At 69.1% G+C, this 57671-nt stretch carries 40 protein-coding genes (1 of these 40 running past the window's edge); 26 read left to right on the top strand and 14 right to left on the bottom strand.

Features of this window, described 5'->3' with window-relative positions; translation table 11 throughout:
* The 4 genes from AD72_RS27570 to AD72_RS27555 form a co-directional block, all read right to left on the bottom strand.
* Positions 1 to 921, bottom strand: the 5' portion of a protein-coding gene (locus AD72_RS27570; RefSeq protein ID WP_231644989.1) for a C45 family autoproteolytic acyltransferase/hydrolase. It extends 228 nt beyond the left edge of the window; 921 of the gene's 1149 nt are visible here — the first part of the coding sequence; its start codon is at positions 919 to 921; its stop codon lies beyond the left edge, outside the window.
* An 8-nt stretch (positions 922 to 929) separates the two neighbouring features.
* Entirely contained in the window at positions 930 to 2234 is a 1305-nt protein-coding gene (locus AD72_RS27565) for an MFS transporter (RefSeq protein ID WP_031469527.1), read from the bottom strand.
* Positions 2235 to 2265: 31 nt separating this feature from the next.
* Positions 2266 to 3000: an SDR family NAD(P)-dependent oxidoreductase gene (locus tag AD72_RS27560; RefSeq protein ID WP_031469526.1), complete on the bottom strand. Its 735-nt coding sequence runs from the start codon at positions 2998 to 3000 to the stop codon at positions 2266 to 2268.
* Positions 3001 to 3076: 76 nt separating this feature from the next.
* Positions 3077 to 4396 (bottom strand): MFS transporter, encoded by a 1320-nt coding sequence (locus AD72_RS27555; RefSeq protein WP_231644987.1) that lies wholly within the window; start codon positions 4394 to 4396, stop codon positions 3077 to 3079.
* 326 nt (positions 4397 to 4722) lie between these two features.
* Here AD72_RS27555 and sauS point away from each other — a divergent pair, with 326 nt between their 5' ends.
* From sauS to AD72_RS27535, 4 genes are read left to right on the top strand one after another with little or no spacing between them, the layout of a single operon-like run.
* On the top strand, positions 4723 to 6147 hold the full coding sequence (gene sauS, locus AD72_RS27550; RefSeq protein ID WP_031469524.1) for an acylating sulfoacetaldehyde dehydrogenase: 1425 nt from the start codon (positions 4723 to 4725) through the stop codon (positions 6145 to 6147).
* A 3-nt stretch (positions 6148 to 6150) separates the two neighbouring features.
* Positions 6151 to 7299: a succinate--CoA ligase subunit beta gene (locus tag AD72_RS27545; RefSeq protein WP_031469523.1), complete on the top strand. Its 1149-nt coding sequence runs from the start codon at positions 6151 to 6153 to the stop codon at positions 7297 to 7299.
* A gap of 6 nt (positions 7300 to 7305) precedes the next feature.
* A complete protein-coding gene (locus AD72_RS27540) occupies positions 7306 to 8202 on the top strand; it encodes a succinate--CoA ligase subunit alpha (protein ID WP_031469522.1) in 897 nt (298 codons plus the stop codon).
* Positions 8203 to 8243: 41 nt separating this feature from the next.
* Complete coding sequence (locus AD72_RS27535; protein ID WP_197285094.1) at positions 8244 to 9062, top strand: IclR family transcriptional regulator; 819 nt, start codon at positions 8244 to 8246, stop codon at positions 9060 to 9062.
* A 381-nt stretch (positions 9063 to 9443) separates the two neighbouring features.
* Here AD72_RS27535 and AD72_RS36820 read toward each other — a convergent pair whose 3' ends face one another.
* The 3 genes from AD72_RS36820 to exaC form a co-directional block, all read right to left on the bottom strand.
* Positions 9444 to 10775 (bottom strand): hypothetical protein, encoded by a 1332-nt coding sequence (locus AD72_RS36820; protein ID WP_156365396.1) that lies wholly within the window; start codon positions 10773 to 10775, stop codon positions 9444 to 9446.
* A 178-nt stretch (positions 10776 to 10953) separates the two neighbouring features.
* Positions 10954 to 11322 carry a DUF779 domain-containing protein gene (locus AD72_RS27525; protein ID WP_031469519.1) on the bottom strand — a complete coding sequence of 123 codons (369 nt, stop codon included), beginning with the start codon at positions 11320 to 11322 and terminating at the stop codon, positions 10954 to 10956.
* On the bottom strand, positions 11323 to 12846 hold the full coding sequence (gene exaC, locus AD72_RS27520; protein WP_031469518.1) for an acetaldehyde dehydrogenase ExaC: 1524 nt from the start codon (positions 12844 to 12846) through the stop codon (positions 11323 to 11325).
* 144 nt (positions 12847 to 12990) lie between these two features.
* Here exaC and AD72_RS27515 point away from each other — a divergent pair, with 144 nt between their 5' ends.
* From AD72_RS27515 to AD72_RS27485, 7 genes are all read left to right on the top strand, one after another.
* On the top strand, positions 12991 to 14487 hold the full coding sequence (locus AD72_RS27515; RefSeq protein ID WP_031469517.1) for a GAF domain-containing protein: 1497 nt from the start codon (positions 12991 to 12993) through the stop codon (positions 14485 to 14487).
* A 105-nt stretch (positions 14488 to 14592) separates the two neighbouring features.
* Complete coding sequence (locus AD72_RS27510) at positions 14593 to 15009, top strand: diol dehydratase small subunit (protein ID WP_020494561.1); 417 nt, start codon at positions 14593 to 14595, stop codon at positions 15007 to 15009.
* A 12-nt stretch (positions 15010 to 15021) separates the two neighbouring features.
* On the top strand, positions 15022 to 16701 hold the full coding sequence (locus tag AD72_RS27505) for a propanediol/glycerol family dehydratase large subunit (RefSeq protein WP_031469516.1): 1680 nt from the start codon (positions 15022 to 15024) through the stop codon (positions 16699 to 16701).
* Positions 16702 to 17271, top strand: a complete 570-nt coding sequence (locus tag AD72_RS27500) for a propanediol/glycerol family dehydratase medium subunit (RefSeq protein WP_031469515.1) — start codon at positions 16702 to 16704, stop codon at positions 17269 to 17271. It abuts the gene before it with no gap.
* A 4-nt stretch (positions 17272 to 17275) separates the two neighbouring features.
* The gene (locus AD72_RS27495; protein ID WP_031469514.1) at positions 17276 to 19099 is read left to right on the top strand and encodes a diol dehydratase reactivase subunit alpha; all 1824 of its coding nucleotides are present in this window, start codon (positions 17276 to 17278) and stop codon (positions 19097 to 19099) included.
* Positions 19096 to 19428, top strand: a complete 333-nt coding sequence (locus AD72_RS27490) for a glycerol dehydratase reactivase beta/small subunit family protein (RefSeq protein ID WP_031469513.1) — start codon at positions 19096 to 19098, stop codon at positions 19426 to 19428. Before AD72_RS27495 ends, AD72_RS27490 begins: the two co-directional genes overlap by 4 nt.
* Positions 19425 to 19838: a GlcG/HbpS family heme-binding protein gene (locus AD72_RS27485; RefSeq protein ID WP_031469512.1), complete on the top strand. Its 414-nt coding sequence runs from the start codon at positions 19425 to 19427 to the stop codon at positions 19836 to 19838. The genes AD72_RS27490 and AD72_RS27485 overlap by 4 nt, the downstream gene beginning before the upstream one ends.
* A gap of 6 nt (positions 19839 to 19844) precedes the next feature.
* Here AD72_RS27485 and AD72_RS27480 read toward each other — a convergent pair whose 3' ends face one another.
* The gene (locus tag AD72_RS27480) at positions 19845 to 20750 is read right to left on the bottom strand and encodes a LysR family transcriptional regulator (protein WP_031469511.1); all 906 of its coding nucleotides are present in this window, start codon (positions 20748 to 20750) and stop codon (positions 19845 to 19847) included.
* A 74-nt stretch (positions 20751 to 20824) separates the two neighbouring features.
* On the opposite strand from AD72_RS27480, the gene AD72_RS27475 reads away from it, so the two are divergent.
* The 5 genes from AD72_RS27475 to AD72_RS27455 all read left to right on the top strand — a co-directional run bounded on the left by AD72_RS27475 (position 20825) and on the right by AD72_RS27455 (position 25430).
* On the top strand, positions 20825 to 21622 hold the full coding sequence (locus AD72_RS27475; RefSeq protein WP_051899080.1) for a maleate cis-trans isomerase family protein: 798 nt from the start codon (positions 20825 to 20827) through the stop codon (positions 21620 to 21622).
* Positions 21623 to 21662: 40 nt separating this feature from the next.
* Positions 21663 to 23015 carry an MFS transporter gene (locus AD72_RS27470; RefSeq protein WP_051899079.1) on the top strand — a complete coding sequence of 451 codons (1353 nt, stop codon included), beginning with the start codon at positions 21663 to 21665 and terminating at the stop codon, positions 23013 to 23015.
* 26 nt (positions 23016 to 23041) lie between these two features.
* Positions 23042 to 23650: a TetR/AcrR family transcriptional regulator gene (locus AD72_RS27465; protein WP_031469508.1), complete on the top strand. Its 609-nt coding sequence runs from the start codon at positions 23042 to 23044 to the stop codon at positions 23648 to 23650.
* Positions 23651 to 23763: 113 nt separating this feature from the next.
* Positions 23764 to 24741 carry an amidohydrolase family protein gene (locus AD72_RS27460; protein ID WP_051899078.1) on the top strand — a complete coding sequence of 326 codons (978 nt, stop codon included), beginning with the start codon at positions 23764 to 23766 and terminating at the stop codon, positions 24739 to 24741.
* Between the two features lie 17 nt (positions 24742 to 24758).
* Positions 24759 to 25430 carry a VOC family protein gene (locus AD72_RS27455; RefSeq protein WP_231644985.1) on the top strand — a complete coding sequence of 224 codons (672 nt, stop codon included), beginning with the start codon at positions 24759 to 24761 and terminating at the stop codon, positions 25428 to 25430.
* Between the two features lie 225 nt (positions 25431 to 25655).
* Here AD72_RS27455 and AD72_RS27450 read toward each other — a convergent pair whose 3' ends face one another.
* Positions 25656 to 28988: a DEAD/DEAH box helicase gene (locus AD72_RS27450; protein WP_051899077.1), complete on the bottom strand. Its 3333-nt coding sequence runs from the start codon at positions 28986 to 28988 to the stop codon at positions 25656 to 25658.
* Between the two features lie 524 nt (positions 28989 to 29512).
* Here AD72_RS27450 and AD72_RS27445 point away from each other — a divergent pair.
* From AD72_RS27445 to AD72_RS27410, 8 genes are all read left to right on the top strand, one after another.
* Positions 29513 to 32449, top strand: coding sequence for a type I polyketide synthase (locus AD72_RS27445; protein ID WP_031469504.1), 2937 nt, complete (start codon positions 29513 to 29515; stop codon positions 32447 to 32449).
* Positions 32450 to 32473: 24 nt separating this feature from the next.
* A complete protein-coding gene (gene sbnB, locus AD72_RS27440; RefSeq protein ID WP_031469503.1) occupies positions 32474 to 33523 on the top strand; it encodes a 2,3-diaminopropionate biosynthesis protein SbnB in 1050 nt (349 codons plus the stop codon).
* 34 nt (positions 33524 to 33557) lie between these two features.
* A complete protein-coding gene (gene sbnA, locus AD72_RS27435; RefSeq protein WP_031469502.1) occupies positions 33558 to 34532 on the top strand; it encodes a 2,3-diaminopropionate biosynthesis protein SbnA in 975 nt (324 codons plus the stop codon).
* Positions 34533 to 34693: 161 nt separating this feature from the next.
* Positions 34694 to 35581, top strand: a complete 888-nt coding sequence (locus AD72_RS27430) for a nitrilase-related carbon-nitrogen hydrolase (RefSeq protein ID WP_197285093.1) — start codon at positions 34694 to 34696, stop codon at positions 35579 to 35581.
* Positions 35582 to 35940: 359 nt separating this feature from the next.
* Complete coding sequence (locus AD72_RS27425) at positions 35941 to 36624, top strand: helix-turn-helix transcriptional regulator (RefSeq protein WP_082469191.1); 684 nt, start codon at positions 35941 to 35943, stop codon at positions 36622 to 36624.
* A 293-nt stretch (positions 36625 to 36917) separates the two neighbouring features.
* On the top strand, positions 36918 to 39587 hold the full coding sequence (locus AD72_RS27420) for a helix-turn-helix transcriptional regulator (protein ID WP_037347523.1): 2670 nt from the start codon (positions 36918 to 36920) through the stop codon (positions 39585 to 39587).
* A complete protein-coding gene (locus tag AD72_RS27415; RefSeq protein ID WP_231644983.1) occupies positions 39584 to 42349 on the top strand; it encodes an AAA family ATPase in 2766 nt (921 codons plus the stop codon). The genes AD72_RS27420 and AD72_RS27415 overlap by 4 nt, the downstream gene beginning before the upstream one ends.
* A gap of 12 nt (positions 42350 to 42361) precedes the next feature.
* Positions 42362 to 45091, top strand: a complete 2730-nt coding sequence (locus AD72_RS27410; protein ID WP_031469497.1) for an ATP-binding protein — start codon at positions 42362 to 42364, stop codon at positions 45089 to 45091.
* Positions 45092 to 45110: 19 nt separating this feature from the next.
* Here the strand turns inward: AD72_RS27410 and AD72_RS27405 are convergent, their stop codons facing one another.
* Positions 45111 to 47816: a helix-turn-helix transcriptional regulator gene (locus tag AD72_RS27405; protein ID WP_031469496.1), complete on the bottom strand. Its 2706-nt coding sequence runs from the start codon at positions 47814 to 47816 to the stop codon at positions 45111 to 45113.
* A 179-nt stretch (positions 47817 to 47995) separates the two neighbouring features.
* Between AD72_RS27405 and AD72_RS27400 the strand changes: the two genes are divergently transcribed.
* Entirely contained in the window at positions 47996 to 50689 is a 2694-nt protein-coding gene (locus tag AD72_RS27400; protein WP_231644982.1) for an AAA family ATPase, read from the top strand.
* A 16-nt stretch (positions 50690 to 50705) separates the two neighbouring features.
* Here the strand turns inward: AD72_RS27400 and AD72_RS27395 are convergent, their stop codons facing one another.
* Genes AD72_RS27395 through AD72_RS27380 form a run of 4 tightly spaced genes read right to left on the bottom strand, consistent with a single transcriptional unit; the run spans position 50706 to position 56329 of the window.
* Positions 50706 to 52250, bottom strand: coding sequence for an MFS transporter (locus AD72_RS27395; RefSeq protein ID WP_031469494.1), 1545 nt, complete (start codon positions 52248 to 52250; stop codon positions 50706 to 50708).
* Positions 52247 to 53185, bottom strand: coding sequence for a hypothetical protein (locus AD72_RS27390; protein ID WP_031469493.1), 939 nt, complete (start codon positions 53183 to 53185; stop codon positions 52247 to 52249). Before AD72_RS27390 ends, AD72_RS27395 begins: the two co-directional genes overlap by 4 nt.
* Before the next feature lie 31 nt (positions 53186 to 53216).
* Positions 53217 to 54623 (bottom strand): class I adenylate-forming enzyme family protein, encoded by a 1407-nt coding sequence (locus AD72_RS27385; RefSeq protein ID WP_031469492.1) that lies wholly within the window; start codon positions 54621 to 54623, stop codon positions 53217 to 53219.
* A gap of 17 nt (positions 54624 to 54640) precedes the next feature.
* Positions 54641 to 56329: a flavin monoamine oxidase family protein gene (locus AD72_RS27380; RefSeq protein WP_031469491.1), complete on the bottom strand. Its 1689-nt coding sequence runs from the start codon at positions 56327 to 56329 to the stop codon at positions 54641 to 54643.
* Between the two features lie 251 nt (positions 56330 to 56580).
* On the opposite strand from AD72_RS27380, the gene AD72_RS27375 reads away from it, so the two are divergent.
* Positions 56581 to 57671 (top strand): type I polyketide synthase (locus AD72_RS27375; RefSeq protein WP_037347516.1); only part of this gene is annotated, 1091 nt, incomplete at its 3' end.

The raw sequence follows: 57671 nt of genomic DNA, 5'->3' as shown, positions 1-57671 counted from the left end.
GGACCACTCGTCGCGCAAGGCGGAGACCAGATCGCCGACTCCCACCCGGTGTCCGGTCAGCGCGTCCTGCAGCAGATGCCGCGCCCGCAGCGGTCGCAGGAGAGTGAGCGCGCTCGTGGCCGCTTTCCGGTCGCCGACCACGATATCGGTCTGGAAATGATTGGCGTGGGTGATCAGCCCCTCCTCGGGATACTGGACGCCGAACGTATCCGGGGCGAGCTCGAAGTCGATCGACTCGCCACCGCTGCCGTCCGCGAGCAGGACGTTGCCCGAGGAGATCCGGTCCACGGCAAGCAGTTTCCGGTGTGCCGCGGACATCGTGGCGGATTGCAGCGCGCCGCGGAGCAGGAAGTGATAGGGGACGCCGCGGCCACCGCGGTCCCGGTCCGAGACGAGCAGATTGGCGCACACCCCGAGGCCAGCCGAGTTGAGTCCGCTCTTGGCGAGCATCCCCGCCTCGGTCAACGAGAGCACGCTGAAACCGGACTGGTCCCTGGTGGCCAGCAGGAAGGTGACCTCAGCCTGCTCGGGAAGCCAGTCCCAGTTCTGCGCGAGCAGCGTGTGCCCGTTCGCGGTGTACCGCGGAAGCACCGAAAGGGAGGTACAGCCCTCGTCCCGGTAGCCGGTGCCGTAGAGCATTTCGGTGCGTGCGTTGAGTGCGGCCAGCCGCGCGGCCGGGTGGCCCGATCCCTGCGCCATCCCGTCGAGCATCGCGGCGATCTCCGGCGCGTAGTCGGCGGCGATGTCCAGGTACACCGCGCCCCAGCGGTCGATGTCGGCCTGGGACAGCCCGGCATCGTCGCGGAAACGGTTGGTGTAGGTCTCCAGGCTGCGCGCGATGAGTTCGGCGGTGCGGGTACCGAGCTGTTCGCCCATCTGCCGGTAGCTGCCCTCGACCACGATCATCCGGGGTTGGTGCACGGTGAACCTCATTTCAGCTCGGACTTGTAGGTTTCCGGCATCGCGCACACCGTGGCGAAGGTGATCAGCGCGGCCGCGGTCGGGAGCACGGCCACCAGCAGCGCGTTCCCGGAGACATCGATCAGTGCGGTGGCGATGAACCCCGCGGTGCCACCGAAGGCCATCACGGAGAAGTTGTAGCCGATGCCAAGCGCAGAGTAACGGACGTTGGTCGGAAAGATCTCGGAAAGGGCCGCCGGTCCCGGTCCGGAGAACGCGGCGATGACCAGGGCGATGAGAATCTGGCCCAGATAGGCCCCTGCCGTGCTGCCGGTCTCGAACAGCAGCATCGCCGGGAAGCTGAGCAGTACGAGACCGCCGGAACCGAGGAGCAGCAGGGGTTTGCGCCCGATCCGGTCGGAGAGCCCGCCGAACAGATAGATCGCGACCGTGAGCACGGCGAGCCCGACCAGGTTCGAGGCTTGCACGGTGCCCGGGGCAAGGCCGACCTGTTCGCGCAGGTGCGTCGGCAGATAGGTGAGGAAGAAGAAGTAGGCGACCGTCCAGCTGACGGTGAACAGGAAACCGCGCGCCATCGCGGCTTTCTGGGTGCGGAAGGCGAGTTTGAGCGGGCTGGTGCTGGTCGTCCCGGCGCGCTGCTCGGCCTGATAGGCGGGAGTGTCCTCGAGCCCGAACCGCAGCACCAGGGCGACAAGGGTGGTGAGCACACCGAGCAGGAACGGTATCCGCCAGCCGAATTCGAGCATGCCCTGCTCGCTCCAGAACAGCGAGTTCAGCGCGACGACCGCGGCGGCGACGAGGAATCCGGCCGCCGTGCTGACCTGGTTGAAACTGCCGTAGCGACCGCGTGCCCCCGGTGGCGCGTATTCCACGAGCATGGCAGCGGATCCGGCCCACTCACCGGCGACCGCGAACCCCTGGAACAGCCGCAGCAACACCAGCAGTACCGGGGCGGCGAGGCCGATGGTGGCCGCGCCCGGCAGCAAGCCGACCAGCACGGTGGCCGAGCCCATCAGGACCACGCTGGCGATCAGGGCGGGGCGGCGCCCGAGCTTGTCCCCGATATGGCCGAACACGATGGTGCCGAGTGGCCGGGCGAAGAACCCGACGGCGAACACGGCGAAGGTGGACAGGATGCCGGACAACGAGTCGCCGGAGGTGAAGAACTTGGCACTGAGATAGACCGTGGAGTAGGCGTAGACGAGATTGTCGTACTGCTCCATCAGGTTGCCGATGCTGCCGGACACGACCGCCCTGACCTGCAGGGTGGACCGAGCGTCTCGGCTCGCCAGGGGCGTGCGCTGGGTACTCATGGCGGATCCTTCGTGATGCGGGGAAGTGGGCTTAGGCCGCGAGATAGCCACCGTCGACCGGCAGCAGAGCACCGGTCACGAACGAGGCTTGGTCCGAGGCAAGGAAACCCACCGCGGCGGCGAGTTCGCCGACCTCCCCGGCCCTGCCCAGCGGCGCGCCTTCGATGCGGGCCCGCAGCGCCTCGGCGGGCAGATCGTCGAGCAGCGCGGTCCGGAACACCCCGGGCAGCACCGCGTTCACCCGGATCCCGCGCGGCGCCAGTTCGACCGCCGCGACCTTGGTGAGCTGGTGCACCGCCGCCTTGCTCAGCTGATACGCGATCGAGGAGGGCACGGTGCCCGGGCCGCTCGGTGGCGTGGTCGTCCCGTAGATCGAACCGATGTTCACCACCGAACCCCGGGTGCGCTCGAGATCCCCGGCGAAGGTCTTGATCCCGCGCCAGGCGCCGAAAGCGTTGACCGCGAACACATCCCGGAAGTCCGCGTCCCGGGTACCGAGCAGATCGGTGCGGGCACTGATCCCGGCGTTGTTCAGCAGCACGTGTATCGGGCCGAACCGGTCGTGCACCGATTCGCATAGCCGGTCCCAGGAAGCGCCGTCCCGCACATCGAGCGGCAGGTGGTTCCGGTCCTCGTCCGTTCCGGCGGGGTAACCGATGTCGGCGCACACCACGGTGGCGCCGAGCCGGGCGAGGTGCTCGGCCAGCGCCGCGCCGATCCCGCGCCCGGCACCGGTCACCACGGCGATTCTGTTCCGCAACTCCATGCACACCCCTGGCTGTCCGCACCGGGCCGGTCCCGGTGCGAGCGACGATAGGCAGTGCGGCGGCCGCGGGCATCGGTCAACTGACCGATGCGGTGATCCGTTTCGTGGGGTCGATCCGCAGCGCCGCGAGACCGCCGATGAGTAACAGCACCGCGGACAGCGCGAACGAGGCCACCCAGTCCCCGGTGAGGTCGACCAGCAGGCCGAACAGGATGGGGGAGAGGATGCCCGCGATCCCGTAACCGGTGTTCATCAGCCCGCCCGCGGTCCCGGCATGACTGGGCGCGATATCCATGGGAATGGTCCACAGCACCGGATTCGTGAGCTCCAGCAGGAAAAAGGCCACGGCCAGGCAGATCGTGGTGAGCAGTAGTTGGTGCACGATCAGGGTGGGGATGATGAACGCGAACGAACCGAGCAGCCCGATGACGAGCACGCTGCGCCGCGCGATCCGGAGGCTACCGGTCCGGCGCAGCAGCGCATCGGAGACGAGTCCGCCCACCATGTCCCCGAGTACACCGGCGACCAGTACCAGGGTCGAGAAGAGCGCGAAACTGCCCAGATTCAGCCCGTAACTGTCCTGGAAGAAGGAGGGGATCCAGGTCAGATAGACCCACAGCATCCAGCCGTAGCAGAAGTCCACGAAGGTCACCGGCAGGATCCGGCGCAGCAGAGCACGCCACGGCAGCCGGGGACGGGTGGCCGCGCGTTGTTCGGTGCTGAGCTCCTCGAGTTCGGCCGCGGTGATCTTCGGATGATCCGCGGGACGGTTGCGGTACATGAGCGCCCAGGCGAGTGTCCACAGCAGACTGATCGCCCCGAACACGTAGAACGCCAGGCGCCAGTCGTAGAGGGCGATCAGCCCGGCGACGGCGATCGGCGCGATCGCGTTGCCGATCCGGGAACTGGCATGGGTGATGCCTTGGCCGAACGCGCGCCGATCGCTCGGCAGCCAGGTGGCCATGGCGTTGGTCGCGGTCGGGAAGGAAGCGCCCTCACCGAAGCCGAGCCCCAGCCGCGCGGCGAACAGGGTGACCAGTCCGACCGAGAAACCGGTGCACACCGTGGCGATCGCCCAGAGCGCGCCGACCACCGCGAGGACCCGCCGCGGGCCGAACCGGTCGCTGAGCACCCCGCCGAACACCTGGAAGAACGCGTAGGGGATGGAGAACGCGGAGAGCGCGAGCCCCAGCTGCGTGTCGTTGAGCCCGAGATCCGCCTTGATGTACGGGGCCGCGGTGGAGATGTTCACCCGGTCCAGATAGGTGATGAAGTACATCGCGCACAGCAACGCGAGCACTCTTCCCCGGACCCGGTGCCGGAAAACGCCGAGCAGGCTGCGCGCCGCCGGGCGGGGAGATCCTTGTCGTGCGGTCCGTTTCGCGTCCTGGGTCATGACTCCTCCGCATGCGATGAAGATCGGGCGGATCACGGGTCGACCGTCGAGTCGAAGCGCATTCCATAAAGTGGAATAGGATTTCAAGGAACCGTAGGTCGGCTTCGGGACTGTGTCAACGGTCACTTTGTGTCGACCGGACTTCCGTTCGCGCTCCCCGTCACCCTTGCATGGCCAGTCGTAACGAATGAGTGTGAGCCACGTCATAGGCGCGATCCCGGCCGGTGCCTGCTAGCGTCGTGAAACACGTTGCCACATTGTGAAATGCCCAGAGCTTGCGCTGCGGGTGCGGTGAACCTGGTGGCGCGGTATCGGAGGGTTCCGAGATGACCGATCAACTCCAACCGGTGGAAACGGCCGAGGCGGCCACGGTGATCGAATCGATGATCGACCGGGCGCGGATCGCCCAGGGGGTGTTCGAAACCTTTCCCCAGGACCGGGTCGACGATGTCGTCGCGGCCGTGGCCTGGGCGATCTACGAACCCGGGCGCGCCCGGGTGCTCGCCGAACGTTCGGTGGCCGACACCGGTCTCGGCCGGGTCGCGGACAAGGTGGCGAAGAACCAGCGCAAGACCATCGGCACACTGCGCGATCTGACCGGGGCCCCCTCGGTCGGCGTGCTCGGCGAGGACACCGAGCTGGGCATCACCGAGTACGCGAAGCCGGTCGGTGTGGTCGCCGCGGTGTGCCCGTCCACGAATCCGGCTGCCACCCCGGCGAACAAGACCATGATGGTGCTCAAAGGCGGGAATGCCGTGATTCTCTCGCCGTCCCCGAAGGGAGCGTCCACCTGCGCGCTGCTGGTCGACTACATGCACGCCGAGCTGGACAAGGTGGGCGCACCACGAGACCTGGTGCAGTTCGTGGCACAGCCGGACAAAGCCCTGACCAATGAGCTGATGCGCCAGGCGGACATGGTGGTGGTCACCGGTTCGCAGCGCAATGTGCGGCAGGCCTACAGCAGCGGGACACCGGCGATCGGGGTGGGCGTGGGCAACGCGCCGGTGATCGTGGATGCGGACGCGGACCTCGCGGATGCCGCCGCGAAGATCAAGCGCAGCAAGGTTTTCGACTACGCGACGAGTTGTTCCTCGGAGAACTCGGTGCACATCCACGCGTCGGTGTACGACGAGGCGCTCGAACAGTTGCGCGCCAACGGTGGATATCTGCTTACGGCCGAGGAGAAACAGCGGCTGCAGACGGTGATGTGGCCGGAAGGCAAGCTCAGTCCCGCGGTGACCGCCCAGGCGCCGCAGAAGCTCGCGGACCTCGCCGGGCTGGACTCGCCGGAAGCACGGTCCGCGGAGTTCTTCCTGGTGGAGGAGGACGGTGTCGGACCGGAACACCCGTTCAGCGGGGAAAAGCTCTCCGTGGTGCTGACGGTGTACCGGTTCACGGACTTCGACTCGGCGCTGACCAGGATTCAGCGGCTCCTCGACCACCAGGGCGCGGGCCACTCCTGCGGTATCCACACCAGATCCGAGCGGCGCGCGCGAGAAGTCGCACAACGGCTGCGGGTGGCCAGGGTGCTGGTCAACCAGGCGCACTGTTTCGGGACCGGCGGCGGTTTCGACAACGGGCTCGGGTTCACGCTCACCATGGGCGCCGGAACCTGGGCGGGCAACAGCATCAGCGACAACCTCTCCTACCGGCACTTCCTGAACATCACCCGGCTGGCCAGGGTGATCGAGCCACGTGTCCCGACCGAGGACGCGCTCTGGGCCCGCTACTTCGAAACCTACGGACGGTGAATCGTGCAACTGCTGGAATACGAAGGAAAACAGCTGCTCTCCCGCGCCGGTGTGCGGACCCCGGACGGGGCCACGGTCAGCGATCCGGGCGAGGCGGCCACCATCGCCGCGGCACTCGGGAACCGGGTCGTGGTGAAAGCCCAGGTGCCCGCGGGTAAACGGGGCAAAGCCGGTGCGGTGCGGTTCGCCGACAGTCCCGGCGAGGCGCGGGACGCGGCCACGGAACTGCTGGGCCGGCCGGTCGGCGGCTTCACGGTCGGCGAGGTGCTCGTCGAGCGGGCCGCAGCGATCGCCTGCGAACTCTACGCCGCGATACTGAACGATCCGGCGGGCAAGGGACCACTCCTGCTGTTCTCCACCGAGGGCGGGATGGACATCGAGGAGGTCAACGCGCGGAATCCGGAACGCGTCCGCCGCCTCCCGGTGGACATCCGCGCGGGACTTTCCCGGGCGGATGCGGAAAAGCTGGTGGCGGACAGCGATATTCCCGCGGCCGCGCGCGAACCGCTCGCCGAGACGCTGGTGACCCTTTACGGTCTCTATCGCGAGGCCGACGCCGAACTGGTGGAGATCAACCCGCTCGCGCTGACCGAGAACGGCGGCATCCTCGCACTCGACGCGAAGATCGCACTCGATCCCGGTGCGTTGCCGCGGCAACAGGAGACCCTGCCCCGCCGTTCCGGAACCGGTCCCGCGGCGACCGAGACCGGGCTCGAACGGCAGGCACGTGAACTCGGGCTGCAGTTCATCGAGCTCGGGGGCAGTGTCGGGGTGCTCTCCAACGGCGCCGGACTGACCATGACCACGCTGGACGCGGTGCACCACTACGGGGGGAGCCCGGCGAACTTCCTGGAGATCGGCGGAGACGCCTACACCAAAGCGATTCCGGCGCTGCGGCTCGTGCTCGGCAATCCGAATGTGCGCAGCCTGCTGGTGAATTTCTGCGGCGCCTTCGCCCGGACCGACGTGATGACCGAGGGCGTACTCGATGCGATCGAGGAGTTGCGCCCCGGCATCCCGATCAGCTTCTCCATCCACGGCACCGGGGAAGCCGAGGCCATCGCGATGGTCCGGGACCGGCTCCGGGTCGAACCGTACGAGCACATGGACGACGCCGTCCGCGCCGCGGTGGCGGCAGCGAGTGAGGAGTAACCAAGCATGCTGACCACTCGGCACGATGCGGTCGTGGTGCAGGGAATCACCGGGAAACAGGGATCGTTCTGGACCGAGCGGATGCGCGAGGTCGGGACGAACGTGGTCGCCGGGGTCAGCCCCGGAAAGGGCGGACGGGAAGCCGCCGGTGTGCCGGTCTACGACTCCGTCACCGAGGCCGCGCGAGCGCATCCGATCGAGGCCAGCGTGCTGTTCGTCCCGCCGATGGCGGCGAAATCCGCCGCACTGGACGCGATCGCTGCCGGGGTGCGGGACATCGTGTTCCTCACCGAGCACGTGCCCTACCAGGACGTGATGCACGTGCTCGCCGAAGCGCGGGACGCCGGAGCCAGGGTGCTCGGACCGAACACCGCGGGACTCGTCCTTCCCGGCCAGGCATCGCTGGGCATCATGCCCGCCTTCGCCGAGAACATCTTCCGGCCCGGCGGCATCGGAGTCGTCTCGCGCAGCGGCAGCCTCGGCACCCTGCTCGCGCTCAACCTGGTGACCGGCGGATACGGGGAATCGGTTTTCCTCGGTATCGGCGGGGATCCGATCCTCGGCACCACCACGCTGGACGCGGTCCGCATGCTGGACACCGATCCGCGTACCGAGGCCGTCGTGCTCGTCGGTGAGATCGGCGGGACCATGGAGGAGGACGCGGCGGAGTACATCGCGGGAATGCGGAAACCCGTGGTGGCCTTCATCGCGGGGCGCAGCGCCCCGCCGGACCGGCGGATGGGCCATGCCGGGGCGATCGTGAGCGCCGGAAAAGGCGACGGCGCATCCAAGGTGGCCGCCCTGCGCGAGGCCGGGGTCACCGTGCTGGACGTGCCGAGCCAGGTCACGGCTGCCCTGGCCGAGCGCGGGGTGCTGCCAGCCGAGGTCTGTTCGGGTACCTGAGCCGATGTGCCCTCGCCGCCGCTTGTTAGATTGATTTCAGCATGTGGAAGGGCGAGAGCGTGGACACCACCGGGGAACAGACGCGGCCGGAAGCCGAACAGGTCGCCGGCACTCAGACGATCACGCGGGCGCTCGCGGTCCTCGGAGTGCTCCGGGACGCCGAGGACGATGTCGGCGTGACCGAACTGGCCCGCGCGCTCGGCCTGCACACCAGCACCACCCACCGCATCCTGCGTGCCCTGGCCTCGGCGCGATACGTGGTGCAGAACAGCCAGACGGAGCGATACCGGCTCGGCCGCGAAGCGCTGCTGCTCGGGCGGGCCGCGAGCCGTGCGCTCGGCTTCGACGCCGCGCTCCCGCTGCTCGAGCAGCTCGCCGAGACCACCGGGGAATCGGTGAACCTCAGCGTGCGGGACAACGACGACGCCGTGGTCGTGCTGCGTGTCGAATCCGCCCACCCGCTGCGGTTCATCCAGCCTGTCGGCACCCGGATTCCGCTCTACTGCACCAGCACCGGCAAGGCACTGCTCGCCTTCGGCGGTGACCTGCACGCCGAGCTCGCCAAACTCGGCGAACTCACCCGGCTGACCCCCGACACGCTCACCTCGCCACGCGAACTGCTCGCCGATCTGGAACAGACCCGGGAGCGCGGCTACAGCGTGAACAACGGCGAACGCATCCCCGGCGTGTGCGGCGTCGCGGCCCCGGTGCCCGGCGAGGTGGGCCTTGCCATGGGCGCGGTCGCGGTACAGGGCCCCGAGGTGCGCATGCCCGCGGACCGGATCCCCGAACTCGGTGAGCTCGTCGTGCAGACCGCCACCGCGGTGACCGCGACGATCCCGTCCGGGTACTGGATCTGAACGGGACCGGCGTCGAGGTCCCGGCACGCTAACCGAGTGCGGTGAGCTCGTCCCGCTGTTCCGACACCTTCCGATGAGATCGGTTCTACCGAATCCTCTATTGCATGGCCATTACTGGCAGCTCCGCTTACTTCCAAGACGGCGACTATCGTGCGGCCCCGAGGCCGGGCTCGATTAGCGCACGAGCGTGAAGTGACCAGCCAAGTACGTTCGTGAAGATCAGAGCGATCCGCGCAGCGCGCAACTTGTCCAGCCTTTCCTACCGTTTGCCGAAGCTATGAGCGAGACGTCGGTGGCGGAGCCAAATGGAATGGCGATATCGGAAGGTTGACCTGGACAAGGCGGCTTCGGCGGCGAACTGCTCAACGGCCCCCCGGAGAACTAAAACGCCGCTGTATGGTTGACGAGGAAGATATTGCAGTCATGCGGCTCGCCAGCTGCGGCCTCTTCCTCCTCTCGTGAGTACCTGACGAAGGCAGTGTCCACCCGCGGCTCCGTGAAATCGAAGGTGTGGCCAGAGGTGGGTGAGATTATCGTCGGTTTGGCGATGTAGAGCTCGGGCGGTTCCTGCTCGCGGACCTTGCTGGCGAGTTCTCGCCAATTCCGTGCCAGCGGGGTTTCGTTCTCGAGCTGGATGGGGATCCGGACGATGGCGTCATAGCCGCTTGCACGCATCGATTCCCTGATCCGATCGAGCAGCGCGACGGAGACTTCGACCGCGTCGCTCTGTGAATATCCAAACCACCCCGGGACCGCCAACTGCTCTTCGAAATGGCCGCCACTGTAGATGGGTCCTCCCATATCCTTCGCGTACTCGATCAAATCCGCCGGCCCATCAAGTAGCTGGGTGACGCCACGGCGCTGATCTATAGATGCGGCGGAAACCGTGCCATCCGCTGTGTGTTGGAGAAGGAAGGAAGAATACAACAACAGCGAGGTGTCGACACCTCGTGACAAGACGGCGTGCAACACGTCCGGATGGCGCAGTAACCGCTTGGGGAATAGCAGGGAGCGCATCGTGTCATCACCGAAGAGAGCTACGACATCGCCTTCCCAGCGCACGGCGGGCTCGGCATTTCGTAAGGGAAGGAACTCGGCGATCTTGGCTGTTGATTGAGAAATTTCAGCGAACGCCGTGCTGGGATATTTCCGTTCACGGCGACGGATTCTTCGACGGATTCGTGTGGCGATCAACTCATGTCGCCGCCAGGAAAGTTCGATCACCTGTGACCATTGCGAACCGAACGCCTCAGCGAGTGAGGAATCCGATGCCGTACCGTATAGGTCGGCGCGCTCGTCGTGTTCGGTGGGTCGGCGATACGATCCGGAGGATGAACCGGACTTCGTCCGGCAGGCCACATTGACCCGTTCGCAGAAGTCACGAATTGCATGGTCCAGCTCATCGGTTCCGATGGGGTCGGTATGACATGCGACTTGACGGGCGGAAACGACCCGCCAGCCACCTGTTTCACGCAGGATGCCGATCTCTCCAAGGATCCTCGAACCCGGTGATGTGAAGTAGAAATCGGCCCTGGGCTTGCTCGTCGAGAGCCAGGTGAGAAGTTGCGCGGACAGTTCGGTGACCGGTAGTTCAGCCAACAGCAGTGTTTGTTCACCGTGCCGGATTCTCACCTCCGCCGTGATGCCCACGCGAAGACGAGCTGCGGAGCGAAGCGACACCCGCCGTCTCACCTGTTCGAAGGTCAGTTCCATTCCCGGTCTCCCCCTGAATGTGGCAGTAACCAGCGTATTAGAACATTCGCTCGACGGTTCGCACCACATCAATAAGGCCGAGCACGGATTGCCCCGCTCTCCACCGCCACCGCGGTGACCGCGACGATCCCGTCCGGGTACTGGATCTGAACGGGACCGGCGTCGAGGTCCCGGCACGCTAACCGAGTGCGGTGAGCTCGTCCTCGGTCAGCAGCCGGGAACGGATGAGGAACCGGACACCTTCCGGTGCCTCGAGGGAGAATCCGCTGCCCCTGCCGGGAACCACATCGATGGTGAGATGGGTGTGCCGCCAGTATTCGAACTGGGCGGCCGACATCCACACCTCGATGGGTTCGGGAATGCCGTCCACGAGCAGTTCTCCGAGCCGCACATCCGAGCTGCCGGTGCGGAATTCACCTGCGGGATAACACATCGGTGCACTGCCGTCGCAGCAGCCGCCGGACTGGTGGAACATCAGCGGGCCGTGCTGCGCGGACAGTTTCCGCAGCAGCACGGCCGCCGATTCGGTGAGGTCCACACGCGACACTCAGAACAGCCCCTGGGCCTGCTGGGCGTAGGAGACCAACAGGTTCTTCGTCTGCTGGTAGTGCTCGAGCATCATCCGGTGGTTCTCGCGCCCGATCCCGGACTGCTTGTAGCCGCCGAACGCGGCGTGTGCCGGGTAGGCGTGGTAGCAGTTGGTCCAGACCCGTCCGGCCTGGATCTCCCGGCCCGCCCGATAGGCGGTGGCGCCACTGCGCGACCAGACACCGGCGCCGAGGCCGTAGAGCGTGTCGTTGGCGATCTTGATGGCGTCGTCGTAGTCGTCGAATTTGGTGACGGCGACGACGGGACCGAAGATCTCCTCCTGGAAGATGCGCATCTTGTTGTCGCCCTCGAACACCGTCGGCTCGATGTAGTAGCCGCCGGAGAGTTCGCCGCCGAGGTCGGCTTTCTCTCCGCCGGTGAGTACCTTGGCGCCCTCCTGTTTGCCGATGTCGATGTAGGACAGGATCTTCTCGAACTGGTCGTTGGAGGCCTGCGCGCCGATCGTGGTCTCGGTGTCCAGTGGGTGGCCCTGTTTGATGGTGCCGACTCGCTTGACGGCATCGCCGAGGAACGTGTCGTAGATCGAGGACTGGACGAGCGCGCGGGACGGGCAGGTACACACCTCGCCCTGGTTGAGCGCGAACATCGCGAAGCCTTCCTGAGCCTTGTCGTAGAAGGCGTCCTGGGCGTCGGCGACGTCGGCGAAGAAGATGTTCGGGCTCTTGCCGCCCAGCTCCAGGGTGACCGGGATGATGTTCTCCGAGGCGTACTGCATGATCAGCCGCCCGGTGGTGGTCTCACCGGTGAAGGCGACCTTCCGGATCCGGCTGTTCTGCGCGAGGGGTTTCCCTGCCTCGACACCGAACCCGTTCACCACGTTCAGCACGCCGGGCGGGAGCAGATCCGCGATGAACGAGAGCAGCACGTGGATGGAGGCCGGAGTCTGCTCGGCCGGTTTGAGCACCACCGTGTTGCCCGCGGCGAGCGCCGGAGCGAGCTTCCAGGTGGCCATGAGCAGCGGGAAGTTCCACGGGATGATCTGCCCGACGACCCCGAGCGGCTCGTGGAAGTGGTAGGCGATGGTCTCCGGGTCGATCTCGGAGATCCCGCCCTCCTGCGCGCGGATGGCGCCCGCGAAGTACCGGAAATGATCGATGGCCAGCGGAATGTCGGCGGCCAGGGTTTCCCGGACCGGTTTCCCGTTCTCCCACGCCTCGGCGACGGCGATGGCTTCCAGGTTCTGTTCGATCCGGTCGGCGATCTTGTTGAGCAGCTCGGCGCGCTCGGCCACGGAGGTGCGCCCCCAGCTCGCCGCCGCACCCTCGGCCGCGGTGACCGCGCGGTCGATGTCCTCACCGCTGCCGCGGGCGAGCTCGGTGAACACCTGTCCGGTCACCGGGGTCGGGTTGTCGAAGTACTGTCCCTTGGCCGGAGGCACGTAGTCCCCGCCGATGAAGTGGTCGTAGCGGGAACGGTAGGCCACGACGCTGCCCGGCTCGCCCGGTGCGGCGTATTTCGCCATCTGGAAACCCTCCTTCTGCTCGGAGTCGGCACGAATACGGAGAAGGTAGGTTCGGCTACGTTGCAGCCACGTTGCACGGCGCACTTGCCCCTTGCGGTGCGGATAGGCATGCTTGATCGTGGGCTGAACCACAACGGAGTGCGGATGAGCGGATCGACGGTTTCCCACCTCGCTGCGGATCCGGGTGCCCAGCACACCCTGTTGCGCGAGGTGCACGAGGCGACGCTGGCCGGGGACATCCCGCCCGCGTCGCCACGCTCGGTGATCTCGGCGTCGTGGGAGCGGTCACTGGCCGCACACGTCGATCCGGAGGATTTCCGCCCGCCGATCGTCTACGGCAGCGGCGAGGTGGATGAGGTCCGCACGGTCCACCCGCTGCACGCGGTGGTCCCCGTGCTGCGCGAGATGCTGGTCAGCATCGCCGACGAGGCACACCACGTGATGATCGTGACCGATGCCGACGGCACCATCCTGTGGCGCGAGGGCGCGGTGGAACTGTGCAGGCGGGCCGATCCGGTCGGGTTGTGCGAGGGCACCCGCTGGGCCGAGGAGGCGATCGGCACCAACGCCATGGGAACCGCGCTGGCCCTGGACGCGCCGGTGCAGATCTACTCGGCCGAACACCTGGTGCGCACGTACCACTCGTGGACGTGCGCGGCCGCGCCGATCCATGATCCGGACACCGGGGCGGTGCTCGGCTCGATCGACATCAGTGGACAGCTCGACCGCTTGCACCCGGCTACGGTTTCGCTGGTCAACGCCACCGCGCGGTTGGCGGAGGGGCACCTGCGCAGCGAGATGGAGGCCAGTGACGAGCGGTTGCGGGCCAGGAATCTCGCGCACCTGTCCGCGCTGCGCGGACAACCGGGCGCGCTGCTGACCCCGAGCGGACGGGTGATCGCCGCCGAGCCGCACGGTCCGTGGCCGAGCCGGATCGCGCTGCCCGACGGTGCCGAACGGGTCGCGCTCGACGGCGGCCGGGAAGCCATCGTGGAACCCGTCTCCGGTGGCTACCTGCTGCGGCTGCCTCGTTCGGCCGCCCATCGGGACCGCCCCCGCCTTCCCGCTCTTTCGCTGTCGTTTCTCGGCGAGCGCCCGACCGCGGTGCTCGACGGGGAACCGCTCGCGCTGACCCTGCGCCGCGCGGAGCTGCTCGCCCTGCTCGCGCTGCGGCCGGAGGGGCTCACCGCCGACCAGCTCGCCCTCCAGCTCTACGGCGAGGTGGGTAACCCCACGACGGTGCGCGCCGAGGTGCACCGGTTGCGCAGTCAGCTCGGCGAGGCCGCGATGAGCGCGAAACCGTACCGGCTGCGCGCCGAGGTCGACGCCGACTTCCTGACCGTGCGGGACGCACTGCGGCGCGGTGAGCTCCGCGCGGCGGTGCGGGCCTGCCGCAGCCCGCTGCTGGTGCGTTCGGATGCCCCGGCGATCCGGGCCGAACGCGAGCAGCTGCTGGTCACACTGCGCTCGGCGGTGCTCGGGCAGGCGGACGCCGATCTGCTGTGGCAGTTCGCCCAGACCGAATCGGGGCGGGACGACATCGAGGTGGCCGAACGGCTCACCGAACTGCTTTCCCGGCACGATCCGCGACGCTCCGAAGCCGAAGCCCGGCTGGCCTGGTTACTCGGCGAACACGACTGATCGAACGGCCCGTACGGCGCGGCGCCGGTGCAACGTCGCTGCAACGTGGGAGTTCGTAGCGTTCCTGCTGCCTCGACCGCAGTCCCGAGAAAGGCAGGATGCGCCATGGCCGAACTCGACCCGGCACTCGACTACCCGCTGGCGGCACGCCGGCCCGAACTGTTGCGCACCCCGACCGGCAAACGCATCGAGGACATCACCATGCAGGCGGTGCTCGACGGCGAGGTGGGACCGGAGGATCTGCGGATCGCCCCGGAAACCCTGCGCCTGCAGGCCGAGATCGCCGACGGCTCCGGCCGTCGTCAGCTCGGCGAGAATTTCGCCCGCGCCGCGGAACTGACCAGGGTCCCGGACCAGACCGTGCTGGAGATCTACAACGCCCTGCGCCCGTGGGCATCGACCAAGCAGCGGCTGCTCGAGATCGCCGAGCAGCTCGACCGCGAGTACACCGCGCCGGGTTGTGCGGAACTGGTGCGAGAGGCGGCGGAAGTGTACGAGCGCCGCGACATTCTGGCCGGCTGAGCGGAGGACGACGTGAGGCATTCGAAGCGCACCGAGATACTCGAGGCGAAACCGGTGAATCTGGACGGTTTCGTCGAGGAATGGCCCGAAGTCGGCATGGTCGCGATGGACAGCCCGTACGATCCGGAACCGGGTATCCGGGTCGAGCAGGGGACCGTCGTGGAGATGGACGGAAAGCCACGCGCGGAGTTCGATTTCATCGACCAGTTCATCGCCGATCACGCGATCGACGCCGATATCGCGCCGGAGGCGATGGCGCACAGTGCCGAGCACATCGCGCACCTGCTGATCGATGCCACGGTCTCGCGCCAGGCGGTGCTCGCCGTGGTGCGCGGGCTGACCCCGGCGAAGCTGCTCGCCGTGGTCAAGACGATGAACGTGGTCGAGATGATGATGGCGCTGCAGAAGATGCGTGCCCGGCGCACACCGTCCAATCAGGCGCATTCCACCAGCGCGCGGGACAACCCGGTGCAGATCGCCGCGGACGCCGCCGAGGCCGCGCTGCGCGGCTTCCGGGAACTGGAGACCACCCTGGGCGTGGTGCGCTACGCTCCGCTCGCGGCGATCGCGCTCCAGGTCGGGGCGCAGGCCGCCCGGCCGGGTGTGCTGACCCAGTGCGCACTGGAGGAGGCCACCGAGCTCGAACTCGGCATGCGCGGCATCACCGGATACGCCGAGACGATCTCGGTCTACGGCACCGAACCGGTCTTCTGCGACGGGGACGACACGCCGTGGTCGAAGGCGTTCCTGGCTTCCGCCTATGCCTCGCGCGGGATCAAGATGCGGTTCACCTCCGGGACCGGTTCCGAGGTGCAGATGGGCAACGCCGAGGGAAAGTCCATGCTGTACCTCGAAATCCGCTGCATCCTGGTCACCAAGGGTGCCGGGGTGCAGGGGCTGCAGAACGGTTCGATCAGCTGTATCGGCGTACCCGGCGCGGTACCGGCGGGCATCCGCGCGGTGCTCGCGGAGAACCTCATCGCGAGCACCGTGGATCTGGAATGTGCCTCGGGCAACGATCAGTCCTTCTCCCATTCGGACATGCGCCGCACCGCGCGGCTGCTGCCACAGTTGTTGCCCGGCACCGATTTCGTCTGCTCCGGATATTCCGGGGTGCCGAACTACGACAACATGTTCGCCGGGTCGAACCTCGATCCGGAGGACTACGACGACTGGAACACCATCCAGCGCGATCTGCAGGTGGACGGCGCGCTGCGGCACGTCCCGGAGGAGCGGATCCTCGCCGCGCGCGCCCATGCCGCGCGGGCACTGCAGGCCGTGTTCGCGCATCTGGAACTGCCGCCGGTCACCGACAAGGAGATCGAGGCGGTCACCTATGCGCACGGCAGCCAGGAACTGCCGCTGCGGGATGTGCTGGAGGATCTCAAGGCGGCGCAGTCGGTACTGGACCGCGGCATCACCGGGCTGGACATCGTCAAGGGGCTCGAAGCGGGCGGCTTCACCGAGATCGCCGAATCGCTGCTGACCGTACTGCGCCAGCGGATTTCCGGGGATCTGCTGCACACCTCGGCGATCCTGACCCCGGAGATGGAAACGCTGTCCGCGGTCAACGACGCCAACGATTACGCCGGACCGGGCACCGGGTACCGGCCGAGCGGGCAGCGCTGGGAAGAGATGAAGCGACTGCGTCACGTGGTCAGCGCGAGCAATCCCGAGGAAGAGGTGAGCTGAATGGGCCGCACGCTTTCCCTGACCGAACTCGGGCCCGCCACGCCGGGGCGGCACTCCGATGAGGTGGTGATCGGGATTTCGCCCGCGTTCGGGGCGTTTTTCAGCAAGACCATCGTCGAGCTGCCGCATGCCGAGGTGTTGCGCGAACTGCTCGCGGGTATCGAGGAACAGGGCATGCGCGCCCGGGTGATCCGCTATCGCAGCGGCTCCGATCTCGCGGTGATCGCGCACACCGCGGCGCGGTATTCCGGTTCGGGTATCGGTGTCGGCGTCCTTTCCCGTGGCACGACCATGATCCACCAGAAAGAGCTGCTGAAGCTGTCCAATCTGGAGCTTTTCCCGCAGGCGCCGCTGCTGGATCTGGAGACCTTCCGCAAAGTCGGCCGCAACGCCGCGCGCTACGCGAAAGGGGAGTCACCGGAGCCGGTCCCGGCGCGCAACGACTACATGGCCCGGCCGCGCTGGCAGGCCAAGGCGGCGCTGCTGCACATCAAGGAAACCGAGTTCGTCACGCCGCGCGCGGAACCGGTCGAGCTAGAGGTGGCCATCTCGCTGGCCGACGCGGGGTGAGCCGATGCTCGTCGTCGGGGTGGACATCGGCAACTCGACCACCGAGGCCTGTGTGGCCGAACTCGATGCGGGGTCACCGGTTTACCTCGGTTCGGCCCTGGCGCGCACCACCGGGGTGAAGGGCACCACCGAGAACCTGCACGGTGCCGAGCGCGCGATTCGCGCCGCGCTGACCGAGGCGGGCCGCGGAATGGACGAACTCGCGGCGGTTCTGGTGAACGAGGCGACCCCGGTGATCAGCGGGCTGGCCATGGAGACGATCACCGAAACGGTGATCACCGAGTCCACGATGATCGGGCACAATCCGGACACCCCCGGCGGTGCGGGCCTCGGGGCGGGCACCTGCGTGGCTTTCGCGGAGCTGCCCGGCCGCGCGGCGGGGGAGGAGGTGGTCTGTGTCATCGGCGCGGGCATCGATTTCGAGGACGCCGCGGCGGGCATCAACGCCGCCACCGCGCGCGGTGTGGTGGTCACCGCTGCCGTGGTGTGCGCCGACGACGCGAACCTGATCGTGAACCGGCTCGACCGGCCGATCCCGGTGGTGGACGAGGTCACCCTGATCGAGAAGGTGCCGCTCGGCATGCGGGCGGCGGTCGAGGTGGCCGAACCGGGCCATACCATCCGCACGCTGTCCAACTCCTATGGCATCGCCACCGTTTTCGAGTTGGACGCGGAGCGGACCAGGATGATCGCCCCGGTGGCACGCGCACTCGTCGGCAACCGTTCCGCGGTGGTCGTGCGGACCCCGGCCGGGGACGTCACCGATCGCCGCATTCCCGCCGGAAGCCTGACACTGCACGGTGAACGGGGACGGCGCACGGTCGGGGTGGCCGAGGGCGCCGGGGCCGTGATGGCGACGGTGCGCGGTATCGCACCGCTGATCGATGCGCACGGCGAGCCGGGGACTCATGCGGGCGGAATGCTCTCCCAGGTTCGGGACACCATGTCCGAGCTGACCGCCTCCCCGGTCGGCGAGGTCCGTATCCGGGATGTGCTCGCCGTGGACACCTTCGTTCCGCAGCGGGTGACCGGCGGACTGGCGGGTGAGTTCGCGCTGGAGAACGCGGTGGCGCTCGCGGCGATGGTGCGCACCAGCCAGGGCCCGATGGCGCTGCTCGCCGAGGAACTGCGCCGCGGTCTCGGTGTCGAGGTGCGCGTCGGTGGGGTGGAGGCGGACATGGCCGTGCTCGGCGCGCTGACCACGCCGGGCACCGACCGCCCGCTCGCGGTACTGGACCTCGGTGGCGGTTCCACCGACGCCGCGCTGGCCGCCGAACAGGTGCATTCGGTGCATCTGGCCGGTGCCGGTGATCTGGTCACCAAACTCATCGACGCCGAGCTCGGACTGGACGACACCGAACTGGCCGAGCAGCTCAAGCAGCATCCGCTGGCGAAGGCGGAGAGTTTCTTCCAGTTGCGCATGGAGGACGGCACCGTCCGGTTCCGCGATGAACCGTTGCCCGCCGAGTGCTTCGCCCGGGTCGTGGTGCTCGGCGAGCACGGCTTCCTCCCGGTCCCTGCCCGGCATCCGGTGGAGAAGATCCGCACCGTGCGGCGTTCGGCGAAACACCGGGTGTTCGTGGTGAACGCGGTCCGCGCGCTCGAACGGATCGCACCGGGCGGTGATCTGCGCGGTCTCGGTTTCGTCGTGGTGCTCGGCGGTTCGGCGCTGGACTTCGAGATCCCGGACATGATCGCCGAGGCGCTCGCGCCCTACGGGATCGTCTGCGGCACCGGAAATGTGCGCGCCAGCCAGGGGCCGCGCAACGCGGTGGCCACCGGGCTGGTCACCGCGCACGCGGCCCGCCCTGCCGAGGCCGCCCGGTGACCCGGCCCGCGGTGCTGGTCTGGCAGCACGACGCGCCGCCCGAATGCCTGCGCGAGGTGGCCGCCGGTCTGGAGGAGGAAGGTGTGCCGTTCCTCGTGGAGTCGCACCACGGAGCGGCGGCCGAACTCGCCGAGGGTGCCGCGGCGGCGTCCACAGTGGACATCGGAATCGGCGTGGACGCCCATGGGCGGATCTGCGCCCAGCACGCGAAGCTGACCGGCCGGGCACCGGTCGCGCTGGAGACCGCCGAGCACGCCCGGCTGCTCGGTCACAACGCCGCCCGCCTGGTGGTGGGGATCCCGTTGAAGCGAAAGGAGCAGCACCGGTGACCGCGAAACTCTCCCTCGCCGACGCACAGCGCGCCCTGGACGGCGCACTGGCCAAGGCCGACGAGATCGGGCAGCCGATGAACGTGGCGATCGTGGACGAGGCGGGCCATCTGGTGGCCTTCGCCCGCCAGGACGGCGCGATCCTCGGCAGCATCGACATCGCGATGCGCAAAGCACGCTCGGCGGCCTATTTCCGGATGACCACCGCCGAGCTGGGCGCCGCCGCGGCACCCGGCGCCCCGCTGTACGGCATCGAGCACACCAATGACGGACTGGTCATCTTCGGCGGCGGGATCCCACTGGCCAAGCAGCGCGGCGGGCCGATCGGCGCGATCGGGGTCAGCGCGGGCTCGGTCGAACAGGACACCGCGGTCGCCGAGGCCGGGCTCGCCGCCTTCCGCGGCAGGTAGCGCGGTTCAGCCGCCCGCGGCGGCGACCTCGTGCAGCGCCTGCCCGATCTCGCCGAGGTGCTGTCCCTGGCCTTTCCGGGTGGCCAGCAGCACGCGGCGGATGGGGCGGGGCTGACCGGAGAGCGGCAATCGGCGGATCCTCGCCGATTCGGGGATCCGCACCAGCCGGGGCAGGAGATAGACACCGTACCCCGCTTCGACGAGACCGAGGACGCTGTTCCAGTCGGTGGCGTAGTGCGCGATCCGCGGCCGGAAACCGGCGGCGGTGCACCCGCTGAGGGCGAGCGCGTGCTGTTCGGTGCTGGCGGGTTCGGGCATGATCCAGGTCTCCGATGCCGCCTCGCTCAGGTTCACCGAAGCGCGGCCCGCCAGGTGATGATCGTGCGGCACCACCAGGTCGATGACATCGTCGAACAGCGGGCTCTGGTCGAACCGCGGGTCGTCCCAGGTGGGGCTGTCGGCATTCGGGACGATCACCGCGAGATCGGCCTCCTCGCTGAGCAGCAGCTCGAAACACTCCGGTGTCTCCGCCTCGCGCAGGTGCACCCGCATCGCGGGATTGCGCTCCCGCAACGCCGAAACGGCCGGGATCAGCAGAGCCGCGAGCGCACTGGGAAAGCCGCAGAGCCGGACGGTGCCGAGCGGGTCCGCCTCGTGTTTGCGGATGTCCGCGGCGGCTTCCTCCCACTGCCGGAACAGCGCGTGCGCGTGCCGCAGCGCCAGGTGAGCGGCCGGGGTGAGTTTGACGCCCCGGCCTTCGTGAATGAGCAGCTCGACCCCGAGATCCTGGGCGAGCGCGCGGAGTTGCTGGGACACCGCGGACGGGGTCAGGTGCAGCGCCCGGGCCGCGGCGGTCACGCCACCACACTGCTCGAGCGCGCGGAGCACCTGCAGGCGACGCAAGTCGATCATTTAGTCCAATCTACAGGAATCTCTTCAAAATTGTTCAATTGACGTAAATGATTACCGGGCAGACAGTATGTCCCATGACCGAGACAGTTAACGCGGACGGCAATCCGATCCGGCTGGGCCTGCTCTATCCGGACACCCGGGGCAGCGGGGAAGACGACTACTTCACGCTGGCGCGGCGCATCGATCCCGCCATCCGGATCGGGCTTCGCTACGTTCCCTGGCCGGAAGGCACCGAGACGGCGCATCTGCTGGATGCTCCGGGCAAGCGCGACATCCTGCGCGGGCTCGGCGATGCCGCCGGGCTGCAGGCCGCGGCCCGCTCGGTCCGCGCCACCTCGCCTTCCGTGGTGAGCTGGACCTGTTCGAGCGGAAGTTTCCTGCACGGGCTCGAGGGCGCACGCCGGCAGGCGCAGCTCATCCAGGAAACAGCGGGTGTACCGGGAACCAGCACCTCGATCGCCTATGTCGCCGCCCTTTCGGCCTTGGGGATCACCCGCGTCAGCCTGGGCTCGGTCTACCACCCGATCGTGACCGACGAGCTGATCGAGTTCCTCGCCGACGCCGGTATCGAGACCGTCCACCGGATCGACCTGGACGCCCGATCCGATCGCGAGCTCGCGTCCTGGGACGGTTCCCGCTTGCTGGACATCGTGAACCGGTGCAGCAGCCCGGCCGCGGAGGCCGTGCTGATCCCGGAGACGGCGCTGCACACCGCCGTACATCTCACGGATCTTGAGCTGTGCGCCGGAAAACCGGTGCTGACCGCCACCGGGGTCACCCTCTGGCACGCGCTCCGGCTGATCGGAGTCCAGCACACCGATTCCAGGCTCGGCGCGCTTTTCGAGCAGGCAGACCAACCGGCCTCCGCCTAGCGCGGCCGGAACCCGACGAGACCGATCTCCGGAGGATCCCATGGGACCCGAGCTCTCTGCCTCCGCATCCGACGAACCCACACCCGCCGTCCGGCGCCGCGTGGTCATCGCCTCGGCGCTGGGCAACGCGAGTGAGTGGTACGACTACGGCGTCTACGGGTATGTCGCGGTCGAGGTCGGCAAGGCCTTCTTCCCTGGTGCGTACTCGACGATCGCGAGCCTGCTGGTCTTCGCGGTGTCGTTCGTGCTGCGGCCGCTCGGCGGGATCGTGTTCGGCATGCTCGGCGACCGGATCGGCCGCAACCGGGTGCTGGCGGCCACGATCATCCTGATGTGTGTGGGCACGTTCCTGATCGGCATACTGCCCACCTACCGGACCGCCGGAGTCTGGGCACCGGCCGGTCTGATCCTTCTCCGGGTCGTGCAAGGGTTTTCCACCGGCGGGGAGTACGGCGGAGCGGCCACCTTCATGGCCGAGTACGCCCCCGACCGCAAACGCGGTTTCTGGGGGAGTTTCCTCGAATTCGGCACCCTGTGCGGATTGGTCCTGGCCTCGGTGGTCGTCCTGTCGCTCAACGCGCTGCTCGGTGCCGGCGCGATGACCGAATGGGGCTGGCGCATCCCGTTCCTGATCGCGCTGCCGTTCGGGCTGATCGGCTTCTATCTGCGCTCCAGGGTGCGCGACACCCCGGTGTTCCGGGAACTCGCGGCCGAGGGCGGGCAACGGGAAACAGCGAGATTGCGCACCGTGCTCGCCTATTGGCCGGCGCTGTTGCGGATCGGTGCGCTGGCCGTGGCGCTGAACATCACGCAGTACACCCTGCTCGGTTACCTGGCCACCTACTTCCAGACCGCGGTCGGTTTCGGCAGCGGCCAGGCGAGCGGCATCCTGCTGATCGGTCAGGTGTGCATGCTGGCCGTCATTCCGCTTGCCGGTTCCCTTTCCGACCGGATCGGCCGCAAACCCTGCTGGTGGATCTCTTTCGGTGGCCTGCTCGTTCTGGCCGTTCCGATGTTCTGGCTCATGACCCGCGGGTTCGCTCTCGCCATCCTCGCGTTCGCGATTCTCGGGATCTTCTTCGTGCTGCAGCTCGGAAACACCAGCGCGACTTTCCCCGCCCTGCTGCCCGCCCACATTCGGTGCGTCGGGCTCTCGGGCTCCTACAACATCTGCACGGCAGCGCTCGCGGCCACCGCACCGCCGATCTCGGAAATCCTGATCGAATCCACCGGGAACAATCTCGTCCCCGCCTTCTACATGATGGCCGGCTGCGCGCTCGGTGCCGTTGCGCTGATCACGATGCCCGAGACCGCCGGGGCCTCGCTGCGCGGCCGGGACACCCCGGGGCTCGCCGCACCCGGCAGGCGTCCGCACAGCAGAGTCACGCGATAACCGGGCCGGCTGGTAGGAATGGGTGCGTGTCGAAGAAAGCCGGTGCTCCGCGCACGCGCAACCGTTGGGGGGAGGGTGAACGGCTGCGCGGGGAGATCCTGGCCGCGGCCAGCCGCTTGCTGTCCGGGCTCGATGGGGAGGACGGGCTGACCATCCGCGGCGTGGCCCGTGCGGCCGATATCGCACCGGCCAGCATCTACCAGCACTTCACCGATCGTGCCGCGCTGGTCGCGGGCCTGACCGACTACGAGTTCGCCCGGTTGCACACCGCGATGATGGCGGCCAGGGACCGCGTGGACACCGGCGATGCGGCGGGCCGTGTGCGGGCGATGCTGCACGCCTCGTGCCGGTTCGCGATGGACAATCCGGGGCACTACCGGCTGATGACGGCCGGTGGGCCGCCGCGAACCGGGCAGACCGGGCCGCTGGCCGAGGTGATCGACCTGCTCGTGGACGGTTTCGCGCACTGCGAAGCGGATGGGATCGCGCTCCGGGTATCCGCGCGGCGAGCCGCGGTGATCGCGTTCGTCGGCGCGCATGGCCGGGTCGTCCTCTTTCAGAACTCCGCCAAGCACGCCGATATGGACTCCGTGACCTCGTTCGTCGACGAGTTCCTTTCGCTGGTTTTCGCCTGAAACACGGCACTTTCTCCCCGGTTCGTCCCGCTGGACAACCCTTCGCAAGTCACCTAACATGTGTTCAGTAAGTCTCCGAACACTTGTTTGGTAACTGTCGTGGGAGGGTCGCGATGTCAGAGCTCGTGTCCGGGACACGGCGGGCGCCGGGGATCGTCGATGTGCACGCCCATTTCCTGCCCGCTGCGTATCGGCCGGGCTTGGCGCCGGAGGCACGCCGGGCGTTCGCGGCGATGTCCGATGAGCCGGGGATGATCGATCAGCGCATCGACATGATGGACGAAGCGGGGGTGGCACGGCAGGTTCTCTCTCCCGGAAGTATGGCGCCGTACGCGCGGGAGCCCGGAACAGCGGTCACAACGGCCCGGTTGCTCAACGACAGCTATGGTGAGCTGGCCGATTCCCGTCCCGCCCGATTCTCCTCCTTGGTCTCGCTGCCCCTGCCGCATGTCGAAGCCTCCCTCGAGGAAATGCGGCGCGGCCTGGACGAGCTGGGCATGGCCGGGGTCGCGCTCAGCTGTTCCGTGTTCGACCGTTCCACGGCCGAAGAGGAATTCGAGCCGCTGTACGAGGAAATGAACGCGCGCGGAACGACCCTCTTCTTCCATCCCTGCCAGAACGGCATCTGCTCACCGTTGATCAACGACTACGGCTTCACGACGGCGGCCGGGGCCTCCCTGGAGGACACCGCTATCGTGCTCCAGTTGATCAAGCGGAACATCCCGGTTCGCTACCCGGACATCAAGATCATCATTGCGCACCTGGGTGGTCTGATTCCGATGCAACTGTCCCGGCTCGATGCCCAGGCGAACACCCCGGACCTGCTCGCCCCGCCGAGCACGATGGCGCGCAGCCTCTACTACGACACCGTCGGATGGGGTTCGCAGGCCGCCCTCCGATGTGCCTGCGAGGCCTTCGGCGCCGATCATCTCGTGCCCGGGAGCGACTTCCCGGCATTGCTGACGGTCGAGTCCTATGCGCGGACGTTCGAGTACGTCAAGGAATCCCGGTTGTCCGAACGGGAAATCGGGACGATTCTTTACGGCAACGCGCCGGCGCTGTTCGGCTTCGACGAGCCGATTCCGGTGTGAATCAGGAAAGGGGCGACGTGTTTCGGCTGGATCATCTCTGTCTCGGTGTCCGCGACCTGGCCGACGGGGTCCGCAGGATTCATGCGGAAACCGGGCTCGCCTACTACGACGGTGGCGCGTTCGCCGCCGGTATCGCGAACACGATCTTTCCGCTCGGCGGGGACGCCTATCTGGAGGTCGAGGCGGTCACCGTCCCCGCAGCCGAGCAGGAACCGGAGGTCGCGTGGTTCGACCGGGTCGTAGCGGACGGCGACCGATGGATGTTCTGGAGCCTGCGCGCCGACACCCTCGAGGAGATGACCGCGGTCGCGCAGCGGCTCGGTGGTGAGGTGGCGCGGGTGCCCGGCCGCGTGCAGCCTGACGGAACCCAGCGCGTCATCACCACCGCGCCCGGGCCCGGCCGCGCGCTCGACACCTGCTGGCGCCGCGGACTACCGAACTGGTTCTACCGCGCGGATCCGGCCACCAACCCGGATCGCGGGTTGACCGGACACGGTGAGCGCGGGGCGGCCGTCACCCGGCTGGAGATCGGTGCCGACACCGGGGAACTGGCTGAGCACATCGGTGCCGAGACCGTCGACCGGTTGCCGCTCGCGATCGTGCCCGGTAGGCCGGGCGTGCACGCGGTGACGGTGCGCACCGGGTCCGGGCGCGAGGTCACGCTGCGCCGGGACCCGGCCGAGCTGTAGCCCCCTCGGGGAGGAACACATCGAGGAGCGGCTGGCTCCGGTAATCCCAGTGAAGTCCGTCCGAACCGATCGGACACCGTCCCGAAGCGAAGGCCCGCTGTCCCTTCGCGGGGAGCGAGGGTGACGAGGCGTCGATGGTCTGTTGCCAGCGGACCGAACCCGCGAGCGGCGTCGGCGGGCCGGGCCGAGGAGGAACACCCCGATCCGAAACCGGCGGACAATAGCTTAGGTCCGGGCACCGGGCTGGGGGTCGGGGTACGGGGTCTCCACTTTCAGCACGTCCGCTAAAACGTTGAAATGATCCAGGTTCCGCCATCTGTCGTGGTCGCCGATCACGAAGAGGCGTCGTTTGGCCCGGGACACGGCGACATTGAGCAGATTCGGTTTCGCGGCGGCCCATTCCCGGGCTCGGGTGTTGTGGGGCTCGGTTCCGAGAACGAGGATCACCACGTCCGCCTCTTGGCCTTGCACGGTGTGCACGGTGCCGACATTCGTGTCGGCGAAGGCCCAGCCGTAGTGCGCGGCGGCGATCCTCTTGATTCCCCGCACGACGCGCCGGAACGGGCTGAGAATTCGGATGTCCCCGGGTGCGATGTCCCACGCTTCGAGCCGGCTCAGCAACTGTTCGAGCGCGCGCCCCTCGGCCGGAACCCAGTGTCCATCGGCCTGCCCGGACGGGACGTGGATCCAGGAGTTCACGCCGGGGAACGAACCGCGTTCATGGGTGCCATGAATCATCAGGGCACCGTTGTAAGCGATTTTGTTCGATACCTCGAACATCGGCTCATCGCAGCGCCGGTGTACTCGCAACGGCGAACCCACCCATTTCGGCCGTTCATCGCCGGGACCGGCCAGTGTCGTGCCGTAGCAGGCCAGCCGATCGGCGATCTGCTGGGCGGACGTGTTCTCCGGCGTCCATTGCGTGGAGATACGATAGTGCTCGCGCAAGGCGTGTTGCGCGGACAGCGGCAGGGAAACGATGGGTTCGAGCTGCTGCGGGTCACCGACGATGACGCTGCGCCGGGCACGCCAGATACCGCCGACGGCTTGCTGCGGGGTGGCTTGTCCCGCCTCGTCGACGAAGAGCCAGCCGAAGGTCTCCTCGGTGAGCCCCCGGAAGAGCCGGGGCAACGCGGCGAACGTGGTCGAGACGACCGGCACGACGAGGAACAGCGACCGCCACACCGCCTCGAGAGCAGACGGTTCGATGGCCTGGCCGTCCTGGAGTACGGCCATCATCACCCGGAGGTTGCCCCAGAGCCGGGGCTCCGCTCCGAGCACGAATGCCTTGTGCAGGCGCAGCGCTTCGAGGAACAGGGTGTTCCGCGCGGCGGTGAATTCCTGGTCGGCCCACGGAGCGCAGAGCTGGAAGCGGTCCTCGTCGGGTTCGGCGTCCTGCGGAGGTATCGAGCCGGGCCAGCGTGCTCCCGCGGCCTCGATCCGTTTCCGGAGGGCGACGATCTGGCGATGGGCCTCGGCCAGCGCGTCTTCGTGTCGCCGGCACTGCGTGAGGGCCTCGGCATGAGCCGACCTGGCCTGCTCGGCCTCGTACTGGACCTGTTCGAGGTAGTGGCTCGCCTGCTTGCGCAGGCCGACGAGCAGTGTGTTCTGGGTGCGCCAGTCATGTACGACACGACGCCGGGACCACAACGCAGCCCAGAATCCCGGCTTGCCGGCACGATGCTGTTGGTACTGTGCTTCGAGCATCTGCCGTTGCCGGGTGGCCCGTCCGAGTTGTGCTTCGGCCGCGGTGACCGAAGCGCGGCCTGTTTCGCAGTCGGACCGCGATCGCCGGATCGTGTCCTCGAGCGCCCCCAGTTGCCGTTGCCATGCATGCAGTTCGTTGACCGCGTCGGCGACCTGCTGGCGTTGCGCGGTGAGCCGTTCGACCTCAGCCTCCGCCTCGGTGAACCGGCGGACCGCCTCGGCCCAGGTGTCCGCGGTCATGGGTTCGGCACTTGCCTGCTTGAGAATTCTTTGCATCCCCGGTATTTGCTCCGCCGGGTTCTCGGCGTCAGGGTGGGACTGGGGCCGCCCCCACCAGAATCGTTTGGCGAACCTGCTCGTGTTGCTGCGTTTGCCCAAGGTCGCCGCGACGAGTCCCCATGCGGGTGCTTCGAGCACATGACCGGCCAGCTCGGTGAAGTAGTCAGCCGCCGCCACGTCTTCGGTGCGTTCCACCGCATCCGCACCGGGGATCTCCGCGGTGATGTTTTCGGCGGCCTTGTTACTGGTGGTCGCGACGATGACCTCGTACCCGGTCAGTTCGGGGCGTGGCGCGTACACCGATGCGGTCCACTTCTCGGTGCGCAGTTGCTGGACCTCGGCACCGAATGCGTGCACCGGATGGCTGAGCCGCAGACCCACGATCGCTCGGGCCCGTTCGACCACGATGCTCGCGATGACATCCCGCAGCATGGTCGTCTTCCCGGTTCCCGGAGGACCGTTCACCGCGAAGATCCCGGCCCCGGAACCGAGCTCGGCCATGACCTCGTTCACCGCGAACTGCTGGCTGAGCGCCAGCGGCTTGGCCAAGGCACTAGGCCAGCGCCCACCCGGGATCCGCCGCGGTGCGACACCGGCGAGGAGCGCGGCCGGGGCTGCGCGGACGTCGATGCGCCCAGCGCGGCCCGTTTCCGCGAGATAGGACAGGAGGCCCGCGCCGGCGGCACCCGAGCGGACCGCGTCCTCAATGTCGCGTAGGTCGTCACTGAGAAAACTGTTCAGGAAGTTCTGTTCGTTCGCCTCGTCCGCCGTGGTGTCGCGTACCTGAGTGCATTTCACCCGGATACCGCTCGGGCCAAGGGATTCGCTCAGATCGAAGGCACGGACAAGAGCGGTCACGAAGTCATCGAGTAGCTGAGCCGTCATGCACGAAGGGGGCACGCTCAGCTCGGTGCTCCGGGGGCTCGATGCGCCCTGTTCCGTCCTCACCTCTGACCGGGTCAGCGTCCCGGCGGTGTTTCGGGAGAGCATTTTCTCCACGAACTTCGCGGCAACGGCGGCGGCGATCCCGCCGAGCACCGGGCCGAGTACCGAGCCGAGAATCGCCGAGGTCGCCGCCTTCGTGCTCTCCGTGGCGCCGGTGCGCAGCGCCTCGCCGGTCGCAGCCGTGAGCTTTCCGGTCGAGGTCCCGTTCGTCTCGGACGCGAATTGCCGCATCTCCTGGCTGTGGCCCGGAGATGGTGTCAGTCGATTCAGGGCCGCCACGAACTGGCGTTCTTCCGACTCGAAGCCCTCCAGCCAGTTCGCGGAGCCCGGGCCGGGTGAACCGAGCCGGCCGATCGCCCAGCAACAAGCGGACAGGGTCGCCGAATCAGCGAGGAGTGATCCGGTCCCGTCCAGGGTGAACGCGAACAGCGCACTGTCTCCGGTTATCCGTTCGATAACCGGGTTGCTTTCCCCGAAGACCTCGATCAGCGTGTCCCGGACCGCGGCCAGCTTGAAGATGCCACCGTATACACTGAATTGCCAGACTTTCCCCCGAGGCAAGCGTCGGCGTGCGATCCAGTGCTCGGGATCCCAAGGGGGCAGCTGATCGGCGGCGAGATCGAGCACGATTTCCGAAGCCTCGGCGCGGACAGGTGACGGACTGAGTTGTGGGATAGTCTGCGGGCTGAACATCTCCACCGCCCGCCAGAATCGCACTATTCGTGCTGCGCGGGAATCAGCAACCACGAACCGGCCCCCTCTCGTCATTCGGGCCGTACGGTACCGGCGCGGCCCGGTCGTGGCCAGGAAAGTCGCCCACCTGGCCTATTCGCACCGGTAATTTGCCACCGAGTCATCAGTGGCACACGCCGATGACGACAAACCGGGGAAATGTCCGAATCTGGATGAATGTTCGTATTTTGCAGGCTCGCCATTTTTTGGCCGTGATCCGATTTCGCGGTGTTGTGGCCGAATACGGTCATCGCGCTGTTATGTGTGCTATTCGGACATGCTTGCGTGCCGTTGTTACCGCGGAGTGGGTGGCCTGTGGAAAGGGGCAAGGCGATGTTCGGTTTCGCGGCCCGGAGCGGCGGGCATCATCTCCGGTGCCCAGCGGGCGCCAGCACCCGAGCCGGATCGGAAGGCAGGCCATGACTACTGCGGAGGACGAGGAAAGCGTCGGCGATATCGCGATCGTCGGTATGGCCGGCAACATGCCCGGTGCGCCCGATCTCGCCGCGTTCTGGACACAGCTGTGCGCGGGGCGGGACGGGATCACCCGGATGACGCGGGAGGAACTGCGGACCGCGGGGGTCCCGGCCGAGCTCGCCGATGATCCGGCGTTCGTCCCGGCCGCCGGTGTGCTGCCCGGTATCGATCGGTTCGACGCGGCCTTTTTCGGTTATGACCGCGGCGAGGCCGAACTACTCGACCCGCAGCACCGGCTGTTCCTCGAATGCGCCTGGCACGCTTTGGAGGACGGCGGGATCGACCCGGACCGTCTCGACGGTCTTGTCGGTGTGTTCGCCGGTGGCGCACCCAGTTCCTATCTGCTCACCAATCTTCTGGCGAACGACGAGATAACCCGTGCGGTCGGGCCGGACCAGTTGATGCAGATCAACGAGAAGGATCTGATCGCCTCGCGGCTGTCCTACGCGCTGAACCTCGGCGGGCCGTCGATGAGCGTGCAGAGCTGTAGTTCGACCGCCCTGGTCGTACTGGCTCAGGCCGCTACGAGCCTGCTCACCGGCGAGTCCGATGTGGTCGTCGCCGGTGCGGTGTCGATCGTGGTTCCGCAGCTGCCGGGCTACCTCTACCACGAAGGCAGCCGGCTCGCCCCGGACGGTGTCAACCGGGTTCTGGACGCCGGCGCGAACGGCAAGGTTCCCGGCAACGGTCTCGGCGTGGTCGTGATGCGACGGCTGGAGGATGCGCTCGCCGATGGCGACCGGATCTACTCGGTGCTGCGCGGATGGGCGGTCAACCACGAGGGATCCGCGGGGCGCCGGGCGTTCAACCTGCCCGGTGTGCCCGGGCAGGCCGCGGTGATCGAACAGGCGCTGGCCGCCGCAGGGGTCGGCCCGGAGGATATCGATCACGTCGAATGCGATGTGATCGGCACACCGTTCGGTGACGCGGCCGAACTGTCCGCGCTGCAACGGGTGTTCGACGTCGAGGGAGTGGATCGGGTCACGCTCGGCGCTTCCGACGGCAACACCGGGCACATCAACCAGGCGGCCGGGATCGCCCGGGTCCTCAAGGCGTCACTCGAGTTGTACCACGAGAAACGAGCCCCCGCCGTCCACTTCGAACGGCCAAGCGAGCAGCTGGCGCACGCACACGGCAGGCTGGCCGTGCAGACCGGGCTCGACGAGTGGCCGCGCGGCGAACGCCCACGGCTGGCGGGGGTTACCGCGTACGGATTCGGTGGCACCGACGCACATCTGGTGCTGCAGGAGGCACCGATGCCCGGGGAAACCGGCCGTCCACCGGCCCGGCCGCACCAGGTACTCGTCTGGTCGGCACGGACGGCGGAGGCTACCGATGCGGCGACGGCGCGATTGCGCGAATCCTCGGCCGAGTGGACGGATCTCGCGGATGTCGCCTACACGCTCCAGTTCGGCCGCAAGGCGTTCGGGCACCGGCGGATGGCGGTCGTGTCCACTGTGGACGATGCGGCCACCGCACTGGGATCGGATACCCGGGTGTCCGCGGCATCCGAGGTCGGGCCGCGGCGGGCCGGGCTGCTGCTCGCCGGGGTCGGCGAGCAGTACGCGGGCATGGCGGGTGGCCTCTACCGGACCGAGCCGGAATTCCGCGCCGCGATCGACGAATGCTCCGCTCTGTTCCACGGGGAACTGGGTTTCGACCCGATCGCGAGCCTGGTCGGTGAACGGGCCGGAAACGGCAACGACCTCGCCCGGTTGCTCGGCCGCGAGACCGGCCGGGAATCCGCCGACACCACCGTGGTGCAGCCCGGGGTGTTCGCGATCGGTTACGCACTCGGCAGGCTGCTGCGGGCCTGGGGGATCGAGCCGGAAGTGCTCGCGGGCTACAGCGTGGGGGAGTTCGCCGCCGCGGCCTTGGCAGGCAGCCTCACCCTGGAGGAGGCGACCGGGCTCGTCGCCACCCGGGCACGACTGATCGCACGCCTGCCCGCCGGTGCCATGGCCGCGGTCCCGTTGTCCGCCACCGAACTGCGCGAGGTGGCCGGGGAGCCGATGATCTCGGGGATCGAGGTGGCCGCGGTGAACGGCCCGCGGATGATCGTCATCTCCGGTCCGGTCGAGGCCGTCACCGAACTGACCGGAAAGCTCGCCGAGAACGGGGTCCCGGCGCGCCCGCTGCGTACCACGCACGCCTTCCACTCGCGTGCGCTGCGCCCCGTCGCGGCCGAACTGACCGCGTGGGCGCGTGCCAATCTGGATCCGCGGGCACCGGATGTGCCGTATCTGTCGAACGTCACCGGCGAGCCGATCACCGCCACACAGCTCGGCGATCCGGGTTACTGGTCCGAGCACATGTGCCGGCCGGTCCGGTTCTCCACGATGATCCGGCAGTTGGCCACCGAATGGCCCGCGACGGTGCTCGTCGAACTGGGCGCGGGCCAGTCGCTCGGTTCGATGTTCCGCGGCCATCCGGACTTTTCCCGTACCGGCTGGGAACAACTGGTGCCCTCACTGCCCGGCGAAGCCGATCCGAGGACGGACACCGAAATGCTCGCCGAGGCGCTTGGCCGGCTCTGGCTGTCCGGAGTGGACATCGACTGGGGCGCTTATCACGCGGGCCGGGCACCCCGGAAGACCACGCTGCCCGGTTACGTCTTCGACCAGCAGAGCTATTGGGTCGAACCGAGTGCGCACGCGGCCGGGATCGGGCTGCCGTCCGGCGCGGGCGAGCGGCGGGTGTTCCTCGTCGACACCGACACCGACGAAACCGGTCGCGCGCTCGCCACCCGGGTGGCCGCCGAGCTCGGCGCGGAGCTCGTGTTCGGCAAGGACGCCGAGCGGGCGCGGCGCGAACACGGGCGGCTCGACGGTGTCCTCGACCTCACCACTGCCGGCAACACGAGCGCCGGACCGCGGTGACCCGAATCAGGAGGTGTACCGACCATGGACCCGACAACCGGATCTGCGCCGATCGAGGTTCCCCCGTTCGCGGTGATCTCCGGATCCCAGGTGCGCGAAGCCTTGCGGGGCAAGGAGAACGAGATCGTGGAGCTGGTCGAGCGGACCTACCGGCTGCACGGCGCCGGTGAATCGGTCAACCCGCCGTCCTATTTCCTGCGGTTCCCGGACCGACCGGCGGACCGGATCATCGCACTGCCCGCCTCGATCGGCGGGGCAGCGCGGGTCGACGGACTGAAATGGATCTCCAGCTTCCCGGACAACATCACCTCCGGTATCGCCCGGGCATCGGCGGTGCTGATCCTCAACGCACACGACAGCGGATATCCGTTCGCCTGCTTGGAAAGCTCACTCATCAGCGCGACGAGGACAGCGGCATCCGCGGCACTGGCCGCAGACCGGCTCAGCCGCGAGCGGCCGCGGCCAGCCCGGATCGGTTTCGTCGGCACCGGCCTGATCGCCCGCCATATTTACGCATTCCTGGAGGCGACCGGCTGGTCCTTCGAGCGGATCGGGGTGCACGACCTTTCCTCGCAGCGGGCCGCCGAGTTCGGCGGGGAGCTGGAGAGCTCGGGCACCACGGGCAGCGTGGTCGTGCACGACAGCGCCGAGCAGCTGATCCGTGCCAGCGATCTGGTCGTCTTCGCCACCGTGGCCGGGAAACCGCACATCCATGACCCCGGCTGGTTCGGTCACGACCCGCTCGTCCTGCACGTGTCCCTGCGCGATCTCGCACCGGAGATCGTGCTCGATTCGGCCAACATCGTCGACGACATCGACCACTGCCTCAAGGCGGAAACCTCACCGCATCTTGCCGAGCAGCGCACCGGCGGCCGCGCCTTCCTGACCGGCACCCTCGACGAGGTCCTCACCGGACGAGTGCGCCCACCGGCCGACCGGACCGTGATCTTCTCGCCGTTCGGCCTCGGCGTGCTCGACCTCGCCGTCGGCAAGTACGTCTACGATCGGATCGCGGGTTCCGGCGCACTGCACGTGATCGAGGACTTCTTCCCCGGGCCGCGCCGGAAGGGTTAGCGCGGCCCGCCATCCGGTGCACAAGGAGACGATCGTGCCAGTCATCACCGCGCCCGAGAACTACAATGCGGAAGAGCTCTACGTCGACCTCCGCCCGAGTTTCGGGCAGCCGCTCTACTTGAAATGCGAGGGTTTCAACTTCGCGGGCTCGATCAAGCTCAAGGCCGCGACCGCGATGGTGGAGGCCGCCGAACGAGACGGCCGGTTGAACGCGGAATCGGTCCTCGTGGAGTCCTCCTCCGGCAATCTGGGTGTCGCGCTGAGCATGCTGGCGGCCAGCAAGGGATATCACTTCGTCTGTGTCACCGATTCCCGGTGCAACCTCGCCACCCGGCGCGCGATCGAGGCACTGGGCAATGACGTGCACATCGTCACCGAACCCACTCCGCGGGGCGGATTGCTCGGTGCCCGGATCGACCACGTCCGCGAACTCTGCGCCGCGGACGACCGCTACGTCTGGCTCGACCAGTACCGGAATCCGAACAACTGGCAGGCACACTATCGCAGCACGGCACCCGCCATCGCCCGGATGTTCCCCGACATCGACACGCTCTTCGTCGGTGCCGGAACCACCGGCACGCTGATGGGCTGCGCGCGGTATTTCCGCGAACGGCACCGGCCGGTCCGGATCGTCGCGGTGGACGCCGTCGGCTCGATCATCTTCGGTGGCACACAAGGACAGCGCAACCTGCCCGGTCTCGGCGCGAGTGTCCGCCCCGTGCTTCTCGATGAGTCCTATGTGGACGATGTGATCCTGGTGCCGGAACCCGACACCATCCGAGCCTGCCATCGCCTTGCCCACGCCGGGTTCCTGTTCGGCGGCTCCACCGGAACCGTGGTCAGCGGCGCCATCGGCTGGCTGACCGCGCACGGCCACGGGAGCGGCACAGCGGTCGCGATCGCCCCCGATCTCGGCGAGCGCTATCTCGACACCATCTATCAGACGAACTGGGTCCACGGCCTCTACGGCGAGGACGCCTGCGAATCCCGGCACCACGCGGACAGCTGAACCGCCCGCGGATTCCGGCGGGCGAGTACCCGGCTGGCCCGATGCCAGAAACCCGCCCGCACAGTGTCCGGCGCCTCGCCCGGACCGTATGCTGGAAAGCTGTCGGCGCGGTGTGGTCCTGGGGCCCCGCGAGGTTCGATGAACAATCTGGAGTGCCGGTCGTGCGTATCGGAGTTCTGCAGGCCACCGGCGATCCGGAACGGCCCGCGCGCAATCTCGCCGTGTTGCGCTCTGCCGCGGGCGACGCGTCCGCCCGGGGCTGCGGTGTGCTCGTCACACCCGAGCTGTTCCTGCCGGGCTATGCGCCGCGGCTGGTCGCCGGGAGGGACGGGGACGAACAACGGACCGCTGCTGCGGGGCTGGCCGCCGAGTTCGGGTTGCACCTGGTCGTCTCCACCGTTGAGCACGATGGTTCGAAGCGATACATTTCTGCGCATCTGTTTGCACCGAACGGTTCCCGGGTGTTGCGCTATCGGAAAACACACCTGTTCGGCGAGGAGAACGAGGTGTTCGACGCGGGCGATGCGCCGTCGGCCGTGGCCCGGATCGAGGGGATGGCCGTCGCCCTCGGTATCTGCTTCGACGTGGAGTTCCCGGAGTACGTCCGTGTCCTGGCCGATGCGGGGGCCGAGCTGTTGCTGGTGCCTACCGCGGTGCCCCGGCTGACGGCGGCCGAGGCGGAGCTCTACGAGGCCGATTTCGTCGTGCAGCGCATCGTTCCGGCGCGGGCGATGGAAAGCACCGTCGCGCTCGCGTATGCCAATCAGGCGCGCCCGGGCTTCATCGGCTCCAGCAGGATCATCGGACCGGCGGGCGATGTGCGGGCGAGCGCGGGCCGGGGTGGGCCGGAGCTGGTCGTGGCCGAGGTGGACGGGGTCGAGGTGGGGAGAGCCAGGGCGGTGCTGCCCTACTTGTCCGCGCGCCGTCCGCGGATCTACCGGGCCCCGGAGCCGGAATCGAGCCAGGGTGAGCTACCGGGGAGTCGGGTCGGTGTGCCGCGTACGGGCGCCTCGTCCGGTGCTGCACGGCTCCGCCCTGGCGAAATGTAATCCAGGGCTCGTCCGGTGCCCGGTTTTGTGGGAATTCCGGATGTAGATCTGTGTTTTGAGCTATTTCGGTGGGCGCGATATTAGGAAATTGCTGCACGTGCATTTACGGTTCGCGTTCGAGCGGGCACCGGGAGTGGCATTCGGCGCCTCGTTCGGCCTCCGGGTAGTGCTCGACCAGCTGTTTCGTTTGTTTCAACAGCGATACCGAACCTTCGGTGCGGCGCGTTCGCAGTGGGGGTTCGGGCGGCCACGAACTTCTGTTCGGGGCGCTCGAATTAGTTGACCATGCGAATCAGCTGTTCGTAGGATTGTGTTACCGATGCACCGTCGGGTGGGTTCAGTGAATGTGATATTCTTCAATGGAGGATCTCTTCATGGTCGGCGTCCGGACGCTTTCTTCGCTCGCCAATCGCGACACCGAGCTTGGTCGTGGTGCGTTGCCGAGTGCACGATCCGGAGATGTCGGTGACTTCGTCGAAGAAACCGATTCCTTGTTGGCGGTGGTCGACTCCGAGCTGCGGGTCAGCGGCGGAAATGCCGCGTTTCTCCGATGGTTCGGGCGTAAGGAAACGGACATGCTCGGCGAGCCGTTTCCCGAACTCGTGGCGACCGATCCGGCCTATCTGCGGGAGCGGCTGGGGCAGGTCGGTGACGGCCGGGCGCGGCGGTTGCGCGCCACGATCACCGGGCCGAGCCCCATTGGTGCCGGGCGCCTGACGATCGACGCCGTCCAGCTGCCCGCCGATGACGGGATGCTCCTGCTCACCCTGATACCGGCCGAATTCACCGGCAAAGGCCGGGTTTGCCTGGTCACGAGCCTTGAAGCGAAGATCCTGCAGGGTATGGCCCGCGGTCTGTCCAGTGTGCAGATGGCATCCCGGTTGTATCTGAGCCGCCAGGGGATCGACTACCACGTGGCCCGGCTGCAGCGGAGGTTCAAGGCGGGCAACCGTCTCGAACTGATCTCGCGCGCCTTCGCGGCCGGACTGCTCGACGCGACCAGCTGGCCTCCTCGGGTTCCGGAATCTCGCTTGACGATCTGATCCGGCGCACCGGCGGAACAATCCGCGCGGCGAGCTATGAATTTTATTCACCTTCACTTTTCTTTTTGTTGAACGGAAGTGCGCCGCGCCGTATCCGTTGAATGGTAAAAGCGTTCGGTTCGTGGTATGGGCAGTGACCGGTACGCAGGTGCCGGGAAATGTGAGGGATAACCCTCGCCGCACCGGAGCTCCCCTGGCCCGCCGGATGAGCACGCGATGAGATGACCGATGTGGGCGCTCGTACCTGGTACGTGCCGCCACATGAGGTACTGCGGTCGGCGGAGGGGCAGTGCATGGTGGACCGGAAAGACAGGATGCCCGGACTGGGGATGATCGGCCGGGATTCCGAACTGCGCTGGCTCGATGCGCGCCTGCGTCCCGGACGGTCGCGCCGCACGCCGGTCGTCGTGGTGGTCCGTGGGCCGATTGGTATCGGCAAGACCAGTCTGGTGGATGCCGCACTGGCCCGATGCGCGGACAGTGTGATCTGCCGGGCCACTGCCGTCCGGGGCGGGGAGGCCGGTCCGGAGCTGTTCGCCGCCCTAAGGGAAGCGGGTGTCCGGCAGCCGGAACTCGACCCCGGGGCGTTCGAGGACTGGTACACGGATTTCACGGTATGGGCCCGGAATCGCACCGGCGTCGTGCTGGTGGTCGATGACGTGCAGTGGTGCGAGGAACCGACACTGCGCTGGTTGGGCTTGCTGGCCAGAAGGGCGGCCGGGCTGCCGCTGCGGATCGTCCTGGTGCGCACGAGAAAGGCGGCTGATGCCCGGGTCCCGGATCTCGAGTGCTGGTATGGCACCGAGACGCTCGATCTCGGCGGATTGCCGGAGCAGGCGGTGAGCCAGCTGGTGACCGCCGCCGATGGGGGAGCAACGGAGTCGTTCGTGCGGTACTGCCTCGAGCGCACCGGTGGTAACCCGCTGTTGCTTGGCCAGCTGCTCGTCGAGGAAAACGGCCCGCCATCCGGGAGGTCGGCCGTGGGTTCGCTGCTGGATCGCCTGCCGGACTATGTGCGACTCGTCGGCCTCGCGGTGGCCGTGCTCGGCGGCCGGGAGCTGTTCCTGGTGGCCCGGCTGGCGGAAGTGCCGGTGCACACGGCGGAGACGGCCGTCGGCATGCTGCGCGCCCAGCAGATACTCGCTCCTGAAGGACTGGAGTTCCGGAACGAGTCCGTACGTGCGGGTCTGCTCGATGGCGCCGGGCCCACGGAGCTGGCCCGGTTGCGGCGGGCGGCGGCGACGTTGTTGAGCGATGCGGCCGAGCCCGCCGAGGTGGTGGCCGAGCAGGTACTCCAGCTGGCGGAACCGGAACCGTGGATGGTGGACCTGTTGTGCGATGCGGCAACCGTGGCGAGCGAACGGGGAGCGCCGGACACCGCGCTGCGCTACCTGAGATCGGCCGCGGCAGCCCGGCCCGAGGATGTGGACCTGCTCGTTCAGCTGGCCGAAGCCGTTGCGCGGGTGGAACCGGGCAACGGCTTCGAGCTTCTGCAGCACGCGCTCGAACGGGAAAGCGATCCGGTCAAGCGGGCCGATATCGCGGTGCGGCTCGGCAGGCTGGCCCTGGTCGTACGCCGGTGCGGCACCGCGGTGCGCGTCCTGGAGGACGAACTGACCCGGTTGGACGAGGACCTGCGGCCACCGGTGCAACGGCACCTGCATGCCCTGCTGGGGCTGGTGGGTATCGAGCACCGGGACAGCGTGGAAAGACTCGACTCCTGGCTGCGTGCCGACCACGTCCGCCCGCGGGCCGGTCTGGCCGAGGCCGGTCACTTCGCGGTCCGCGCGGTGGTCGCCGCCCTCGAGGGAGTCGAGCCGGAACAGGCCGCGGACTGGGCTTCGCGCGCGATCCGCCGCTGCGACGCGACGGTGGACGACTCGCCGGTGAGCGCCGCCGTGCTCGCGCTGATGCTGGCCGACGAGGTGGACCTGGCTCACGGCAAGCTGACCGAAGTGATCGACCTGGTGCCCGCCAAGCGTGGCGAGTACCTGGCGTTTCGCGGGCTGGTGAGTCACTGGTGCGGGAACCTGACCGGTGCGGGCGCCGACACCGAACGGGCCTACGCGCTCGCTTCCCAGGAGGCGGGCCGTAGTGCGGCGGTGGTGCCCCGGATCGCGCTGGCGACCGTGCTGGTCGAACAGGGCGAGGCAGGTGAGGCGGACCGGGTTCTGCGCGAGACGGACAGTATGCAGCTGCTCGAACATACCGTGCTGCGTCCGTGGTTCGAACTGATCGACGCACGGGTGCGCTGGGCGCTCGGCGAGCAGGATACCGCGCTCGTACTGTTCAACCGGTGCGCGGAAAGCCTCGCCGAGGTGGGCATCACCAACCCCTTGCTGGCTCCGTGGTGGTTCGAGGCCGTGTGCCTGCTCACGGATGCGGGGCAGCACGAGGAGGCGGCGGAACTGGCCGCCTATGGTGCCGCCCCGGCGCTGCGGTGGGGTACTCCCCGGGCGATCGGCATGGCCCGGCTCGCCGAGGGAATCACCGCGGAGCCCGGAGAACGGGTCGGACTGCTCGAGCAGGCGTGCGGCACGCTTGCCGAATCACCGGCACGGCGAGAAGCCGCACTGGCGGAGTTCGAACTCGGCCGCGCGCTGATCGATGTCGGCGAGCTGGGCGCGGCGCGGCAGCGGCTGCGCCGGGCCACGCGGGCCAGCTTGCGTCTCGGTGATCGGCAGCTACCGCGGCGGGCGCGCCAGGCGGCCGCGGCGGCGGGCATTCCCCGGCAGGAGTCGCCCCTGGCCTCGCTGAGCCCGGCCGAACGCCGCTCGGTGGAACTGGCCGGGCGCGGGGTGAGCAACCGGGTGATCGCCGAGCGGCTGTTCGTCACGGTCCGGACCGTGGAGACGCACCTGACGAGTGCCTATCGCAAGCTGCAGGTCACCAGCCGGGTCGAACTGGCGACGGCGCTCGGCCAGCCACCGGACTGCGTGGAGTGGACGGGGACGAGCCGGTGAACACCGCCAGAACACCCGAAACGAGGACGACCGCACACCTGGTGGAGCGGGAGACCGAGCTGCGCGCGATCACCGAGCTGATCGAGGACCTGGAACATGGCCGCGGTGGCCCTGCCCAGGTGATCGGGCCGCCGGGAACCGGACGGACGGCGCTGCTCGAGCGGGCCGCGCAGCTGGCCGCCGAGCGGGGACTGCAGGTGTTCACGGCCCGCGGTTCGGTCACCGAGGCGGCCCTGCCGTACGGCGTGCTGTCCCAGCTGCTGAGTGAAGTGCCGGAGCTGACCGGTGTCTCGTGGCTGCCGCGGCTCCTCGAGGACGGCGCGGACGCCACGATCGTGCAAGAACTGCTCTGCCTGCGAATGCTGGAGTCCGCCCGGCGCCGTCCGGTGCTGCTGGTGGTCGACGACGTCACCCTGATCGACGAGCAGTCTGCGGCCTGGCTCTCGGTGCTGCGGCGCCGCCGGGCCGGAGTGCCGATCGTGCTGCTGGGAGCCCAGGCCGGCTTGCCCGCCGCGGATGGTGGCCTCGACCCGCTGTCGTCCGCGGAGGTGCCCGGTGAGCGGCAGCGGGTGGTACGCCTCGGACCGCTCAGCCAGACCGCGGTGCACAGTGTGGTGGGTTCGGTGCCCGCGCCGCGGCCCCCCGCCGAGGAGCTTTACCAGGCCACCAGGGGGAATCCGGCGCTGCTGGCCGAAGCGCTGACCCGCTCCGCCAGCGGCGGGTGCGGCGAAGCGGGGATCGGCACCCTGGTCGCGGACACCCGGCGGACGAACGTGCTGAGTCTGCTCGCGCGACTGCCCGCGGACCTCGCCGCCCTGGTGCGGACGATCGCGGTGGTGGGCACCGCGGACGAAACCTGCCTGCGTCCGCTCGTCGGCCCGCTCGGTATGACGATCACCCGTGCGCTGGCCGTACTGACCGAGCTGGGCCTGCTGGGAACGGACCGGCGCGAGCCGATGGACCCCGAGCTCGCGACCTGGGTGCTGGCGGCCACCGGTCAGCACGACCGGGACCGGATCCGGCGCAGCGCCGCGGAACTCGGGCACCGCAGGGCGGTCCCGGAGGCCGAGATCGCCGAACTGCTCGTGGACGCTCCGCCGATCGGCCAGACCTGGGCGCTGGAGGCCCTGCAACTGGCGGCCCGCCGTCGCCGGGAGGCGGGCGACCATGCGAGCGCGGCCCGCTACTACCGCCGCGCGCTGGCCGAACCGGCACCGGAAGGCACGGCGGCGCGACTGCGCCTGGACCTGGCCACCGTGGCGGCGAGTTCCTGCCCGTTCACCGGTGAGCTGCGCCTGGCCCGGGCGATTCCGGCCAGCGCGGACCAGGAATCCGTCCGGACGAGGTTGTCCGCTGCGGACCTGTTGCTGCTGCACGGGCGGCCGGAGAACGCGACGCAGGCGCTGGCCGGGTTCGACGCCGCTGCCTGTGGTTCCCGGGAGCACGCGGACCTGATCGCCCTGCACTGGCTCGCCGAGCCCGGCGGTCCCGGTTCGGCGAGCCTCGGCGTGCCCGCGGTGACCGAGGTGGACCCGGCGCAGATGAGTCCGGCACAGGCGGCCGTTGCGGCGTGGCTGACCATGGCCGCGGGCCGTGATCTCCGCATGGCCCGCCTGCTGGCGCAGCGGGCCATGGGGACCGGGAAAGACGAGCCGTCGTTGTACGGGCCCCGCTTGGTGTTGGCGATGACCTTCGCCCAGACCGACGATGTCCTCACCGCTGCCTCGGTCTACGACGGGGTGATCGCCGCGGCCTCGGCGGCGGGTGCGCGGGTCCCGGTGGCGCTCGCCCTCACCGGTCGCGCGTGGATCGATCTGCTGCGCGGACGGGTGCGGGCGGCCGAGGACGCGCTGGCCGAGGCACGAGGGCTGATTCCGCCGGAGGGCAGGCCGCCGACCGTGGCCGGTGCGCTGAGCACGATCGCGATCGGCGCCGCGCTCAGCCGGGACGACCTGGTGGCTGCTCAGCAGGCGGCGGACGAGATCGACCGGGCCACCGAGTCCGGCGCCGTGACCCCGCTTCTGCTGTTCATGCTCGGCCTGCTGGAGCTGGAACTCGAACAGCATCAGGGTGCGCTACGGCTGTTCGAGGAATGCGGGCGCCGCATGCACGCCTTCGGCTGGCTCAATCCCGCCCTGGTGCCCTGGCGCTCGCAGCTGGCGGTGGCCGCACAGGCACTCGGCGACGAGCAGACCGCCGCCGCGATGATCAAGCAGGAGTGGCGGCTGGCCCAGGCGTGGGGTACCCAGACCGTGATCGGGCGCACCCAGCTCGGCGCGGGTATCGCCGAAGGGTCGGATGACGTGGTGTTCGGGCTGACCCAGGCGGTGAACGCGCTCCGGTACTCCCCGGCCAGGGTGCTGCACGTCGAGGCGTTACTGCTGCGCGCCGCGGCACAGCTGGACCGTGGCCAGACCGGCGGAGTCGCTCGGGAGCTGCGGGAGGCGGAACGGTTGGCCGCCGCCTACCAGCTCGGCTGGGCCCGGCCGCGGCTGGCCGAACTGAAGAGCCGGCTTGCCGAACGCCCGCGCCCCGAACCGAACCACCGCGCCGTTCTCCGGCGCTGGCGCTCGCTGAAACCGGCGTCCGCGGAGCTCGTCCGGCGGGTGCTGGCGGATGCCTCGAACGCCGATCTGGCCGCCGAACTGGGCATCACCAAGCGCGCCGTGGAGCTGCGACTGACCTCCATCTACCGGCAGCTCGAGGTGACCGGAAGAGCCGAGCTCCGTGAGCTCTTCGCGGCACTGGACAAGGAGCTCTGATCGGGCGTGACCATGATCGAGCGCGATGACCGGCTTGCTTCGATCGGCACCGCCATCGCCCGGGTCCAATCGGGTCACGGGGAGCTCGTCCTCATCCGGGGCGGGTTCGGCACCGGCCGCTCCGCCCTGCTGCACGCGGCGGGTGAAGAGGCGACGGCCCAGGGCCTGCGGGTCGTGTGGACCGTGACGACACCGCCGGAGCGCGAGATCGACTACGGCCTCGCCCGGCTGCTCCTGAACCCGTTGCGGGAGGCGGGTCTTTCCGGCGAGCTTCCCGAACAGGCGCGGCTGGATCAGCCGGTCTCCGCGATGCCGGTCAGCCCGCAGCATGCCCACCTGGTGCTGCACGAACTGCTGGGGGTGATCACCGAGGCGGCCTCGCACGGTGGTCCGCTCGCGCTGCTCGTCGACGACCTGCAGTGGGCGGACGCGGCCTCGTTGCGCTGGCTCGCCTACCTCGCCAACCGGATCGCCCGGCTGCCCGTGCTGCTCGTGGTGACCCTGCAGGACGGGGCGGACAGCTCCGAGGAGATGGTGCTCGAGGACCTGGTCCGTACCGCGGGACGGCGGCTGCACGCCACCGCGCTTTCGGTGGATGCGGTGCACACCTACCTCGCCGCGCGGTGCCCGGAAGCCCCGGAGCGGGTGTTCACCGAGGCCTGTCATGCGCGCACCGGCGGACTTCCCGCGCTGCTGGACGCGCTGGTGGGGGCCATGGCCGAACAGGGATTGCGCCCGGTCGCCGACTCGGTGACCGAACTCGCCGCGCTGCGCCCGGCTTCGGCGGCGACCCGGCTGGCGCGCTGCCTGGACGCCCAACCGGCGGGCGTCGGCACAGTGGCCAAGGCCATGGCGGCGCTGGGCGAGGAGACCGAGGCCGAGGTGATCGGTGAGGTGGTGGGGCTCGACCGGCCGGACCTCGATGCCGTGCAGCATGCGCTGCGCAGGCTCGCGCTGGTCCAGGAACCGGCTGCCGATGGGCGGTTGCGGTTCCGCGGCACGCTGACCGGGGAACTGATCGCGGAGCGGCTGACCGCGGCCGAGCAGGACGGGCTGCACTTCCGCGCCGCGAAAGTCCACTACCGGCTCGGCAGGCCGGTGCAGCAGGTCGCGCGGGAGCTGCTGGCGACGATAGCCGAGCCGAGACCGTGGGCGGCCGGGGTGCTACGGATCGCGGCCCGGGTCGCGCTGGCCGAGGGGGAGCCGCGCGTGGCGGCCCAGTACCTGCGGCATGCCCTGGCTCATCCCGATTCCGACCGGGCGGAGTTGCTGGTGGATCTCGCCAGGGTGGAACGGCGCCACGATCTGCCTGCCGCGCGCAGACACCTGCATCAGGCACTGGAAATGCTGGGTAGTCCGGTGAGCCGGGCCTCCGCGCTCTGCGTGCTTCCGGTGCTGGCCGGGCCCGAGCCGGCCTCGGATGCCGAGCCGATCCGGCGCTGCCTCGGGGAGCTGCGCGGTTGCCGGGGCCGGGGCACGGCCGAGGCGGCGCTGCGCCTGGAAGCGCGCCTGCGCTATCTGGAACGGGATACGCCGGGGGCCGGTCCGGAGGCGGCCGAGCGGCTGGCCGAACTCGGCCCGGAACCGGCCGGGAAGTCCTCCGCGCAACGCGAGCTGGTGGCGGTGCTGGTGTATCTGGCGGCCACGACAAGCGCGATACCCCGGGAATCCGCCGTGGCGCTCGCCCAGCAGGTGCTGGCAAGGGAACCGGGTTCCCCGGAGCAGATGTACACGGCGCTACCGCTGCTGGTGCCGCTGCTGACGCAGGCCGATGCGATCGAGGGCGTCGAATCATGGCTGGCGGCGGCCTGCGGACCGGAGGACACCCCGGACGTGCCGAACGCGGTGGCGTGGACCGGGCAGGTGCTGCTCGCGCACGCCGCGGGCCGCTTCGGCGAGGCGCGGGAACGGGCGCTGGCGGTGCTGACCGTGGAACCCTCGGCGCGCAGCCGGCTCACCTCGGTGGTGCTGTGGGTGCTGACCGAGATCGTCGTCGAGCGGCGGACCCCCGAGCTCGCGCGCCGGATCATCGAGTACTGCGAGCCGGACCAGGATCCGTGGCTGAGGTCGCTGACCCACGGCGGGCTGGCGCTTGCCGAGGGAAATCTGGTGCTGGCGCTGGAGTACTTCCAGGACTGTGCGCACCAGCTGGAGTCCGCCGGGTGCACCAGGGTCGCCCTGCCGCCGGTGCGCGGGCGGATCGCCACGCTGCTCGCCGCCACCGAACAGCCCGAACAGGCCGAGGCGATCGCGCAGGAGGTCGTGGCCCGGTCGATGTCCTGGGGCGCCACGGCGGCGATCGGCAGGGCGCTGCGGATCAGGGCGGCGCTGCTGGACCGGGACGAGGATGCGGTGCCCCTGCTGCGCGAGGCGGCGGAGATGCTGGAGGGTTCGGCCGACCGGCTGGAACTGGCCCGGGTGCTGTTGCTACTGGGGGAGCGGGAGACCGGAGCTCGCGCGCGGGAGTGCCTGAAGCGAGGCCAGCGGCTCGCCGCCGAGTGTGACGCCCAGTGGCTGTTGCGCCCGGACGGCGTCGAGCTGGTCCCGAGCGGTTCCCTGACGGCCACCGAGCAGCGGGTGGTGGAACTGGCGGTGGCGGGTGGCCGCAACCGGGAGATCGCCGAACAGCTGGCGGTGTCGGTGCGTGCGGTGGAGAAGCATCTCACGAGTGCCTACCGGAAACTCGGAATCAGCAGCAGGGCCCAGCTGGCGCAGGCACTGAGCGGGCACCGGGCGGGCTGATGGCTGTGGTCCGCCCGGCTCAGTGGGGGAACACAGGTGTGTCGAAGTGCCCCTGCAGCCACGCCGTGGTCAGCTCGACCCGGGAATGCCGCCCGGTGGATTCGAACAGCGTGGTCAGCCGGGCCTCCACGCGCTTTTCGCTGATCTGGAGGGTCGCCGCGATCTGGCGGTTCGTGCGCCCGCCCGCCACCAGCTCGGTGATGCGCCGCTCCAGCGGGTCGAGCGAGGTCCGGTCCGCGCGGTCCTGCGGGATCGCGATATCGCGGCGGGACAACAGCTCCGTGATGCGCGCCGTCTCCTGGACCGCGCCGAGCTGAGTCAGGATGCGGTGCGCCTCGAGCAGCCAGCGCCGCGGTTCCGGGCTCAGCTCGCCGAGCAGTCCGCAGGCATCCGCGTAACGGAAGGCATTACCGGATTCGTGGGCCAGTTCGACTCCGGCGCGCACCGCCTCCAGGTCCCGCCGCGCCGAGCCACCGTGCACCAGCAGCATTTCCCGCACGGTGGGGACCGGGCGGCGCTCGGCGAGTTCTTCCAGTGCGGCGAGGGCCCGTTGGACGACGCCTTCGTCCCCCGCCGCGCGCGCGTAGTTCAGCAACCGTCCCAGCAGGAACTCGATGCCGATCTGGGCTCCCTTGGCCCGGCAGTCCTCGTAGTCCTGCCAGCCCTGCTCGACCGCCCGCGCCATCCCCTCGGTGAACCGGCGCCGCGCACAGCCGACGCAGGCCAGGTAACTGGCGGGGACCTCGGCAAAGGCCCGGTGTTCCAGCCACTGCTCCGCACGGTCGAGTTCGCCGCGCTGGGCGCTGATCTCCGCGGCCGCCACCGCGTAGAACTGATGCTGGCGCGGCACCGTCCACAGGTGATCGCCCTCCAGCTTGCGGGCCAGTGAGAGCGCGGCGTCCCATTCGCCGAAGTGGTAGGCCCGTCGGAGGGCGTGCCAGTCCGCGGCGAACCCGCTCGGCGGCGGGGTATAGCGCTCGGGGTGCAGTTCCTTGAGGACGTTGACGAAGTCCATGAAACCGGCGGCTTCGTTCGCCTCGGTGTTCGCGGCGTGATCCTCGGGAAGACAGGCGAGCAGCACCTCGGCGCCGAACGCGAACAGTTCCTCCTCGCTTGTTCCGTACTCCTCGCCCAGGATCCGCAGGTTCGCCGCGGAGGTGCCCCGGTCTCCCCGGCCGACGGCGTCGAGCAATTCCCGGGCGGCGGTGTGCGCGAGGGCACCGGCCAACGGACGGACGAGGTCCAGCTCGTAGAGCCGGTGTTCGTGCGCCAGCGCCGCGAGCCAGTAGACCAGCGCGGTCACGATCAGCTCGGCGGGGAGGCCGGGCCGGGAAAGGCGTGCGGCGCTGACGCCGGCGAGTTCATCGGCGAGCCGGTCGTAGCGCCCGGCCGCGAAACTGTCGGCGAGCACCGTCTTCAGCGTCGCGCGGTGGCGTGGGTCCTCCGCTGGCAGAGCCCGGATCACGGCCGTGCGGTAGCGGTGTGCGGCCTCGGCGTCGATGCACTCCCGCGCGCCCGCGAGCAGGATGCCGACGGCCTCCTCGTCCAAGGTGGCCGGTGGCAGCTCGGCGAGATGGCGGGCGATCCGTTCCGGTGCCACTGGACCGTCCTGCCGGTGCAGCTCCAGCAGCCGGTGCGCGATCCTGCTGTGCAGGGTGCGGCGCCAGCGGAGCCCGCGATCGGTGCGCAGCCGCTCGGCGAGCGCGGGCACGGCGAACTCGACCGCGCCCGCCGCGCCGAGTCGCAGGATTCCGGCCCGCACCAGATCGTCGAGTACCCGTCCGGCCGTAGGCAGCGACAACCCGGCCGATGTGGCGAGCTCGGAGAGGCCGTCGATGTCGGGGACGCCCCGTTCGCTGAGCACCGCGACGGCCGCGGCGAGCCGGCGCGCGGCGAGACCGAGGCCGCGCAGCCGCAGCAGCAGCGGATGACCAGGCGGCAGCGCGATCGGGATGTCGATGCCGCCGAGGCAGACGTGGCCGTCGATGACCTTGAGGCGGTCCTGGGCACGCAGGTCGGTGACGGTCGCGAGGACCGTGGCGGGATTGCCGAACAGCGGCCCGAGGGCGGCTCCGAGCGCGTCCACGAATCGGGGATCGCTCGGCGTGGGTTCGGCGGGTGTGGTCCAGGCGGGCAGTAGCGCGGTGGTCTCGGCCTCGGTGAGCGGACGCAGCTCGATGATGCCGTCCGCGAGGGGGTGCAGCGCAGTGTCCGGGCCTTCGGGACGGGTGAGCACGGTCGCCACGGTGCTCACCCCGGCCGGGCGCGCCCCGTCGGCGACAAGGGACACCGTCGCCGCCGCTTCCGGAGGGAGCAGGTCGAAATCGTCGAACTGCAGCACGATCCGGCCCGATTCGGCGAGCGTGCCGAGTACGCTGAGCAGGTCGTTCGCGAGCGGGACCGGATGCGGTTCGGTAGCGAGCCGCCCGCGCAGCCGCGCCACGGTGCTGTGCAAGCTGATCAGTTCCGGCTGTGCGAGTGCGGTGTTCAGGTTGTCGATCAGGTCGGCGAGCCGGAGCAGGGCGCTTCCGGGGTCGTCGCGGACGGGGACCGAGAGCACCGTGACACCGCGGCGGCGACGGTCGGACAGCGCGGCCAGTGCCCGGCTGCGGCCGGATCCCGTGGCACCGCTCACCACCCAGATCTCGCCCGGACCGGTGAACAGCGCGCCGAGTGCGGTGAGTGTTTCCTCGGGTCCCGCGTGTGTGATGTTCGTGGCACTCATGTCCGTCCTCGGTTCGGTTCCACCAGTACATCGGATAGCACACGCAGCGCCGCAGGCGGGATCCGGATCGGCTGGACCCGGGCTGCTCGACTCCCGCGGCGGATATCCGCTACTTTCGGAAACTGTTCCGGTACGGACACGCACAGTGGGCATGTCAGAGTTGTCGATACGGGGGTCGAGTGGACGCCGAGCAGGACGGCACTGTGCTGACCGTGTTCGCCGGGGAACCGGGCAGCGGCCGCAGTACGGCGCTCGAGCGGCACATCGGGGAGACGGCGGGTTCGGCGACCGTGCTGGTGCTGCGGTTGACCGAAGCCGACCGGGAGCTCGCGTTCGGCGCGGTGTTCCGGCTGCTCAACCGGCTCGTGGAGAGTGACCCTTGGCGGGTCCGCCCGGTACGGGCGATGCTGGCCAGGGAGAGCGCGGTCGCCGGGCAACGGCCGGAGGCGCTGGCCGCAGTGGCGAGCGCGGTGCTGCCGCTGCTGCGCGACGGCGGCCCGCTGGTGCTCGCCGTCGACGATGCCCAGTGGCTGGACGAGAAGAGCGCGCGGCTGCTCGATCCGCTGCTGCGCGATCCCGTGGTGGGCTCCCGGATCTCGGTGGTGGCGACGGTTTCGCTGACCGGCGGCCGGGAACCGGACCCCGGAGTGGGCGCGGCATTCACCCGGCTGCGGGCCGAGGGCCTGGCCCGGCTGCGGCTGCTGCGGCCGCTGTCCCGATCCCGGGCGCGGTCGCTGATCGCCGCGCTGATCTACGCGCAGCCCAGTGGCGATCTCGTGGACGAGTTGCACACGGCCGCCCGGGGCAATCCGGCCGCGCTGACCGCACTGGTCAACGGGTATCGCGCGGCGGGGGCGCTGCAGGTCGTGGACCGGACCGCCTACCGCTCCCACTGCGCCGATTCGCCGGTCGGCACCGAGGAACACTCGCTGCTGCGCGCGGTGACCGGTGCGGGAACCGAACTGCGCGAGCTCGCCGAAGCGTCGGCCGTGCTCGCCCCGCTCGGCGGGCAGCTGGTGCCGGTCGCGGCTGTCGCCCTCGGCCGCGCGGCAACCGCGGTCGCCGAGGCAGTGGACCTTCTCCTCGCCCGGCGAGTGCTGGTCCGGCACCGGGACGGCGGGTATCGGTTCCGGGTCCCCGCCGTCCGGGACGCGCTGTTCGTCCGGCTCGGGCCCTACGCCGCGCGAAACCTGGCCGCCTGCGCCGTGCGCGCGGTGCGCGAACAGGACCTGCGCGTGCCGGAGGAGGTGCTGCTCGACTGGATCGCCCAAGCCGGGGCATTCGTGGATGCGCGGCATGCCGCCCCGTCGCTGCTGGAGCAGGGCGGCCGGGTGCTGCTGACCGACGGGCCCAAGGCGGAGCGCTGGCTCAGCGCGGCGGCGGCGCGGGCGAGGACCCCGGACCAGCGGGCCGGGGCGCTGTTGCTGCTCAGCGCGGCACGGGCGGTGCACCACCGGCACTCCGCGGCAGGCGACTGTGCGTTCCGGGCGCTCTCCGAGCATGGCGCGGACCTGGAGCCGGTCCAGCTGCAGGAGCTCTCGATCGTGTACCTGACGGGGCTTTCCGAGCAGCAGAAGTCCCAGGAACTGGCCGAGATCGCCGAGGAGGGTTCCGCGGTCCTGCCACAGGACCCCGCGCCGTCGGCGGTCACCAAGGCCTATGCGCTGATCATGTGCGGGCGGTGGAAGGACGCCCGGGAGCTGCTCGCCCGGCTGCGGGAGGTGTGGAGCCGGAGCAATCCGGTCACCACCGATTTCGGGACGATGTTCCTCGCCTCCTGTGAGGTGGTGGCCGGGAACACGGCGCCGTTGTACGCGCTGCTGGAGGATCCGCGGTTGTGGCGGGCCGGCCAGTTCCCGAGCTACTGGCTGGAGGAACGCCGCTTCGAGTTGGACATGCTGCTGCAGCTCGGTGAGCGCGGGCACACCGAGCAGCGGATGGCCGATGTCGGGCTCGATACCGAGCACCTGTCCGGTATGGATCGGTTCCACCTGAGTCACCTGGCGGGGGACTGGCGGGAGGCCCTGGAATTGGCGCATCGGGCGATGCTGCAGGGCGTCAGTTCGGCGCCGACCGCGTACAGCACGATGGTGCAGGGAACGATCGGGATATTGACCGCGCAGGGCTGGCTCGTGCGGGCGCGGGCGTTGTTCGACTACGGCCGCACGCTTCCTCTCGAGCACGTGATCCAGCAGGCCGGGTCCACCGTGCTCCGCGAATCGGGCGACACCGAGGGCGCCGAGCAGCTGTTGTTCGCGGCCGCCCGCAGCGCCGAACAGGGTGACTATCTGCTCGGCACCGAACAGTTGTGGACCGACCTGGCCCGGTCGGCACTGCGGCGGGGCGAGCACGGCGAGGCCGAGCAGTGGGTGCAGCGCTCGGCGCATGCGGCGAAGCGGATGGGTACCGCCCGAGCCCGGCTTTACCACCTGCTGGCGGTCGCGGCGGTGCGCGGCGATCAGCACGCGGCGCACGAGGCGGTGGAGATCGCCGAGGAACGCCGGGATGTGCCGCATGAGGCGGCGATCGCTTTTGCCTACGCGGGCCTTGCCGGGTACCGGACCGAGCGGATGTTGCGTGCCTCGTACGAACTGTGCGGGGTGGTCGGCGCCTGGTTCTGGCGCGCCCGGCTGCGCACCCTGTTGCGGGAGCGCGGATTCGCGGGCCCGGGCCGGGCGGAGGCCACCGCGGAGAACGAGCGGTTGCTGGCGATCCTGGTCGCGGAGGGGCTGACCAACCAGCAGCTCGCCGTGGTGCTCGGTACCAGTGAGAAAAGCGTCGAGGGGCGGCTGACCCGGTTGTTCTCCCGTACCGGGTTCCGTTCGCGGGTCGAACTGGCGGCGGCGATCCTGACCGGGGAGTACACGTTCTGAGCGGTCGCACCCGGGTTCACCGTGGCTGGTCCGCCTCCCGGCCCGGAGTGTCCAGCGGGTTCTCGATCAGCTTCGGCACGCGCCGCAGTGTCCGCAGGGCCGTCAGGGACAGCACCACCATCACCACGGCACTGCCGAGCATGCTGGCGCGGATGCCGCCGACGAAGGACTGTTCCGCGGCCAGCCGTACCGCGCTCGCCACCGGCTCCGGAAGGCCCGCGGCCACCGCGGCGGTCGCGCTGAACGATTCCTGGACCCGCGCGGCGAGGTCCGCGGGAACGCTGTCGGGCAGCACCAGCCGCGCCTGGTACACGGCGGTGAGCACGCTTCCCACCACCGCGATCCCCAGTGACCCGCCGAGCTCGTAGGCCGTGGTGGAGATCGAGGCCGCCGCCCCCGCGCGGTCCCTGGGCACCGTGCCGAGGATCGTGTCGCCGGTGACCGTGAGGGTCAGGCCCGCCCCCGCGCCGAACGCCACCTGCGAGATCATCACCAGGGTGAAGTCCGAATTCGTGGTCACCGCACCGTAGAGCCCGAATCCGAGCGCGGCAAGGGCCAGCCCGCCGGAGACCGCCCAGGCGCGGCCGAACTGCCACACCACCTTCGCCGCGAGCACACCACCGGCCAGGAGCGCGGCAAGGGCACCCGGTACGAAGGCCAGACCGGAGCGCAGTGGATCCCAGCCGAGCACGAGCTGGAAGTACTGGCTGTTGATCAGCGCGAACGCGGACATGGTGAACACCGAGATCAGGTTCGATCCGACGGAGGCGGCGAATCCGCGGTTGCGGAACAGCTCCAGGTCGATCAGGGGTTCCTCGAGCCGGTGCTGGCGCCGGGCGAACACGATCAGGCAGATTCCGCCGACGGCGAAGGCCAGCAGCACATCCAGGCTCCACGGTCCGGCGTAGAAGACGGATTTGAACGCGTAGACGATCCCGATGATGCCGACGATGGAGAGCAGCACGCTGAGCGGATCCAGCCGCAGTTTCCTGCTGCTGCGGGATTCCGGGACCATCCGGGCGGCGAGCAGCACCACCGCGGTGACCGGGACGTTGACCAGGAACACGGTGCCCCACCAGAAGTGGTCCAGCAACAGGCCGCCGACGATGGGGCCGATCGCGAATCCCGCCGCGGACACCCCGGAACTCGCCCCGATCGCCGCCGTCCGCGCGCGCTGGGTGGTGAACACCGCGCGCAGCAGCGAGGTGGCCGAGGGCAGCACCGCGGCGCCCGCGACACCGAGCAGCGCACGTGCCCCGACGAGCATCCACACCGAAGGCGCGTAGGCGGCCAGGAGTGAGCCGCCCGCGAACGTCGTCGCGCCGATGATCAGCATGCGGCGCCTGCCGAAGCGGTCACCGAGGTTGCCCATGGTCACCAGCAGCCCGCCCATGGCGAAGCCGTACACATCGGCGATCCAGAGCAGTTCCTCGGAGGTCGCGCCGAGCTGGGCGGTCAGCGCGGGAATGGCCAGGTGCAGCACGGTCATGTCGATCGCGACCATCAGCTCGGCCAGGCAGGCCACGAAGATGGTCGCGATCTTGTCCCTCCTCGGTGTCATACCGGTACCGCCCTGCTGAGTCGGGGACGTGGTGCGGGGGAGAGGACGGCTCGGAGATCGGCGCGCAGCAGCTCGAACCGGCCGGTGAGGCCCGGTAATCGGTGCAGCAGGTGATCCGGTCCGGCGACCAGGATCCGCGCGATGCCGAGCCGGGAGAAACGCCCGACCAGTTCGGGCAGCCGCACCGCGGTCACCGTCGATTCCAGCAGCAGCCCGGCAACCGCGCCGCCGGTGCGAAGCGGCTCCCCGTCCTGGTCGGACACGATCGGCAGGGCGGGATCGGCGAACGTGAATTCCGTGAAGATCTCCGCCAGCTCCTCGCGCAGCGGGCCGAGTGCCCGGGCATGGGCGGCCGGGCGCATGGTGGTCAGCGCGTACCCCCCGGCGGCCCGGACCCGCCGCACGAACTCCTCGAGCCGGTTCTCCCGCAGGGTCACCAGCTGCACGTCCTGGTCGAACCGGCCGGACAGTTCGTACTCGCCGAACCCGTCGAGCACGTCCGCCAGCACCGGATCGGGTACGCGCACGACGAACTGGCTGACCAGATCCTGATGCGCGCGGGTGAAGTAGTCCCGCTCCTGCCGGGCGACCCTGGTGATCAGCCGCACCAGCTCCGCCAGCGGCAGCGCCCCGGAGCGGACGACGGCGGCGCGCTGCCCGAAGCTCGCCCCGCCGACGGCGACCGGATCCAGGCCGTGTTCCTGCTCGGCCCGTTCGGCGACCGCGAGACAGGCGAGCACGAACGCGAGCTGGGTGTGTTCGGTGTACTCCTCGCCTTCCGTGGCGAGCGGGTCCAGCAGGGAATGACCGAGGGACTGTTCCGCCACCCCGAGCAGTCGTCTGGCGCGGTGGTCGATGACGAGGAACCGCCCTAGTTCCCCGGCACGGGCCGGGCCCATGCCGGGGAAGAGGAGAGCATCGGAAGTAGCGTCCATGGTGTCCTTCCCGTTGCGTGGCTGCGTCCCGCTATTCGGTCGTGGCCAGCCGCTCGATCTGGTCGCGATCGGGTTTTCCGTTGCGGTTCAACGGGAACCGTTCGGTGACGAGCACGCGGTTCGGTTGTTCGGCCGGTGGCAGCACATCGCAGATCCGCGCACGCCAGTAGTGCGCGTCCTGCTGCGCGCCGTCCTGGACGACGAACACCAGGCTCGATCCGCGCCGCTGGTCGGGAAGCGCGATGATCGCCGCCGAGCAACCGCTCTCGGCCAGCCGGTGCTCGATCATCGCGGGGTGCAGGGTGTGGCCGTTGCGGTGCACGGCGCGTTTGCGGCCCACGACGAACAGGTTCCCCTCGGCGTCCAGCCTGCCCAGATCCCCGGTGGCGTACCAGCCGCGGTCCACCGGCCGGATCCGGCCGTGCTCGTCGAGATAGCCCTCCATCAGGTCCGGATCCAATACGAAGAGTTCGCCGACCTCGTCGGCGGGCAGTACGGTGCCGTCCTCGGCGCGCACCTCGATCGCCAGTCCTTCGACGATCTGCCCGCAGCCGTGCGGGTTCCCCAGATTGGCGAAGGCGACATTGCCCATCTCGGTGCTGCCGTAGCTGTCCAGCAGTGGCAGGCCGAACAGTTCCACGGCCCGTTCGGTGACCTCCGGTTCGAGCGGGGCCGCGCCACTGCAGAGCATGCGCGCCCGCGCAAGACCTTCGCGAAGGGAGGGGCGTTTGTCGATCAGGTTGAACAGGCTGCGATAGGTGGACGGGGTGGCGTCCACGACCGTGGCCCCGGCGCGTCCAGCGAGGCGCAGCGCGCGGTCCGGACGGCGGTACGGGGCGATCACGAACTCGCAGTCCCGCAACCAGGCGATGAACACCATGGACAGGCCGTACTGATGATTGAACGGCAGCAGGGGCAGGAGCACGTCCCCCGCCCGATGGCCGACCAGATCGGCATTGCGTTCCAGGTTCGTCAGGAATTTCGCCCCGTTCTTCGCGACGCCTTTCGGCGCACCGGTCGAACCGGAGGACCACATCACCAGACTGTCCGGCAGCTTCTTCCAGTCGTCGAAGCTCAGCCGCTCCTCACCCGGTGTCCGTTCGGCCGCGGACACCAGGATCTCGTAACTCGAGACCGAGCGGGCCCGCGGTGGCATCGGGGCATCGTCGTCGACCACGGCGAGTGTCACATCCGAGGAGGCGATCGTGGCCGCGGTGCGGTCGGCGTGCTCCATGTGGTCCACAAGGACGATCGAGGTGCCGAGATGCATGAGCGCGAGCAGGATGGTCAGGTAACCGAGCGAGTTCTCGGCCTTGAGCAGCACGCGATCGCCGGAGCCGATGTTCTCCTCGCGCAGTGCCTCGGCCACCCGCAGCGCCTGCTGTTCGAACTCGGCGCCGTCGGTGACCACGTCGGGAGAGTAGATCCTCGTGAACATGCCGTGTTCCTTTCCGCTCAGTCGAGGGCCACCGGAGCGAGCCGGTCGAAGAGGTCGCCCGGTCCCGGGTTGTCCGGGTGGGTGCTGCCGCCGAGGTGATCGACCACGCCCCAGACGGCGTTGAGCGCGGTGGTCGCCGCGCTCTCGGAGAAGCCAGCGATCCAGGCCACGTCGTCGCCCGCGAGGAAGAATCCGCGGTGCCCCGGGCTCGCCTCGCGCTGCATGAACTGGGTGAACAACTGCCGCTGATAGCGGTAGCTGCCGGGAAGGCAGGATTTGAACGCGCCCTTGAAATGCGGCTCGGTCTCCCAGGTGATGGCGACCGGCGGGCCGATCAGGTGGGAGCGGATGTCGACCCCGGGATAGATCTTGGCGAGCGCGTCGAGCATCAGGTCGAGGCGTTGTTCGGCGCTCAGTGCGGCGACTTTCAGGGAGTCGTCGTTCCAGGTGTAGGACAGCAGCATCACGCCGGGCTCGTCCGGTCCGTCGTCGATGAGATAGACCCCGCGGGGGAAGCGATCCGTGAGGGTCGTGCTCATCGTCTCGCGCCCGGTCGCGGGATCCCGGTCGAGCCAGAACGGCCGGTCGGTGACCACGTACAGCTTCGAGGAGCCCATGTAGTGGGTGCGTTCGAGCGCAGTCCAGATCTGTTGCGGCAGCAGGTTTTCGTCCGCTTTGATGCCCGAGATCAGGTTCCAGTTCTGCGCGGCGAAGATGGCCGTCGGATAGGTGCGTACCCCCGCCGCGGAGTCCTCGATGGTGAATCCCCGGCTGGTGCGGTCGATCCGCACCACGCCGGGTCGTGGCGCGCCGCCGTGCAGCCCGGCGAGCGAGGTGCCTTCCGGCCAGTATGCGAGCTCGCGCGGTTCGTCCTTCCAGAGTCCCAGCGGCAGCTGCTGGCAGCCGCCCAGGATCCTGTGGTGTTCATCGCTGGTGTCGGTGCAGATGACCCGCAGGATCTCGAGCACGGAATTGGGGAAGTCGGTGTCCCATCCGCCGCAGCCGAAACCGACCTGCCCGAAGATCTCCCGGTGCTCGAACGAGGAGAACAATGGTGAGGAGGCAAGGAAACCGTGAAAGGAGACGTCGTCCAGCGCGGCCACGAGGCGGTTCCACAGTGTCTTGATCGCGGAGACATCGCGGCGCCGGATGGCGTCCTCCATCAGCGAGCTGTCGGCCTGTTCCTGCAGGATCTTGGTCCAGGCGTCGTCCACCTCGCGGTACACATCCGGAAGGTCGGCCGCGGTGCGCGCCCAGTGACTGCGGCCGTGCAGGTTGATCACCGTGCTCGGGGATGCGGGGGAGAGCGGATTGGGGAACGGGGCGGTGCGCAGGCCCAGTTCGTCGATGTAGTGGAACAGGGTGCCCGAGGAACGCGGGAACCGCATGGCGCCGAGCTCCAGGACCGAGTCGGGGTAGCCGTCCAGGGTGACCGAACGCATCCGGCCGCCGAGCTGCTCGGCCTCGTACACCACCGGGCGCAGTCCGAGCCGCATCAGTTCGTAGGCGGCCACCAGACCGGAAAGGCCGCCGCCGATCACCGCGACCTCGGTGCCCAGCGCCTGCCCGGGCAGCCGCCCGAGACCGGCGGGATGGGCGAGCCAATCGTCGTAGGCGAACGGGAAATCGGGGCACAGCATGCCCGTCCGGCGCGTTTCCGCGGCCCGGCCGTCCCGCGTGAGTTCTTCGACGGGCAGTGCGGTCATGGACGTTACCTCCGGCTTGGATTGGCCTCGCGCGGGTACGGGCCTCGGCGCTGAGATCCGGTTCGCCGGTGCGCAACACTAATGACTTCGCCTGCCTCGGCCGGATACCTTTTCCACCGTTCGCCCATACCCGGGGAACCGGCGAGCGGTTACCCACCGGTGGAACTGTTCCTCTCGCCCGGAGGGGCGTGCGCGGATAGCTTGACCGGCGAGATCCGTGTGCCGGTCGATCTGAGGTGGCGAGTGCGGGCATGAGTGAGGTGGAATACCTGCGTCGGCTGGAAAACCGGCCGCGGCCGGAGCGGCGGCGGAGCCTGCTCGCGCTGGTGCGGCGGGTGACGGCGGCGGTGCTGGACAACCCGGCGCCCGCAACGGGCCGGACCTTCGCCGAGCTCGGCTTCGACTCACTGCTCGCGGTCCGGCTGCACGAACAGCTGAGTACCGCGACCGGGTGCGCGCTTCCGGTGACCCTGGCCTATGACTATCCGGATCCGGGTGCGGTCGCGGATTTCCTGGACGAGACGCTGTTCGGCACCGGGCCCGCTGCGGCGGATGTGGTTGCCGCACAGGACAACGCGGATCCGGTGGCCATCGTCGGGATCGGCTGCCGGTTCCCCGGCGGGGCGCATTCACCCGAACAGCTGTGGTCCATTGTGGATGGTGGCCTGGACGTGATCTCCGAGTTCCCTGCCGATCGTGGCTGGGATACCGACGGCGTGTACGACCCGGTGCCGGGCACGCCGGGCCGTACCTATGTGCGGCACGGTGGTTTTCTGCACGAGGCCGCCGAATTCGCCGCCGACTTCTTCGGGATCTCGCCGCGCGAGGCGCTGGCGATGGATCCACAGCAGCGCCTCGCGCTGGAGACCGCCTGGGAAGCACTGGAACGCGCCCGGATCGACGCGAACACCCTGGCGGGCAGCGCGACCGGGGTGTTCGTCGGGGCCGAACCGCAGGAGTACGGCACCCGGCTGGCGCAGGCCCCGGAGGGCCTGGAAGGCCAGCTGCTGACCGGAAGCGCACCGAGCGTGGTCTCCGGGCGGATCGCCTACACACTCGGCCTCCAGGGACCGGCGCTGACCGTGGACACGGCCTGTTCCGCGGCACTGGTCGGGCTGCATCTGGCGGTGCGCTCGCTGCGCGCGGGGGAATGCGACCTGGCGCTGGCCGGTGGGGTCGCCGTGCTGGGCACGCCGGGCCCGTTCATCGCCTTCGCCCAGCAGCGCGGTCTGGCCCCGGACGGGCGGTGCAAACCGTTCTCGGCCGCGGCCGATGGCACGGCGTGGGCCGAGGGTGCCGGGATGTTCGTGCTGGAGCGGCTTTCCGAGGCCCGCAGCAACGG

The organism is Sciscionella sediminilitoris (assembly GCF_000737195.2).
GTDB classification, from domain to species: Bacteria; Actinomycetota; Actinomycetes; order Mycobacteriales; family Pseudonocardiaceae; genus Sciscionella; species Sciscionella sediminilitoris.
Note: the sequence above shows the minus strand (reverse complement) of the source record. Positions and strands in the feature narration are given on the sequence as shown.

Excerpts from the sequence above, each read along its gene's own strand:
- AD72_RS27425 (WP_082469191.1), top strand. The coding sequence starts at position 35,941 with ATGGAGGATCTCTTCATGGTCGGCGTCCGGACGCTTTCTTCGCTCGCC.
- AD72_RS27515 (WP_031469517.1), top strand. The coding sequence starts at position 12,991 with ATGAGCGGATCGACGGTTTCCCACCTCGCTGCGGATCCGGGTGCCCAG.
- AD72_RS27445 (WP_031469504.1), top strand. The coding sequence starts at position 29,513 with ATGACTACTGCGGAGGACGAGGAAAGCGTCGGCGATATCGCGATCGTC.
- AD72_RS27565 (WP_031469527.1), bottom strand. The coding sequence starts at position 2,234 with ATGAGTACCCAGCGCACGCCCCTGGCGAGCCGAGACGCTCGGTCCACC.
- AD72_RS36820 (WP_156365396.1), bottom strand. The coding sequence starts at position 10,775 with ATGGAACTGACCTTCGAACAGGTGAGACGGCGGGTGTCGCTTCGCTCC.
- AD72_RS27405 (WP_031469496.1), bottom strand. The coding sequence starts at position 47,816 with ATGAGTGCCACGAACATCACACACGCGGGACCCGAGGAAACACTCACC.
- AD72_RS27410 (WP_031469497.1), top strand. The coding sequence starts at position 42,362 with ATGATCGAGCGCGATGACCGGCTTGCTTCGATCGGCACCGCCATCGCC.
- AD72_RS27385 (WP_031469492.1), bottom strand. The coding sequence starts at position 54,623 with ATGTTCACGAGGATCTACTCTCCCGACGTGGTCACCGACGGCGCCGAG.
- AD72_RS27380 (WP_031469491.1), bottom strand. The coding sequence starts at position 56,329 with ATGACCGCACTGCCCGTCGAAGAACTCACGCGGGACGGCCGGGCCGCG.
- AD72_RS27395 (WP_031469494.1), bottom strand. The coding sequence starts at position 52,250 with ATGACACCGAGGAGGGACAAGATCGCGACCATCTTCGTGGCCTGCCTG.
- AD72_RS27555 (WP_231644987.1), bottom strand. The coding sequence starts at position 4,396 with ATGACCCAGGACGCGAAACGGACCGCACGACAAGGATCTCCCCGCCCG.
- AD72_RS27540 (WP_031469522.1), top strand. The coding sequence starts at position 7,306 with ATGCTGACCACTCGGCACGATGCGGTCGTGGTGCAGGGAATCACCGGG.
- AD72_RS27470 (WP_051899079.1), top strand. The coding sequence starts at position 21,663 with ATGGGACCCGAGCTCTCTGCCTCCGCATCCGACGAACCCACACCCGCC.
- AD72_RS27560 (WP_031469526.1), bottom strand. The coding sequence starts at position 3,000 with ATGGAGTTGCGGAACAGAATCGCCGTGGTGACCGGTGCCGGGCGCGGG.
- AD72_RS27510 (WP_020494561.1), top strand. The coding sequence starts at position 14,593 with ATGGCCGAACTCGACCCGGCACTCGACTACCCGCTGGCGGCACGCCGG.
- sbnB (WP_031469503.1), top strand. The coding sequence starts at position 32,474 with ATGGACCCGACAACCGGATCTGCGCCGATCGAGGTTCCCCCGTTCGCG.
- AD72_RS27390 (WP_031469493.1), bottom strand. The coding sequence starts at position 53,185 with ATGGACGCTACTTCCGATGCTCTCCTCTTCCCCGGCATGGGCCCGGCC.
- AD72_RS27460 (WP_051899078.1), top strand. The coding sequence starts at position 23,764 with ATGTCAGAGCTCGTGTCCGGGACACGGCGGGCGCCGGGGATCGTCGAT.
- AD72_RS27495 (WP_031469514.1), top strand. The coding sequence starts at position 17,276 with ATGCTCGTCGTCGGGGTGGACATCGGCAACTCGACCACCGAGGCCTGT.
- AD72_RS27475 (WP_051899080.1), top strand. The coding sequence starts at position 20,825 with ATGACCGAGACAGTTAACGCGGACGGCAATCCGATCCGGCTGGGCCTG.
- sauS (WP_031469524.1), top strand. The coding sequence starts at position 4,723 with ATGACCGATCAACTCCAACCGGTGGAAACGGCCGAGGCGGCCACGGTG.
- AD72_RS27420 (WP_037347523.1), top strand. The coding sequence starts at position 36,918 with ATGGTGGACCGGAAAGACAGGATGCCCGGACTGGGGATGATCGGCCGG.
- AD72_RS27480 (WP_031469511.1), bottom strand. The coding sequence starts at position 20,750 with ATGATCGACTTGCGTCGCCTGCAGGTGCTCCGCGCGCTCGAGCAGTGT.
- AD72_RS27500 (WP_031469515.1), top strand. The coding sequence starts at position 16,702 with ATGGGCCGCACGCTTTCCCTGACCGAACTCGGGCCCGCCACGCCGGGG.
- exaC (WP_031469518.1), bottom strand. The coding sequence starts at position 12,846 with ATGGCGAAATACGCCGCACCGGGCGAGCCGGGCAGCGTCGTGGCCTAC.
- AD72_RS27535 (WP_197285094.1), top strand. The coding sequence starts at position 8,244 with ATGTGGAAGGGCGAGAGCGTGGACACCACCGGGGAACAGACGCGGCCG.